This is a genomic window from uncultured Kocuria sp., assembly GCF_947500125.1.
Lineage (GTDB): Bacteria > Actinomycetota > Actinomycetes > Actinomycetales > Micrococcaceae > Kocuria.
The window spans coordinates 1-49761 of record NZ_CANMRA010000029.1; the positions used below are offsets into that span (position 1 = coordinate 1).

Sequence of the window (49761 nt, forward strand, 5' to 3'; positions counted from 1 at the left end):
AGATCTCACGGTGGCCGCACCCTCGTCCGGAACGACGAGCAGGGCCACCGCGCTACACCACTATCGGGGGCTCAACTGGGACTGTGCAGAGATTCGTTGGTTCTCCAATCAACCTTCGACGACGATCACAGGCATCTAATGGTTGTTCTATCAATAAAAAACGACAGGCAATTTACCGGTAGGGTAACCAGTACGCGGAATCGCTCACCACAATCGGCGCCACTTCGACTTCCCCCAGAGAGCACGCGGGAAAGGAGGTCGGTGCCAGGGCCGGGTTACTGCTTGTGGGCGTATTCCAGCGAAAGACATGACGAGACAAAGGGAAAGGTGTTGTGATGGCCCAGAGCGTGCAGATCATTCTGGAGGACGACCTCGAGGGCGGTCCTGCTGATGAGACCGTCCAGTTCGGTGTGGACGGCCGGCAGTACGAGATCGACCTCTCCACCGCTAACGCGGAGAAGCTGCGGGAGGCCCTGCGCCCCTACGCCGCCGCCGGCCGGCGGGCCCAAGGCAAGATCACCCGGGCCACCGTGCCCCGTTCCTCCTCCGGCGGTAACCCGGAGACGGCGAAGATCCGGGCCTGGGCGAAGGACAACGGTCACCAGGTCTCCGACCGCGGCCGCATCCACCAGTCCGTCAAGGACGCCTACTACGCCGCCCAGTAGACCCCCACTCCCCCCACCCGGACACCCCCTCGGGGCAGGGCTCGAGCACGAGTACCCTCACCGTGGCCCCTTCCGCATGGTGAGCAGCCGGTGACGGGCTGATGACCCGTTCCCGGTACGGCGCCGCCGGGACGCCCCGCGTCCAGCCTGGTCAGCGCTGGTCGTCCCTTTGGCCCCCGACAACTGCCCTTGCTGGGGGTTGGCCCCGGCAACCTTCGGACCGGGCGTGGGCATCCGCGTCGTTCGAAGACCCACGGAACCACCCACCCCATCCCGCCGCCTGTCCAAAGAGTGAGGAACCCGGCCCACCGGCAAAGGTGAGCCGGGTTCCTTCGTCGCCGACCATGGGCAAGCCGCCCGCAGCCGGTCCCCTCTCCCCTATCGGGGGCCGGTGTTATCGGTTGAGCTGTTGGGCGTAGGCGCGCACCGCGTTCTCAATCACCGCTCTCGCGGTGCCGTCGTGCTCGGTGAGCTCTTCAATCAGATCGGAGACGTCCTGGGCCACCCGCACCCCGAGTTGGATCGTGGGTTCCCGGCGCGGCCGGCCCCTCCCGCGCTTCGGTGCCGCCGGGGGTTCCGCCATCGGTGCCGCTTGCACCGGTGGGGACGACACCTGCGGTGTCGCGGGCTGGGGTGAGGTAGCGCGTGGGGGTGTGTAGTCGACCGGGTCGATGTGCTCATCCGGTGCTGGGCGGGGCCGGCGACGGGCCAGCGAGGCGGGACGCTCGGGCTGCTCGGTCATCGCAGCACCTTCTTCGCGATCGCGGTGTAGGCCTCCAGCACGCGGGCGCCCTTGCGGTATTGGCCGTACCACTCCTCCGAAATCCGCACCTCCTGGACGATGGCCCGGTCCGGGATTAACGGCTCCAGGAACGACCCGGTGGCGCGCAGCTCCTCGAGGCCGGCCACCGCCGCCCGGCTCATGATCGTTTCCTTCACCCCACCGACCACGATGCCGGCCTCCGTGAGGGTGTCCGGGGCACCGAGCTGCTGGCGGGGCCGGGGAGAACTGGGCGACCGTGCGCCGACCCCCGTCCACCTGCATCGATGCCGTCACTGGTGGCGGTGGCGGCGTAGACCACGGTGTCCGCCGCATTCAACGCCGACAGCGTCAGCGGGCCGCCGTGGCCGGTTGGGGCAGTGGATGACCACCACATCCGCTTGCAGACCGGTCAGGGAGATCAACAGCGGCAGCTCGTCCATGATCGGCCCGGTCGGTTTCCCGGTGGGAGACGGTGCGGGGTCGAGGGCATCACCCGGAGAGGGGGCAGGGGATGCCGGTACCGGCGGAAGCGATGTGGAAGGGAGCTCGTCCGCTCGGTGTTCTCAGGTGATCCAGGCGTGCTGGTCCGAGGACCAGAACACGGCCCCGGCCCCGTGGTGGACCAACTGCTCGCGGATCTGCTCATCGGTCATCGAGGAGGACCCGGACAGGGGATGGAAGTCCTGGCGCGCCACCGCGGTCCGGGAGGCGGCGTAGAAGCGGTCGGTCTCCTGGGCGAGAATCGCGGTGAGCTCCGCTTCGGCCAGCAAAGCGATGGCCACCAGCTCCCGGTCGTAGCCGACCTCATAGAGGCGGCCGCCGATGACCTCTTGGTAGCTCAGCCCGGCCCGGGTGAAGTCCCCGATCCACGCCTCCATCTGCTCCTCACGCAGCTGGCGTTCCTGCTCGGTGGCACCCCGGACGCTCAGTTGCTCCGGTTCCCCGTCGCCCTCGGTGACCACCGCGACCACGGTGCCCTCCAGGAGCAATTCCAGGCTCTGGGCCGGGTCCGCCCCCGGGTAGGCCTCCTGGGTGGCGGTGTAGGCGCCCAGGACGTAGTCCGGGGTGGCCGGGACGCACCGCAATGTGGCCGGCAGCAGGCGGGTCGGGATCGTGCTGTGCGTGGGTGCCATCGGTTCTTCCGGGATGCGGGGCGGGAGGGACAGCCCCTAGTCTCGGCCACCGCCGCGGTGATCCGGTGACGGCGCGGCCCAGCCCCCGGTGCCCGGCGTGTCACCGCGCAGGGGTGGCTGAGCACCAGAGCACCGCACCCCTCCAGGAGCACCGAGCGGGGACCGGGCCAGTGGCCCGGTCGTGGCCGAGGCGAGGACCCACCAGCGGCCCCCGAAGCGGTGCCGCAGGCTCGGCGGGGCGTCATCTTCCCGACCTCGTCGCACCGGCACTCCGGCCTGGGGCGTGCACGTGAGAGGCAGTCCCCGTCCCCGCCGCTGCCCCACGGAAGTACCCATGAGCGCTGCCACCCCACCCGCCACGCACGCCCCTGCGGTGGACGACGTCCCGGTCGTGGACTCTTTCGCCGTCGCCGCCCGACTGCGCATGACCGCCACGGGCACCCGCGCGCGGCTGAGCGTGGTCCTGCCCGCCGAGACGACGCTCACCCCCGCTACTCTGGTGCCGGCGTTGCTGAGCCTGGGACAGCAAGTCCTGGTCGACTATCGGCTCACAGGACACGAGTTGCCCGAGGTTCAGGTCACCGCCGTGGAAAGGGTGGAGACCGTCCCGGCCACCGCCCGGGCGACCGGATTCACCGTAGGCGTCACCAACGACCTGAAGGCCAGGCGCTCCTGGCTCGTTGTGGACTCGGACCTGCTGCTGGGCAACGACGGCGGGGTGCTGCTGATCGCGGCCACCCTCTTCGCCGGGGCCGAACACCTGCTCGAGTCCCAGGGCTCCCCCGTGGACCGGCACACCCCGGCCAAGCGCCGGTCACCCCGGAGCCGCGGTCCGCGCGCCCGGCGCTGACCTGCGCCCGACACCGGCACCTCAACGCTTTTCACACCGCCACACCCTGCCCGGGCTACCCCGTCACGACCCCGCCCAGGGCCCCGACCCCTCCCCGGCCGCCCGGTGCGGCCCCTGTGGTCGGGCCGGTGAGCCGGCCGGAGACCACACGTCCGGTCGCCACAGCGCTCAGCGCGGCATCACCGCCACCCCCCCCGGGAGGCAGGGTGGCCCATGCGTCGCAATACGATCAGCCCCTGTCCGGGAACGGGCCTTTCTGCCAAGGTAGGGAACGCACGTCCCGGACGTGCACGAGCCCTCCGAACCTCGGGGAAGCTCGATAGATCGCAGAACAGAAGTAGGTAGAAGATATGACTACTGGTGTGGTCAAGTGGTTCAACGCCGACAAGGGCTTCGGCTTCATCACCCCCGACGACGGCTCCAAGGACGTGTTCGCCCACTACTCCGCCATCGCCTCCAGCGGATTCCGCTCCCTCAACGAAGGCGACCACGTGGAGTTCGAGACCCAGGCCGGCCCCAAGGGCCCCCAGGCCGCGAACGTCACCGTCCTCCCCTAACCCATTTCGCGGTCTTCAAGCTGAGGTCCGAGGCGACCGGCACATGCCGGTCCACTACCAAAGCCATCGCCCCCTCACCCTCAGGCGGGGTGGCGATGGCTTTGTCGTCCATGATCTCGAAGTCTCCCTACCAGGCGCCCCATATTGCCTAGCAAGCAATCCGATTCGGACTTCACACGGAACAACTTATTGAATATACACACTGGATGCAGGACACTCACTTGACGCAATACATGCGCTAATGGAACTCGTTTGCCTGCTTAGCGGGTGGGCTTGTTGGGCAACCGCTTGGGGGCCACCGGCAGGGTGCCGCCGTTGCGCTCTCTAGCTTCGTGAATAGCGATGCGCAGGGCCTCGGCGGCCAGCTGGCTCACCGACTGCATACGCCCGGCCCGTCGGTCGATGCCGGTGGTCTCTTCCATACGAGCGATAGTGTCCACGGGCAGAATGAAGGCGCGATTAACTCCGCGATTGCCTTCCTCCGGGTCCGGATGCACTTCAGCTAGTTGGGCTCGGTCGGCGGGGGTCCGTCCGATATGGGCATCCAACGCGCCTGCGATCCAGCGGGCGAAACTGCTGGGCGGGTCGGTGAGGGTGTCCAGATCGGCCACGTATGCGGACTTAGCGCCCTCCAGGGTGCCTTGGCGAAGATACAGACCCAGGCGAGCCGTCCCAGCCGGCAGCACCTGGGCCCGACGCGCAGTGCCACCATTCCTCACAGCTCCGGTCGGCCCCTCTGTCAGCTCGGCGACGGCGGGTTGCGAGATGGACTGCTCCCCCACCGACCGTGCCTGCGTTTTCACCACAGGGGCAGCAGCCGGCTCGGAAGACACCATGGTTGCGGATTCCATGGTGGGCTCTTCGAGAGGCCCGGTGATAGCGGCCTTGTTGCGGTCTTTGAGGGACTTGCGGGCGGGCATCAGACTCGAACTCCTGTGCTGACGGCGATGATTGGGGACACGGCGGCTTTGTAGTCGGCGGTGACCTTAGAAGATGGGTCATAGACGGACACCGGCATCCCGGCGGTGTAGGCGTCACGCACGGATACTGCCTCACGCACCGGTGCGGTGACCTTGCCCGGATGCATCTCCTCGAGCATTTCCACCACCTCCTTATCCAGGGTCCGGCGCCCGTCATAGCGGGTGGGCACCACCCAAGACACGGCCAACCCAGGGCGGATCCGGCGGGCCAGGCGGGCTTCGATGACGTCAGTGAGTCGGGTGAGCTGATCCAGTGCCTCGACCTCACAGGCCACCGCCGCTACCACCACATCAGCAGCAGCTAAACCCGCCAGGGTCAGCCCGGACAGTGCCGGCGGGGTGTCGATGACGATGTCATCGAAACGGTCCGCCACGGTGGGCAGATGATCGCGCAGGGCAGTCACCAGGTCCGGAACCTGGTGGGTGTCCATGTCAGCTAGATCATGGGTGCCGGCCAGCACATGCACCCCCGGAACAGTCGGGCTCGGTGCCGCGGCATCGGCGGCAGTGGCTGCCCCGGTCAGCACCTCGGCAGCAACCGCGGTGACTTCGCTGTCATCGGTGAGCCCGAGTCGCGTGGTGAGGTTTCCCTGTTGGTCCAGGTCGATGGCCAACACCCGGCGTCCAGCCGAAGCCAGAGCAGCTGCGATTTCTGCAGCTGTGGTGGTCTTGGTGGAGCCGCCCTTGGACAAGGCGACGGTATAGACGGTCATGCGTGGGTGCCCCTTTCGGTAGTACCGGCAGTTTGGAAGTGTCCAACCTGTTGCGTGTATTCAATCTATCGCAACTGACCACTATGAGTTGTCAATCCCAACCCTCGAGTCGGGCGCGTATGAGTCGTGGATGCATTCTCGCCAATCCCTACCCCTCTCCCCCGACAGGCATGCCGGTACGCAGTGAGGACAAGACGATGCACGTGACCCAGCTGAGTCCAATCTCGTTGGCTCGGAGTGTCCAACACCTCTCGCCCCCGGCCCGCCCGCTGTGGGGGAGAGGGCTGCACACAAGGTAGGCAGACGTCGCTCCTCGGGAACAGCGACCAATGCGGCTACCGCTGCTATGGAATGCATAACGTATATTCAATACAGTGTTTTTAGCGATTCCAGTGATTCTATCGACATAGGCCTGCCAGCCTCCCCATAGACCGCCGATGCAGGCAAGGTAGCGAAAGTCCCGCTGGAAGCGTGGCCCAGACCCTAGCTCGCACAGAACAAAGGCCCCCAGATCAATCTGGGGGCCTTGCCTGGTTGCGGGGGCAAGATTTGAACTTGCGACCTCTGGGTTATGAGCCCAGCGAGCTACCGAACTGCTCCACCCCGCGGCGACCGTCTGACTATATGTGCCGCAAGGCGTTCGCGCACATCGAAGACGACGGACCAACCTCAGCGGCCATCCGTCGCGGCTTCACGCTCCGACCGGCCACTTTACATAGCTTTTGCCGCGTATATTCAATCTAACCATGTATAAAAATAGATTGAATATACTTTCTAAAGTAACTATACGCTTCGGAGCAGTACTCGTCCCGGAAGGACTGACTCAAGCAATCTAAGTGCAGCACCCTGCCCTAAGCCCTCGCAGACCGAAGAGCGATGTCCCGTCGGTGTAGGCAAAAGATGTCGCCCATGCCACGCCTATATTCAATGCATGCATTGCCGTGTTTTTAACGCATCCCATATGATCTCTCATTCGAGGGAAGTGGCTGCCCCTAGGCGACAGACCCTCCCTCCATCACTCGCCCCACCGGCACGGCGTTTTCAGAGGGACCTCCTGCGAGGCGAGCATCAGAACCATGGAAGGCAAAGCCATCCCCAAGCACCAATAATGCACCATCGAATATATTGCATATAGGCAACACAATGTAGTACTTGAATGATCCCCTCCCGACTCCGAGGAAGCGTGGGGAAAACGGTGCAGCGCTCCATTTGCCGTGCTGATCAACCCATGTGCGGAGGTGCCCTTGCTCCTCGTGGGCAATCATTTCGGAGGCCCGCCAGGGCCGAGGAAATGTGCGGCAGCCTTCGTCTCTCGCCTGACCCCTTGCGTATCCCTCTCCATACACCCGAGGCCGCCGAGATAGGCCATGACACCCGTGGGCGCCTCGCGCTGGGGTCCGCCTTGCATAGCACGGCTGGGAGGCGGGTCGAGGTCGTGGTCGGCGAGCTGGCCGCCATGATCGCCGCGGCTGGGTCGGCCCCGGATCAGACATTGCATGATGTCCAGTGGTTGCGGGGCTGGGGCGAGGAAGCCGTACACGGAATCCGAGAACTGCGGACCGGGCGGACTACCGCCCGGGACAGGGTGCGCACCTTGGAAGCGGGGGCACAGATCGAGTCGTCCCAACGGTTTTAGTAACGCCATCACTAGAGACAATGGAATGAATAGATTTGATTGACTGCACAGAACTATGGAATGTACCGCGCTCAACTGACGGTGCGTAGTTCGTTCCAGTCGGTGGTGTACCTGGGGGAGAGGTCGGTTTGGCGGTTGGCCCAGGGGGCGGGGGAGTGGGTGCCGAGCCGGCCCAGGGCGAGGGTGCCGGTGCCAAAGCGGCGGTTGACCGCGTCGATGAGCTCCCCGATCGGGGCGGGTTGTTCGAGCACTCCGGGAAGGACGGGCACGGCGCCCTCGGGGGCGAGGTCCACGCAGAGGATGCCGGCGCGCATGTAGGACATCCCGTGCATGAGCTTGGGCACCAGGGCCGCCCGGCCTGCGGCCACCAGGGGTCCGGGCTCGTTGGTGGGCACGGCCAGACGCACCTGGGCGGAGACGTTGTGGGTGGGCCCGGGCCGGTGCGGTGAGGTGGTGGCGAAGACGGTGAGGCGCCCGATGACCTCGCCTTCCTTCCGGAGCCGGCGGGAGGCGCGTTGGGCGAACTCTGCCACCGCGGCCCCGACGATCTCCGGGTCCCAGATTGGGACCGGGAAGGACCGGGAAGGACCGGGAGACCAGGATCTGCTGCTTGGTCGCTACCTCGTCCTCCACTGGGATGGCGGGGAAGCCGTTGAGCTCCAGCACGGTGCGCATCTGCACCACGGAGAACTTGTCCCGGATGGCCACCGGGTCGGCATCACGCAGCTGGGCGAAGGTCTCGATCCCAGACCTCGGTTAGCAGCGGCCGAACTATGAGTCGGTTCCCGTACCCGCCCGGGACCTGGCCCTAAATCATGCCTCCATGCGCGGGCAGGATCTTCTGGGCGGCCTCGGTGGCGATCTTAACCAGCCCCTAAACTGCACAGAAAACTGTATACTTTGGGTATGTCTCTTCTGGATCTTTCCCATCCCATCTCGGTCACCGAGGCCTCCCAGCGCGGTGTGGCCGGGTTGATCAAAGACGCCGAGGCCGGGGAGGAGGTCGTGGTCTCCCGCCACGGCAAAACCGTGGCCGCCGTTGTGAGCGCCCGCCAATTGGAGCAGCTGCGCACCCTGGAGGGAGACCTGCGCGACGCGGCCCTAGTCATCGTGCGAGCTGCCACCGACAGCGGAGTGCGCGGCTCCCTGGATGAGGCACTGACCGCCTTCGGCCTGAACCGGGCCCAGCTAGAGGCGGAATTGGACGCCGATCTGGCCGCTGGCAGACCGTGAGCACACCCGGGCCTTCCACCCCGGATGCTCCACGGGCGGTAGTCCGACTCACCGAAGACGCCATCGCCGATCTGCACCGGTTGCACCGCAAGGACCCCCAAATCGTGCGCTGGGCCTTCAAGAAGATGCTCCTGCTGGAGCGCTCCGTCGAGGCCGGCGAACCGCTGCTGGGAGACCTGATCGGCTTCCGCAAACTGGTGGTCGGTGACCGCGACTGGCGCATCGTGTGGCGAACGACCACCGACACCGTCGGGGCCACCGTGATCGATGTCGCCGAGGTCTGGGCCGCCGGCGCCCGATCCGATGATGAGGTCTACCAGGAGATGACCGCCCGTGTCGCCGCCCTGGGCACCTCGCCCCAGGCAACCGCTCTCACCACGGTGCTGGAGTCCATGGGCCGTCTCTTCGCTGACCTAGAGGCCACCCCCGAACCGGTCCCGGTGGAGGCCGTCCCGGACTGGCTCGCCCGCCGCCTCATCACCCAGGTCGGACTGAGCGCTCAAGAGGTCGCCGCGATGACTCCCGAAGACGCCATGGCGCGGCTCGAGGCGTACTGGTCCACCCCGCGGTGAGCTCTCCCGTGTGCCCTAGCGCGATAGAGAGTTGGAACATCGTCCAGGGCCGGGCCAGGCGGTGGGGGCACCTCGGGCACCGGCCGACCGGGAGGTGGCCATGCCCAGCCTCCACATGAGGAGGGCCTATGAAGATTCGGCCTCTCTCAGCGGTCCGTGACCACTGGACCAAATGCCGTCGACACCACCGGACCATCGATGACCGGGGCAACGATCACGACGGCGGTCGGCCGATCAACACCCCTACATCTTCTTGGACCGGCGAGGCACACAAAAGTAATGGGGGAGTGGGAGACAGTTGTGCATGGCGCGGCTCGACACACTGATCGGGGAGGTTCCATGGCTCAGCAGCACATTCTGCCGCCGGCTCTTGAGGTGGACCGGGCACGACAGGTGGCCTCCGTGGTACACAGTGCGGCCATGGAAGGACTTCACGTCACCACAGCGACCCGGGCGGAGCTGGATCGTTTCGCCGCCGGTGGGCTCGAGGTCGAGGAGCTGGTTCGGCGCACTCGCGCCCGCTACGGCCTTGGGTGAGGCCCCCGGCCCGCACCGTGACCCGTATCTGGACCCACACACCGGGATCCTGACCAAGCTGATCGGCGCCTACACCACGACAGAGCTCGCCACTGGGGAAGCTGACCTGGTGACGGCCCACATCCGGCAGATGTTCCGCCACCCACCCTCACCTGTTCCAGGACATCTTTCCCTGGGCGGGGCAGCTTCGCACCGTGGATCTGCGCAAAACGGTCCCGGGGGCGCAGCCGTTCCTACCGGCGTCGTTGACCACCCGCTCGGCGGGTTTCGTCTTCGATCGTCTGGCCACAGCCGCCGACTGGTGGCTGGACCGGACCCAGATCACCGGGGCGGTCAACGATGCCGCCTCCCGGGCCGCAGCCGAAGACCACGACCTCGCTGCGTTGCAAGAGATGTTCGCGATGATCCTCCCTCCCGCACCACACCACCGTCTTCCGCACTCATAACCGGCCCAGCTAACGGTCGGACAGACACTGGGAGCACTGCCAGACTGGTCCCAGACACGCCCTGTCAGTGAACGATGTAGCCGGGGAACCGTGCTGACCACCGGGAGTCGCCAGCGACTCGAGTGACTTCGTAAGACACTGCGGTCAGGTGTGGGAAGCGCAGTCCGTGGAGTTCGCCAACCCGGGCACCCACTTCAGTGACGTGCAGTTCTCCGCCACCCAGCGCAGCGCCGTGAAACGGTCCGTCCTTGACTGTCTCCCAATAGTCGGAGGCGGTCGTAAAAGACCAGTACCCGGAGCCAATGGGATGATCCTCCAGGTAGTCCAGGGGCACCCAGAGAGTGAGGCCGCGGTGCTCAGGGAGGAGCCGGTCCTGGAAGCCGGGGTCTGGTTCTCCGGGCAGGACGCCTTCGGGCCACTGGTAGGCGGGTTCACTCGTCACGGGGGCATCCTCTTCATCGGCAGGTCCGGGGGGCACTTCCAGGCTAGGGGAGGGGGCGGGGCCCACCTCAGGGACGGAGCCAATACCTGTTGCTTGGAGAACTTCACCCTCTCCCACGGTGTTGTAGATGGGCGCGTTCTTCAGCCAGGCCATCACGGTGCGGGCGGTACGCCCCACGGCCTCAGCGATGGCCCGGTAGGTCGCCCCTGCCGCCCGCAACCGCACTGCTTGGGCCCGCAGCTGCCCCGCACGGTCGGTGCGGGCCTGGCGGGCGTGGGCGGCGTTGTCCGCCGCCGCACGCACCTTGGCCTCGGTGCGGGCCTTCCCGCCGCGCCGTCCCATCCGGGACAGGTACTCGTGTGCCGCATCAGAGCCGCTGGTGGAGGTAGGGCGTCCTTTGCCGGCGTTGACCTGGCGTACGGCCGAGCGCGCCAGACACGTCACCTCCCCATCAGCCAGGGGGTGGGGCAGCTGGGCGTTGAGCGCCCTAGCGTGGGCGATCGAGGCGGCCTCCGTCGGGGTCTGCTGGCGGGCCTGCCGCTGGTCCCACAGCCACCGGCGCGTAGCGCGGAAGACCGCGGTGTTGCGCCCCACCTCCGTCGCGGTGTCCACCACCGGGACCCGCGGGATGCCGGCTCGCCCCAACAGGGCCGTGCCCGGGTCCCAGGCCGGTGCTGCTGGCCCGTCGATGGCCTCGTCGTGGAACGGGTCGGTGTACTCGGCCATGTGCGCCTTGAGACCCCCCAGAGACCATGGGCTGGTTCTGCGGCCCCACCACACGCGCCCGGCCGGGAACGCAGCAGCCGGGTTGCGCACCAGGTACCGGGTGAAGCACGGGTCACCGTCCACCAGCCGGTCTAGGGCCCGCTGCACCGCCTCCGCGTAGCGGATCGGACCCGGCCGAGCACCCTCGCCCCGGTAGACCGGCTCGATGGCCCACCCGGCCTGGACATGACCGGTGTCCGGGTTCTCGATGATCCAGGTCGGCTCCGGCACGGCCGGGTGCATCAAGTTCAACAACGCGTCCTCGTCATCGACGTCCACGACGAGGAAGTTCAACCAATCGGCCGGATTGAGCTGGATGAACGCGAAGTCACCAGCAGGCCGCCCACGGTTCGGGAACGCCTGCGACTTGGTCTGACCGCACCGGAAGTACTCAATCCGGTGGTGCGCCAGAAACCGGCGGGCCGGGGTCTCGGGGCAAAAAAGGGCAACATCCAGCAAGGCGGGGTCCACTTGCGGACGCGCCTCAGGTACACTAGGGGACACAACAGTCCCCTGGTAATGGGTTCATATGCAGTTCTCATCCGGTTTCTGTTGACTGGCTGTCGAGAGTTTGGCGACACGAGACAGCCGATGACTTCGACGGCCCGCCCTTCACGGCGGGCCGTCAGTCGTTTAAGCGGTGTTCTTGAGCGGGAGTTCCGCCTCCTGAAGATTGTCGAGCTTGTTGGGACGGCCAGCAGCACGCTCAATGAGGGCGCCGATGTACTCAGCCATAGACAGGCCCGCCTTCGAAGCATCCTCTGCTGCGAGGCGATGCTGCTCAGGAGTCAGGCGCGTGCTAAACGGCACCTTTCGTCCCTGCATCTTGGGGGCCCTGTAGTCATTCATGGACCCAGTCTTGCACGGCGCATGCGCATGCGCCAGACGTGCAGGCCGCGTGTCGTCATTGAGGTGGATAGCTGGATTGGTGGCCAACGACGTCCCACTGGCCGTTGTGCTTCTCGAGGTAGATGACGACTTGGCGTTGGCCGGTGGCCTCGATCTGGTGGTCGTCGCGGCTGATCCATCGCCAGGTGAGGTCGTAGGCGCGGATGGCTTTGTCGTCGGCGACGTCGCGGGAGACGTCGCCGACGGCCGGGATGAGGCTGGGGGCGCTGTAGGCCTGGTGTTCGGCTGGTTCGAGCCAGGCGGCCTGGTTGCCGTTGCGTTCAGGCTCGACCTGATTAGCGGCCCAATCCTGGGACATCAGCGGTTTGGTGCGGATGGCGGCGGCGGTTTGGGTGCGGTCGGTGGCGGTGTCCCAGGAGTGCAGCATCAGCGCGGCGGTTTCGGCGGTGGCCTCCACATCGGCCCGGTCCACCATGGTCGGATCGGGGAAAGAACCTTGCCCGGGGGTGAGCTCGGTGGGGGAGGGCGTGGCCGTGGCGGTGGTCTGCTCGCTGGTCTGCTGTGCCCGCTCGGGCCCGCAGGCGGTCAGGGGCAGCAGGCACAGGGCCAGGGCGGTGATCAGGCGGTGTCGGGTCATTTCGGCCATGCTCCTTTCTGTTTGAGGATGGGCTCGGGGTCGAGGTTGTGCCCTTGGTAGGGGAAGACCAACTCCGGGGCGTTGGGTTTGTAGATCTCGAAGTGCAGGTGTGTGGCCATGCCGAAGCGTCCGCGGTTGCCCTCGGTGCCGATGACGTCGCCGCGTTTGAGCTTCTGGCCTTTGGTCACGTCCCAGGAGTGCAGGTGGCAGAAGGCGAAGCCGAAGTCGGGGTCGTCCCCGTTCTCCTTGGCGATCACGCACCCGTCGGTGGCGTTGAACCCGGTGATCCGTAAGGACGTGGGGGCGACGACGACCCCACCGCTTCCCTGGCCGGCCCCGGGGGTGGCGATGTCCACGCCCTCGTGCTGGTTGGCCCACCCGGGAACCCCTGCCAGGGCGCGGCCGCCGTAGCCGGAGGTGAACACGCCCCCGGGCAGTGGGGTGGTCCACTCTCCGTCGCCGAGGTCTCCGTCCCAGGCCAGGGCCCCGGTGGGGGCTTGGCAGTGGGCGGAGAACTGGGACTGGCCGGTGTCCAGGATCGTGTCGATGTAGTCGCGGGTCTCCTGATACGGCGGCACACCTTGGTGCTGTTCAACGGCCCCGGGGCCGGCGTTGTAGGCGGCCAGGGTCAGGCGCACGAGCTCACCGGCGTCCTCGCCGGCGATCGGTTGCACGTCGGTCTTCAGTGCGGCCATGTAGCGGCCGTAGGCGGGGATCGCGTCGTCGGGGTCGTAGGGGTCCCCACCGTTGCCGTAGGTGGCCCAGGTGGCGGGCATGAATTGGGCAATGCCCTGGGCGCCGGCCGGGCTGGTGGCGTCCGGGTTCCACCCGGATTCCTGGGCCAATTGTGCCGCCACCACGCTCACGGGCAACCCTGCCGTCCGGGCGGCTTCTTCCACCAGCGGCGCCCAACCGTTGGGGATGTTCGGTGCCCGCTCCTTACTGCTGTCGTTGCCCGTGGTGACGGCGGTGACGGTGCAGGAGCTGGCTGAGGCCTGTTCTTCGTCTTCGGCCAGGGTGGCGACGAGCACGGCGAGGGCCACGATCGAGCCGATGGCGAAGACGAGCAGCAGCGCCACGACGGCGCCGAGGGCACGGGGGGATCCAGCCGACATCACAGCCTCCTGGGGGGATGGGAGGGGGCGTGGGTCAGAGCTGGTCGATCAGGGTGGCGGTGGCTTCCTCGTAGGCCCGCACGGTGGCTGGGTGCAGGGCGTCGTAGTAGAAGGCGCGTCCTTCTTGGAGGGACTTGTCGAAGGGGATGACGACGGTCCCGGCCAGCCCGACGGCTTGGGCGTACTCGCGTAGGCGGGTGAGGCGTTCGGTGTTGTTGGTGGCGGTGTTGGAGACCACCAGCACGGACCGGGTCAGCTTCTGCCCGTGGCCTTCGGCGGCGACGGCGGCCACGGTGGCTTCCAGCAGGCGGGCGTCGTCTTCGCGGTTGTGGGCCACCAGCACCAGGGAGTCGGCGACGTCCACGGCGGCGCGCCAGGTGGAGGACTGGGCGGAGTTGCCGGTGTCGAGCAGGATCAGGCTGTAGAGAGACCGCAAGGTCTCATGCGCGGCCCTTACGGAGCGTCCGTCCACACGGGTGCGGTCGGTGCCCTCGGGTGGGGAGGCGAGCACGTGGATCCGGTCGTCGCCCTGGGGGCGCACGTAGCGCACGAGGTCGGCGGTGCGGCGGGTGACGGTGTCCAGGTTGCGGATCAGGTCCAGGGTGGTGCGGTCGTGGCCGCCGGCCAGGGAGCGTTCGGCCAGGGTGCCCTGGTTCTCGTTGAACTCCCCGGCCAGGATGTTGCCCCCGCGCACCCGCCCGGCGGTGGCGGCCAGGTGGTAGGCGGTGGTGGTCTTCCCACCGCCGCCTTTGAGCTGGAGCACGGCCACGGTGCGGTGGGTTTCCAGCGGCCGCTGGATCCGCACCCGGCGGGCCCGGGATGCCCGCTCGGCGGCCGAGGCCGCCAGGGACAGTCCAAGGGTCTGGTTGCACCAGCCGCGCCAGCCGTACCGGGCGGGGGATTCGGGCTGATCCGTGGTCGTCTCCCGGCGCAGCTGCAGGCGGGGATCTCCGGCCTCGGCGACGACCGGGGTCGGTGTGGAGCTGCTGGGCGCCGGGTCGTCGGCGGGCGTGTCGCCCGCGGTGGTCTCGGGCCGTGGGTCCGTAGCTGAGAGCTCGGATGCGTCCCCCGAATGGGGGACATCGGCCTCGGGAAGCCTCTGCGGGGTCTCAGCATCGATGGAAGACTCCGCGGGCTGGTGTTCGCCCAGGTCAGCGGTTGGTTCGGTGACCGCTACCGGGCGTGTCGTCTGCTCAGGCTCCGCTACGAGGTCGTCGACTGTGACAACACGTGAAGAGCCTCCACGGGAGGGTCGTTTCTTGGCCGAGGCACTGGCATCTGCTGTCACGGATCCGTCCGCGGCGACGATCAGTCGCGTCTCCGGCTCGGTCACCGAGGCCGGGTCGATGGCCGTCAGCTTCACCGGTCGCCCCAGGTCATCGGCGATAGAGACGACGTGGGCGATGGCTGCCGGCATCGAGGCGAACTCGTAGGGGACCCGGTCGATCGTCACCTCCACGCTGTCGTCGGCGGCGATCCTCGCCGTGCAGACCGGCCGCTCCAGTGCCTGAGCCATGGTGCTCTCCCTACTCCTCGTTCGTGTGCGCCCCGTCATTGTCGGTGGAATGGGGGACGTTGTACTGAGAGCGAAGGTGTTCCTTGATGTCGTCACGCAGGATCAGCCAGGTCTTGCCGAGCTTGATCGCCGGCACGATGCCGTCGCGCAACCAGCGGTAGGTGATGGTGCGATCACCGAGTCCGAGCACCTGCGCGAGCTGGTCGACGGTCAGCCGCTCGGGCAGGCCCTCGAAGAGCCGATCCAGCGCGTCAGACACGACGATCACCTGCGCCCTCATACTGGGCACTGTACACAGTCATACTCACTTGTTGTCTAGTGTTGTTTAACATTGCTAATCCTCTCTCAGTGTTGTCTAATGCACATAGGGTCCAGTCTATTGGAGGCCCTGCAAGCGAGGAGGTGTGATGGACAACCGTTGGGCTGAGTTGGTATCGCCCTCCACCCAGGAGCAGACCCGCCCGATCTTCGAAGACGTCCCCGAGGAGACCGTCACGGTCTTGCGCGGCGCCTCAGGTCCCCAGCGAGGCGTGACCGGTCTTTCCGAGGACGAGGGGCGACTGGGGCGGTTTCTCACCACCACCCATGACGCGTTCTGGCTCGGTGTCCACGGTGGGGCCGGGGAGTCCGTGCTGGCCGAACTGCTCGGCGGCGTGGCCTGCCATCACCGGTGGCCCGCCCGCCCTGATGAGGAGACCCAGCACGCCCCCGCGCCGGTCTTCCTCGTGGCCCGGCAGAACAAGCGGGGCCTCGACGCCGCCCGCCTCGCCGCCCGCGACTGGGCCGCCGGCGCCCACCCCGATGTCGATCTCCAAGGCCTGGTCCTGGTGGCCGATGCCCCAGGCCGCCCCCCGAAGTCCTTGGCCGCAGCGACCCGGGTGATCTCCGGCGGTGTGCCCTCCACCTGGGTGGTGCCCTGGATCGAAGAGCTCCGGCTCACCGGGACCGTGGACTGGGAATCCATGGCCCGGGAGCCGAGAAAAGTCCTCACCGCCCTCGGTGAGGCAGCCGATGAAGCAATATCTGAGAGGACCCCCCAATGATCGACCTCGTACTGGCTGCACAGGACACCGTGCTCGCGCTGCCGGCCGCCCTGCCCGACTCCGACCCGCTGGCCCCTCCCGGGATCGGCGACACCTGGAACCGCATGGTCGGTGTCGGCAAGTGGATCGCCCTGGGCATCGCCGTACTGGGGCTGCTGGTGGTCGGCGGAAAGATGGCCTTCGACGCCCGCCGCGGGGAGACCACCGAGGAGGTCTCCGGGATCATCAAGATCGTGCTGGCCGTGGCTCTGATCTCCGGGGGCGCCTCGATCCTCTCCTTCATCTCCGGGGCATGACCTCTGGCCTCCGCAAGACCAACCCCCCGCATCAGAGGAGCAGCAGGTGACAGATCAGATCGAGACCGACGACAACAGCACCTGGTGGAAGGCCCCCCGCTTCCTCATCTCAGCGGTCCTGGTCGCGCTGCTGATCGTGCTGGGGGTGGTTCTGTGGCTGTGGCCCGACGGTGAAGAGCCCACCCAGGCCGCCCCGGCGCCAGCCGCCACCGCCGAACCGGTGGCGGGCGGAGAGTCGGAGTGTGGTTTGGACGCCTCCGGCGGCACCACGCTCACGAAAGCGCCCGAGGACGTCGAATGGACCGCCCTGGGCGCGATCTACGCACCGTCCTCGGAGGAGCACGGACCGGGCACCGTAGACGAGTCAACGGGTGTGCGCTCCTGCTACTCCCACACTCCCGAAGGGGCGTTACTGAGCGTCGCGAACATGTTGGCCTCCAGCAATGACCCACAGCTCCTCCTGGACACGACTCAAGCCTTGGCTTTGGACGGCCCGGGCAAGGACATCAACATCGGGCAGATCCGACAGCGCATCGCGGAGAACGACGCATCTACCACTCCTGTGCAGATTGCCGGCTTCCGTCTTCTCTCCTACACCGGCGACAAGGCCAGCGTTGAAGTAGTGGCCGCTGCAGACGACGGATCAGAGAAGACGTACATCACCAGCAGCGCTGACATGGTTTGGCAGGACGGTGATTGGCGCTTCGTATTCCGCGACAACGGAGACACAGGCCCTGTTGCCGGCCAGGTGTCAGACCTGAACGGGTACATCACGTGGGGACCTCACGATGGCTGAGGAGGAAAGCTGCGGCAGGCTCGACCTCGTCTGCAACACGAAGGAAGGAATCAGCGATGCGCTCACCGGGGCAGCCGGGGATGCGCTGGATCAGATCGCCGACGGTGTGACTTCGGCCGTGGTGGAGACGATCGCCTCTCTGGGATCCATGTGGACCACGGTTGGCAGCGCCAGCCTCACCAGCGAGAACGGCGGCGCTGCTGAGGCTCCGGTCCGGGGAGCGTTCAACGATCAGGTCGATCTGCTGCTGAGCTACGCGAGCTGGATCGGGCTGGGGGTGTGCGTGTTCGGGGTGCTGTTCCTGGGCATCGTGCTGGCCACCAACGCCCGCCGCGGCGACGGGGCCGGGCTGGTCAACACGGCCACCGTGCTGGCCTCCGGGGCGGCGCTGATCGGTGGGGCCACCAGCCTGATCGGCTTCCTCATCCCGGCCCGGGCGCCGAACCTGTCCGGGTCGGTGGGTTTCATCCAGGACCAGACCTTCTACCTCACCCTGGCCGTGGCCGCACTGAGCGTGATGATCGCCGGGGCCCAGATGGCCTGGACCCAGCGTGCCGAACCGGCCCGCGAGCTGCTGAAGAATCTGCTCACCCTGGCCGTGGTGACGGCCTCCGGGGTGACGATTCTCAACGTCCTGGTGGCCGGCACCGACGCCCTGGCCGTGCAGATCATCGACTCCGCCATCGGCGAGGACTTCCAGACCGATGTACTCAAACTCCTGGCCCTGGACAACGCCACCAGTACTGGGGCGGCGGATCCGGTGTGGTTGGGCGGCAACGTCATCCTGATCATCGTCGGCGGGGTCGTGGCGATCATCGTGAACATCATCCAGTTGATGCTGATGGTGCTGCGCACCGGGATGCTGTTCCTGATGGCCGGGATCCTGCCACTCTCCGCCGCGTTCCTGAACACCGAGACGGGCAAGAACTTCTTCCAGAAGGTCATCGCCTGGACCCTGGCCTTCGCCTTCTACAAGCCCGCCGCGGCGCTGATCTATGGGTTGGCGATCAAGATGTCCACCACCGGGGTGTGGGAGGACGCCGGCAGCGGGCTGATCCAGTTCGCCGCCGGGCTGATGATGATCGTCGCCTCCGTGTTCGCCCTGCCCGTGCTCATCGGCTTCCTCAGCCCCGTGCTGGGCTCGATGTCCTCCTCCGGCGGTAGTAGCGGCGGGGCGCTGGGCATCGCGGCGATGGGCGCGGCGATCCCGCAGGGCGCATCTCACCTGGCTCGGTCGGGCCGCGGCTTCGGCTCCGACAGCTCGACTGCCCAGCCGCCCAGCAAGGCCAGCGCCCCCACCAACTCGAGCCCCGCTCCCACCGGCGGTGGGGGCACGGGAACGACTGGGGCCGGTGCCGCAGGGACCACAGGAACGAGTGCCGCGGGCACCGCAGGCACTGCCGCCGCTGGTGCGGCCGCGGCCCCGGTCGCGGCCGGAATGATGGCCGCGGACGCGGTGAAGAAGACCGGGGAAACCGTCTCCGAGGCCACTCAGTCCAGTGCCGGAGGCGGCACCTCCGCTGGGAGCTCCACCTCACCCAACAGCTCGGCAGGTGCAGCCTCTGCCGTGGTACCTGGCCACGACGGAGCCGGAAAACCCTCCACGGGCACCGGGGCGCAACCCGCCCCAGGTCATGGTGCGGGTACGGCAGCACCGGGCAGCGGGGCCCGCCCGACAACGAGCACCGGAGCCCGCCCGTCCCCAGGCAGTGGCTCCGGTGCGACACCGCTGCGTACCGGGGCGCGGCCGACTGGCCCCGCCGGTGCGGGACAGCTCGGGAAGGCCGCACAGCAGCAGGCACGTGCCGTCAAGGCGCAGATCGCCAACGAGACCGGAAATGAGGGCCGCCCTGATGGCGCAGACCGAAGCTAGAACGGACGAGAACCGTCCGCGGGTGTACGGCAACTTCCGCACTCCCACCTCCAAGGGCCTGGCCGGGCTCTCCACCGCCGGCACGGTCCTGCTGATCGGTGGCGTGGTCGGCGGGATCCTGCTGATGATGCTCAACCTGTGGCTGGTCGCCCTGGCCTTCGAGGCGGTGATCTTGGTCCTGATCGCGCTGTCGATGAGCAAGAACAAGCACGGACGCACCCTCATCGAGCGCATCGTGCGCCGGGCCGGGTGGGCCAACGCCGTCTACAGCGGGGCCAACGTCTACCGGGCCGGGCCGGTGTCCCGGGTGCCGTCAGGGACCACGAAGCTGCCCGGAATCTCGGCCCGCTCCACGATCACCGAGCACGTCGACGGCTACGGCCGCCCCTTCGCCTTGGTCGAGGTCCCGCAGGAACACCACTACACCGTGGTGTTCTCCTCCGAACCCGACGGCGGAGGCATGGTCGACCAAGAGCACATCAACCGGTGGGTGGACCGCTGGGCGCACTGGCTGGGCATGCTCACCGACGAGCCCGGCCTGACCGCCGCCTCGGTGACCATCGAGACCGCCCCGGACTCCGGGTACCGCCTGGCCCGAAAGATCGAGGCCCGGATGGCCGAGAACGCCCCGGCCTTCGCCCGCGACGTCATCAACGAGACCGTGCAGATGCTGCCCACCGGGGCCACCGTCACTCGGGCCTACATCGCGGTGACCTTCAAAGCCTCCGTGCGGGCCGGCGGGCGGATCCGCAACGCTCAAGAGGTCGCCAATGATCTGGCCGCCCGGCTGCCCAACCTCACCCTGTCGCTCAACGACACCGGCGCCGGGGTGGCCGCCCCACTCACGGCTCAGCAGCTGTGCGAGGTCATCCGGGTGGCCTACGACCCGGCCGAGGCAGTGCTCTTCGACCGGGCCCACGCCCAGGGGGTGGCCCCGGAGCTGGATTGGAGTGAGGTCGGCCCGCAGGCCGCCGACACCTTCTGGGACTGCTACCACCACAACAACTCCTGGTCGAAGTCCTGGGCGATGTCCGTGCCCCCACGCTCCGCCGTCCAAGCCAACGTGCTCCAAGCCCTGATCGCCCCGAACCCGGAACTGGTGCGCAAGCGCGTCACCCTGCTCTACCGCCCCATCGACCCCGCGAGGGCCGCGCAGATGGTGGAGAACGACATCAACACCGCCACCTTCAACGCCTCCTCCCGCAACCGCGCCACCGCACGGGACACCCGCGAAACCCGCGCCGCCCAGGCCACCGCAGCCGAAGAAGCCGACGGGGCGGGGTTGCTGAACTTCGGGCTCGTCGTCACCGCCACCGTCCGGACACGGGGCGAGCTGGATGAGGCCGAAGCCATCATCGAGAACCTCGGGACCTCGGCGAGGATCCGCCTGGAGGAGGCCTACGGTGCCCAGGACTCGACCTTTGCCGCCAGCCTGCCTCTGGGTGTGGTGATCCCGGACCACCTGGCCCTGCCCTCGACCGTGAGGAACGCCCTGTGATGAAGCAGAAGCAGCGAGACCAGATCATCCTCCCCGAGAGCCGGGGGAACGCCTCGACCACCGTCCTGGAGAGGGCCTTCGCCCGGGTGAAGGGCGGCAAGGTGTTCGCCAAGCCCAAGCGCACCGGCAGCACCTCGGTCACTGCCCAGACCGCCCGTCGCCCGGGTCCGCGGGGGCACAAGGGTCGGGGGTTGGGTGAAGCGCGACTGTTGCACCCGATCCGGGAGATGCGCGGGACCAACTACCAGGTGTGCGGGCTGTTCCCCTTCCCCATGGGCGGTGGGTCCCCGCTGGAGGGGGTGCCGTTGGGGCGGAACCTGCTCTCGGGGGAACCGGTGTGCTGCGACCCGATCTCCTGGTTCCTGAAGCTCCGAGTGATCTCCAATCCCTCGGCCTTCGTGATGGCCAACCCAGGGCTGGGCAAGTCCTCCCTGCTGCGCCGGATGGCCATCGGTTTGGCCGCCTTCGGGGTGTGGCCGCTGATCCTCGGCGACATCAAGGGCGAGCACGTGGCCATGATTGAAGCCCTCGGCGGAGCCGTCCTTCCCCTGGGCCGCGGTGTCGGACACATCAACCCCCTCGATGACTGCGGAGCCATGGCGGCCGCCAAGCTGCTCTTGCCCGCGCGGGCGGAGGAGCTGCTGGACGAGCTGCATTCGCGGCGTCGGTCGCTGATCGCCTCGTTGATCGCGATCCTGCGGAAGAAGCCGTTGGATGAGCGGGAGGAGTCGATCCTGGACCGGTGCCTCACCGTCCTCGAGGCCCGCCACGCCGAGTCGGGCACGGTGCCGGTGATGGCCGATCTGCGCCAGGTCCTGAAGGACAAGCCGGTCGAGGTGCGCGAGGTCGCCCTGGACCGCGGCAACGACGCCCGCTACGAGGACATCACCGAGGGTCTGGAGTCCTCGCTGAACTCCTTGTGCGGCTCCGGGGCCTTCGGGCAGATGTTCGCCCACCCCTCCACCAACAAGATCGACGCCTCGAGGCCGATGGTCTTCGACCTCTCCCGCATCTCCCAAACCGAGTCCGACCTGCGGTCGGCGACCCTGATGGCCTGTTGGTCGGCCGGCTTCGGCACCGTCACCACCTCGAACATGCTCGCCGATGACGGGGTGATCGAACGTCAGCGGTTCCTGGTGATCCTCGATGAGCTGTGGAACACCCTGGCGGCCGGGCCCGGCATCGTGGACCAGGTCAACGCCCTGACCCGGCTGAACCGGGAATGGGGGGTGGGCCAGATCATGGCCTCCCACACCCCCTCCGATCTCATGGCCGTCCGGGGAGAAGAGGACCGGGCGAAGGCCAAAGGCATCATGGACCGCTGCGGCATCAAGATCCTCGGCGGCCTCGCCAAGTCCGAGATGCCGCTGCTCACCGAGTCCGTGCCCCTGTCCATGCGTGAGCAGGAGCAGCTGGCGAACTGGCAGGACCCGCCCGCCTGGAACCGCCGCGGCGACGAAGCCCTGGAGTACACCAACGACGACGTCTACCAACCCACCGACCAGGCATTCACCGACGATGAGCTCACTCAGTGGCTGGCCGATGACGAGAACGCCGCCTGGTACTTCGACGACCGCACCACCACCCCACCCCCGGGCCAGGGGAAGTTCTTCATCAAAGTCGGCTCGAGGGCCGGGATCCCGTTCTCGATGGAGTTCACCCCCACCGAACGCCGGTCCCAGGTCCACGACACCGAGAAGAAGTGGCACGAGGCCAAGTCCCGCGCCGCTCAGGAGAGAGGCGACCGGTGAGCTCCCTGGACCGCAAGTACAAGACCGGCGGCGGGGAGGTCGCCCTGCTGCTGACCCTGCTCTTCACCCTGGTCGGCATCCCGGCCATCCTCTACACGGTGGTCAGCGCCGGCCATGCCCTAACCCCGCGCACCGACCCGCTGCCCACCGGGTACTGGGAGCGGTCCCTGAGCACCTTCACCGGCGATCTCCCCTGGCGGACCACCGAGATCGTCCTGGCCGCCACGGTCTGGTTGCTCCTGACCGGGCTATTCGTGCTGTGGGGCTTCAAGCGTCACCAGAAGGCGAAGAAGTTGGTCAAGCACGACCGGGCGGCCGTGCGCATGGCCACCGTCCGCGACGTCGCTCCCTTCACCGAGAAGGAAGCGAAGGCCAAGGCTGCCCGCTTCGGTGTGGAGGCCCCGGGGGTGATGATCGGGAAGATGGTCCGCGGCGGGCATACGTTGTATGCCTCTTGGGAGGACACCCTGGTGCACATTTGGGGCACCCGCACCGGCAAGACCACCTCCCAGGCGGCCCCGTCGATCATCGAGGCCCCGGGCCCGGTGATCGCCACTTCCAACAAACGCGACCTCTCCGATCTGACCCGCGACATCCGCGCCGCCGACGGTGACGTGTGGGTCTTCGATCCGCAGGGTGTGGCCGGGGAGGCCCCGACCTGGTGGTGGAATCCGCTGAGCTACGTCACCGACAGTGAGCGGGCGGCGGAGATGGCCACGAACTTCTCGATCGGATCGCGTCCGGCCGGGGCGAAGATGGGTGATGCCCACTTCGACTCCGCCGGCAAGGACCTGTTGGCCGGGCTCCTGCTTGCCGCCGCGGTGGGTGGGGAGCCGATTGAGCGCGTGCACTACTGGCTGACCCGCTCCACCGATGACACCCCCGCCAAGCTGCTCGACGCCCACGGCTGGTCCAAGGAGGCCGACTCGATGGCCAGCACCATCCGTCAGCCCGAGAAGTACCGGGGCAGCGTCTACTCCACCGCCCTGCAGATGGCCGCGTGTCTGAAGAACGAAAAGATCTCCGCCTGGGTCAACCCTTTGGATCCCGATGACGACCGCCCGCAGTTCGACCCCCGAGCGTTCGTGACCGGCAAGCACACCCTCTACGCCCTGTCCAAGGAAGGGGCCGGCACCGCCGGGCCTCTGGTGACCGCCCTGACCGTGGCCACCGTGACAGCGGCCGAGGAGCACGCCGTGACCCAGACCGGAGGCCGACTCAGTACGCCCATGCTGTGCGTGCTCGATGAGGCCGCCAACGTCTGCCGGTGGGCGAACCTGCCCGACCTCTACAGCCACTACGGGTCGCGGGGCATCGTGGTCTCCACGTTCTTGCAGTCCTGGTCCCAAGGCGTGGACGTCTGGGGCGAATCCGGGATGCGCAAGCTGTTCTCCACCGCCAACGTCGTCACCTACGGCGGCAACGTCAAGGAAGAGGGCTTCCTCAAAATGCTCTCCGAGCTGATCGGCAAGTACACCTACACCTCCGTCTCCTCCTCGAGGCAGAAGGACTCCGGGTCCACCTCCCGCCAGGACGCCACCGACGACATCCTCTCCGTCGCCGACCTCGCCGCCCTGCCCAAGGGCCGGGCCGTGATGCTCGGCTCCGGGGCCCGGGCCGTACTGGTCCGCACCGTCCCGGTCAGTGCCCGCCCCTACGCCCAAGCGGCCGCGGCCTCCGAAGCCGCACACAACGCACCCACCGCCGCCCCCGCCGCAGCAGGTCCCGCACCCGAGTCCCAGGAGGATGAGCCGAGCCCGGCCGCACCCACGGGGAACCGGTGGGCGGCCCTGGTGAAAGAGTAAGCCATGGACATCGGTGCCCGCCGCACCAGCAGCCACGACGACATCGACGACGAACCCCTCGAGGAAGCCGAACCGGGGGAGGGGGAGCGGGATCTCGTCTACGCCAACGTCGCCGAGTTCGTCACCGAACACCTCGCCTACCAGTACCGCCGCGACATCGACCTCGCCGGCCGCTCCACCACCTTCACCTGGTGCGCCCAATGGTGGCGACACGAAGAAGCCGTCAGCCGCCTCACCGGCCTCTGGCGGGCCTGGGAGAACCTGCGCACCGACCCCACCACCGGCCTGGCCGTGTGGTGGCGCGACTACGCCGACCCCACCATGCGGGCGCTCTTCGACGAAAAGGGGCCCTTCCACGGCTGCACACCCAGAGCACACAGCCCCAAAGGGATACCGCTTCCGCTGGACCTTCCACCAGCCGGGCTTTTCGAGTAAGACATGGTTTCAATAGTCCTTTGGGGTCAGTCGGCGGGCGCAGATGACAGTGATGGCCAGGGTCGCCACGGCGGTGATCGTGGTGGCGCTGCGGTCGTAGCGGATGGCCAGGCGGCGGAAGGCCAGTAGCCAGGAGATGGTTCGTTCCACGACCCAGCGGTGTCGACCGAGCCGTTCACTGGAGTCCTCTCCGATCCGGGCGATGCGGGCTGTGATCCCGCGCCGGCGCAGGTAGCGGCGCACCCTCTTGTTGTCGTAGGCCTTGTCCGCGTGCAGCTTCCCCGGGCGGCGCCGTGGCCGTCCGCGGCCTCGCCCCTTGACCGGGGCCAGTCCGTCCAGGATCGGCTCCACCAGCATGGAGTCGTGCCGGTTGGCTCCGGTGATCGCCACCGCCAGCGGCAACCCGTCGGCTGTGACCAGCAGGTGGTACTTCGTGCCAAGTTTGCCGCGATCCGTGGGGTTTGGCCCCGTCAGCTCGCCCCCCTTTTGGCCCGGACGCTCACCGAGTCCAGGGACGCTCTCGACCAGTCCAGCACCCCGTCCTGCCCGAGCTGGTCGAGGACGGCGTGGTGGAGCTTCTCCCACACCCCGGCCTCCTGCCATGCCCGCAGTCGGCGCCAGCAGGTGATCCCGGAGCCGAAGCCCAGCTCTGTGGGGAGCTTCTTCCACGCGATGCCGTTCTCGGCCACGAACAGGATGCCCTCCAGTGCGGCCCGGTCATCGACCCGCGGCCTGCCGGTGCGCCCGTTCTTCGCCGGTGGGGGTTGCGGGATCAAGGGTTCCAGCAGCTCCCACAACTGGTCGCTGACCAGCCGCTGAGACACTTTCAGCCTCGTCATGGCGACCATGATCGTCACCGCGCCGCGGGCCTGGCTACCCCCGACCGCAAACTATTGAAACCATTTCTAAGTGGTCTGATTCCACGCACAATCGCAGTAGGAGCTTCATAACTTCCATCTCTCCCGGGTCATCACGCCATCTATTGGGAAAATTTCCCAATTCGAAAGATGCATCGACATCTGACAATTCCCGTAGATGCGCACCTCAATACAGGGATGCGAGACGTCTCGTCCGTCAAATTTGTTCCTGCGAGTTTCCGCGATTCGGACTGTCTCGCATCCTTGTGCCTTATCCGCACCCTTAGAATCGGATACTCAACGTAGGTTGCGAGACAGGTGAGGTGGGTACGGGGAAGCTGATCAGGTACGCCAGAGTGTCGACGCGTCAGCAAGACGCAGACCGTCAAGTGTCTGACATCTTGGCCGCTGGCGTGCGACCTGATGACATGTACGTCGACAACAGATTGTCTAGAAGCCGTGCATTCCGCCCCACCTTCGACAACAAGGCGGTCGCCGCTCTTGAGGAGGGCGACACGCTGGTGATCACGACGCTGGACCGGTTGGGGCGGTCGGCGCAGAACATGCTGGCCTTCGCCGAAGCCCTACGAAGCCAGGGAGCCGGTTTGCGGGTGCTGAACCTCGGCGGGAGAGACGTGGACACCGCCACACCGATGGGCTCGACGGTCTTCACCGCCATGGCCGCCCTGGCTCAGATGGAACTGGGGATCAAACGGGAACGGATCACCGACTCGGTGTCCGAACGCAGGGCCGCCGGCAAGGACCTCGGCGGGCGGCGCCAGGCTTTCAGCGGCTCTCAGATCCGCAACGCGCTGAGGCTGATCGAGTCCGAGGAGCCGGTCGCCCAGGTCGCATGGGACCTCGGCATGTCCCGGGCGACGCTCTATCGGCGGATCCGAGAGCTGTTGCCCCCCCACGGTGGCTAGAAGCTTCAGCTGGTGCGCTTGGCTAGCTCTCGATGGATCGTGCGGTAGACGGTCGGCTCAGCAGATCATGTCCGGGTCTCTCAGCATCGGCCCGCGCTGACTCCGCACGAGCGCGGCAGGAGGTCCCGGCCCGGTGACTCCGATCCACCTGGATTCCCCGGTAGTCCCTGCGGCCGCCGTCCGCGTCCTACTGGATCACTGTGCATACGGAGGGTTCCTGCACGCCGCCTGGTTCAAGGGTGTAGGTTCTATCGGGCTGAGTCAGGCAACCCGAACACCCGGTCGAAGCACCAGGCGTAGCCAGCGTTGTAGACCAGGAAGAAGAGGATCAATCCGGCTTCGTAGAGCAACGCCTCCCACAAGGACACCTGCAGGATCAGAGCCACCAGCGGGACCAGAACGACCACCAACCCGCTTTCGAACAGGAATGTGTGCACGACCCGGACCTTCAGGGGCCGGCCGGTGCTTCCGCTGCGCTTCTCCCAGCGCTCGAACAACGTGTTGAAGACCATGTTCCAGATCAACGCGACCACCGAGGAAACCACGCCGATCAGGGCGCTGGCTCCGGTCGAGTTGCCCAGTGCAGCCAGAATTAGGGTGGTGAACACGATCGCCAAGGCCTCGAAGACCAGCGCGTAGACGACCCGGCGGTGTATCGGTGTGGGGAAGACCCGGCGCTGCATCAGCGGTGGTCGCCCACCTGGGCCCATCGGGATGGGCGGTGTGCTGGGAACCGTCTTCGTTGGTGTTGTCTGCGTGTTGCTCGAACCGGTCAATGGCATCAAAAAGGACCCCCCTGGTCAGTCCATGGGAAGTCCTCCACCGGTTTCGCGTCCATGGAACGGAAGCTGGACGCCGCCAGCCCTGTGCCGGCACGGTCGTCTTGTCATCAGTCTACCAAGCACCCCAGGCGCACCACCCAGGCCCATCGCGTAGGCGGACAGGACAGATCTGCGGATAGGTGACAGCTCGTCCGGCTTACCTGACGAGCCGCCGAAAAGGATGAAATTGAATCCCCCTTAGCTCTCTGCCGCTCTCATACTGGGTACCCCTCGTGAATGAGGGAGGTGTAGTGAACGTGTACGCGCTCTACCGGCGTGAGGTTTCCCACGCTCGAGTGCGGCCGCTGGGAGTTGTACCACCGGCCCAGCCAGCCGTGGCGTACTCGACGTCGGATAGGGTCTTGTAGGCCCCGTCGTGGAAGACCTTCGTGCGGATGCACTTGGTATTGCAGAGGCCGTTGATCGTCTCCATCAGGGCGTTACCGTAGGCGTCCCCGAGGGTTCCGGTCGAGGGCGCGATGCCCTACACCGCCAAGTGCTCGGTGACCCTCAGCGAGGTGTTTCGACCACCGGTTGAATCCGCCATGCTTTCGTCCCTCCCGTTTTGCCTCGAATTTGCGAAGCATCAATGCAATAAGTCAGGCGTGGCGGTCGGCCACGTCTAGGGCCGCGTCCAGGATTTCCAGACCGCGGCGGGCGTCGGCCTCGCTGATGTTCAGCGGGGGCACCACGTGGATGCGGTTGAAGTTGGCGAACGGCAGCAGGCCGGCGGCCTTAAGCGCGGCCACGAGCTCGGTCATCGCGGGCGAGGAACCACCGTAGGGCGCCAGCGGTTCCTTGGTGGTGCGGTCCTTGACGAGTTCTACCGCCCAGAAGCACCCGATGCCGCGTACGTCGCCCACCGACGGGTGGCGCTGGGCGATCTCGCGCAGCCCGGGACCGAAGACGTTCTCGCCCAACCATGCGGCGTGATCGATCATGCCCTCGTCCCGCATGGCGTTGATGGCCGCGACCGCGGCGGCGCACGCCAGCGGGTGGCCCGAGTAGGTCAGCCCGCCGGGGTAGGGCCGGTCGCGGAAGGTGTTGTAGATGGCTTCCGAAATGGCGACACCCCCGAGAGGGACGTAGCCGGAGTTCACGCCTTTGGCGAAGGTGATCAGATCCGGGACCACCTTCCAGTGCTCGACGGCGAACCATTTTCCAGAGCGCCCGAAGCCGGCCATGACCTCGTCGGCGATGTAGACGATGCCGTACTTGCGGGTCAGCTCCCGGACGCCCTCCAGATAGCCGGCCGGGGGGAGGTAGATCCCAGCCGTGCCGGGGATCGACTCAAGGATCAGCGCGGCGATGTTCTGCGCACCCTCGAGCACGATCATGTCCTCGAGGTGGCGCAGCGCCCGCTCGGTCTCTTCCGCCTCGGTGGTGGCGTCGAAGTATGAGCGGTAGCGATAGGCGGGCATGAAGTGGACCACGCCGGAGTCGGAGTAGTCGTTGGAGAACCGACGAGGGTCCCCGGTGGCGTTCACGGCCAGGTGAGTGCCGCCGTGGTAGCTGCGGTAGGCGGAGAGCACCTTGTGTCGGCCGGTGTGCAGGCGGGCCATGCGGATGGCGTGCTCCACGGCGTCGGCCCCGCCGTTGGTGAAGAACACGTGGTTCAGGTCCCCGGGGGTGAGCTCAGCGATCAACCGGGCCGCCTCGGAGCGGGCCACGTTGGCGTGCGGCGGGGCGATGGTGCACAGGGTCTGCGCCTGCTCGACGATGGCGGCCACCACCTTCGGGTGCTGGTGGCCGATGTTGGTGTTGACCAGCTGGGAGGAGAAGTCCAGCAGCCGGTTGCCCTCGCCGTCCCAGACGTAGGAGCCCTCGGCCTTGAGCACCGTCATGGGGTCGAGGGACCCCTGGGCGGACCAGGAGTGGAACACGTGGGCGCGGTCCAGGTCGTAGGCCCGGCGGCCGGCCTCGATCTCCTCAGCGGTGAGCGCTGCGGTCTCGGTGGTGGTGTCGGTCACGGTGAGCTCCTTAGGCGTCGTTGGTCGGGAAGCCGAGGTTGAGGCCGCCGTGGCTGGGGTCCAGCCAGCGGCTGGTGACGACCTTGCCGCGGGTGAAGAAGTGCACACCTTCGGCGCCGTGGGCGTGGGTGTCGCCGAACAGCGAGTTCTTCCAGCCGCCGAAGGAGTAGTAGGCCATCGGGACGGGGATCGGGACGTTGATCCCGACCATCCCGACCTGGATTTCGTTCTCGAAGCGGCGCGCGGCCCCGCCGTCGTTGGTGAAGATCGCGGTGCCGTTGCCGTAGGGATTGCTGTTGATCAGCGCCACACCCTCGTCGTAGCTGGGCACCCGCACGGTGGAGAGCACGGGGCCGAAGATCTCGTCGGTGTAGATCGACATGTCGGCGGTGACGTGGTCGAACAGCGTCGGGTTGAGGAAGAAGCCCTCACCATCGGTATCCGGGTCGACTTGGCGGCCGTCCAGGACCAGGGTGGCGCCGGCCTGCTCGCCGGCGTCGATGTAGCTGGCCACCTTGTCCCGGTGGGCGGCGGTGACAAGCGGGCCCATGTCGGCCCCGCGGGTGCCATCGCCGATGCGCAGCGTGCGGGTGCGCTCGGCGATCTTCGCCACCAGCTCGTCGGCGATGGACTCCACGGCCACGATCGCCGAGATCGCCATGCACCGCTCCCCTGCCGCGCCGTAGCCGGCGTTGACGGCCGCGTCGGCAGCGAGATCGAGATCGGCGTCGGGCAGCACCAACATGTGGTTCTTCGCCCCGCCCAGGGCCTGGACCCGCTTGCCATTGGCAGTGCCGCGCTCGTAGACGTACTGGGCGATCGGGGTGGAGCCGACGAAGGACACCGAGGCCACGTCGGGGCTGTCCAGCAGCGCGTCGACGGCTTCCTTGTCGCCGTGCACGACGTTGAAGACGCCGTCGGGCAGCCCGGCCTCCTTCCACAGTTCGGCCATCCAGATCGCGGCGGTGGGGTCTTTCTCGCTGGGCTTGAGCACCACGGTGTTGCCAGCGGCGATGGCCACCGGGAAGAACCACATCGGCACCATGGCGGGGAAGTTGAACGGGGAGATGATGGCGGCGACCCCCAGCGGCTGGCGGACCGAGTGGACGTCCACCTTGGTGGAAGCGTTCTCGGTGAAGCCGCCCTTCAGCAGGGTCGGGATGCCGCAGGCGAACTCGACCACGTCCTGGCCGCGGGAGACCTCCCCGAGGGCGTCGTCGAGGACCTTGCCGTGCTCGGCGGTGATGATCTCCGCCAGCTCGCCCTTGCGGGCATTGAGCAGCTCGCGGAAGGCGAAGATGATCTGGGTGCGGCGGGCGAGGGAGGTGTCGCGCCACGCCGGGAACGCCGTGGCGGCCGCGGCGACGGCCTGGTCGACCGTGCTGGTGGGGGCCAGTGGCACCTGGGAGGTGACTCGGCCGGTGGCCGGGTTGGTGACCTTTCCGATGCGGGAGTCCTGATCGGCCTCGATGGGCGCACCGTTGATCCAGTGGGTGATCGTACGGATGGTGGTTTGCGTGGCGGTCTGCATGCGCTGCTCTCTCGGACGGGAGTCGGGGCGCGGGGGAGCCCCCGCGGAGGTGGTGTCGAGTCCATCCTGAGCAGCGGTACACCGTGACGAAACATACAGACTGTAGCGAATATTCGACCGAGCGATACATTGTGTCAATGACGAATCGGGTAGAAGGCAGGACGGAACTCGTCCAGGAGGCCAGCGGGCTTCCGCGGACCTCTCCGGTGACCGTGCGGGTCGTCCTTGAGCAGGCCGAGATACGAGCCGGACATCCGGAGGTCCTCTCCGGTGCGGAACTGTTGGACACTGCGGTGCGGTGGGTGCACATCGCGGACACCGAGCATGTAGGAGCCCTGCTCGAAGGGGGCGAGCTGGTGCTGAGCACCGGCCAGACGTTCCGCGGATCCTTCGCGGCCACGGCGCGGTTCCTGGGCGATCTGCAGGCCGCCGGAGCCGCCGGAGCCGTGATCGAGCTCGTGGACGCGGCCGGGGAGCCGGCACCCCATGCGATTGACGTCCTCCGGGCGGCCGCACGGGGTCGGTCCCTGCCGGTGGTGCTGCTGACCGGATCCATCCGCTTCGTCCGGGTCACCCAGGTGGCACACCAGATGCTGGTCGGTGAACAGCTGGCCCGGGTGGAACGGGCCCGGCGCGTCCACGAAGTCTTCACCCAGCTCAGCCTCGAAAGCGCCAGCGAACAGCAGATCGTGGACCGTACGGCCGAGCTGCTCACCACCCCCGTCGTGCTGGAGGACGTGGCCCACCGGGTGCTCGCTTTTCAGGCCGGCGCGGAGGACCCCGCGGTCCTGCTGGAGAACTGGGTGGAGCGCGCGCGCCGGGTCGGGTACCGGGAGGAGACCGGGCGGCGAGCCGACGCGGAGGAGTGGCTGCAAACCCCGGTGGGCGTCCGCGGCCGGCGGTGGGGACGTCTCGTCGTCCCCGTCGCGCTACCTGGCGACGCCGAGGATACCGACGCCTTCCAGGTGCTGGAACGCGCCGGGCAGGCCCTGACCATCGCCCGCATGGCCGGCCGCGACGAACAGGACCTGCTGCACCAGGCGCAGACCGGTCTCCTGCACGAGCTGCGCCAACCGCACGCCCTGACCGAGCAGGAGGCGCGCACCCGCGCCGCCGCCCTGGGGATGGAGGCGGCGGCGTACTATCTGCCGGTCGTCGTGCAGTTGGACCGTCTTCCCGGCGAGGACCCCACCAGCCTGCAACTGCGGGAGAGAGCGCTCCTGGCGGACCTGGCATACGTCGTCCGCCGGGCCCGCCGGTCCATGCTGGCCGCGGGCATGCACTCCGGCGCATTGGGCGTGCTGCTGGCAGTTCCCGCCCGCCAGCTCGAGGACCCTGTCCTCGAGCGCATTTTCGAGGACCTGGCCGGGTCCCGGAGCGGGGACACGACGTGGTCCGTCGGAGTAGGGCGCAGCCGGGAGTCGTTGCTGGAGGCCGCCGGCGTTCTGGACGAGGCGTCGCAGGTCGCCGGCATCGCTGGCACCCTGGAGATCCGTCGGCGCCTCTACTACCGCTTCTCCGACGTCCGATTGCGCGGTCTGCTCGCCCTACTGGGGGCGGACCCCCGCGTCACGGCGTTCGCCGAGGCGGAACTGGCGCCACTGCTCGACGGGCAGGACGCCGCGGCCCTGGACCTACTGGAGCTCTACCTGCAGCACGGCGGCAACAAATCCGCGTTGGCCCGCACCGGCTACCTCAGCCGCCCGGCCCTCTACGCGCGACTGGCCCGGTTGCAGGAGCGGCTGGGCGTGTCCCTGGAAGACGCCGAATCCCGCGCCGCCCTGCACGTTGCTGTGCTCTGGTATCGGCTCCGAGAAGTCGGCCGCAGTGCCTCACCGTGACCGACGCGCCCCGCAGGGCGTGCTGCGGTCCTGCCTCTGTCACGACCTCGGCCGGGCGCCGGGCGTCGGGCGTCGGGCGTCGGGCGTCGGGCGTCGGGCGTCGGGCGTCGGGCGTCGGGCAATGGTCAGCAGCCGACCTCGAAGATCTCCGCCGGGGTCTGCTGCAGAATCTCCGCGCCGGTGCTGGTGACCAGGATGTTGTACCCGAAGATGACGGTGGTCCCGTGGTACTGGGCCACCGAGGGCTCCAGGGAGAAGATCATCCCGGGCTCGAGCACTTCGTCGTTACCGACGAGGACATCCGGCCGGCCGGCCCACACCGGGGGATAGGCCAGGCCCATGCCAAAGCCGGCGCGGGCCGGGATGTAATCCGCGTACGCGCGCCGAGCCTCCCGGCTGAGGCGGTCCAGCTCGGACACCGGAGTGCCCGGTCGGACCTGCTCGAACGGGATCCAGAACGCATCATTGGCAATCTTCCAGAGCTCCTTGAGCATCGGTGAGGCTTCTCCGGCCACCACCGTGCGCACAATGTTGCTGTTGTACCGCCCGTGGGAGCCGGTGATCTCCAGCATCACCGGATCGCCTTTCTCGACCACCCGCTCGGTCGGGACGCCGTGGAACAGGCCGCTGCGCGGCCCGGCACCGATGATGAACGGAAGCGTGGGGTATTCCGAACCTGCCGTCGTCATGGCGGACTGTACCGCTGCCAGCAGGTCCACTTCCCGCACCCCCGGCCGCAGGGTGTCGATCGCCGCGCGGAACCCAATGTCGGAGAACTCCGCCGCCTTGCGCATTCTGTTGATCTCGGCCGGCGACTTGATGGTGCGCAGCCTGAGCACCGGGACGGTGACATCGACGAACTCCACATCCGGGAGAGCCTCCACCAATGCTCGGTAGGTGGAGGCCTTCAGGTACCAGTTGTCCATCTCCAGGCCGACCCGGCTGCCGGCACGCACTCCGAGATCGCGCAATTGGGCGACAGTCATGCCAATCGGATCGTCGCCGTGCTGCCAATGCCGAATGTCCTGGATCCAGCATTGGATGCGCGCCAGTTCCTTCTCGCACTTATGGGTGAGCAGCGTCGGCTCGTCGGCACCGGGCGTGAAAGTGAGGTGCTGGTAGAAGTAGAGACCCAGCGGATCGAAACCGGTGAAGTAGTTCAGATTCTCCGGTGTCGTACCGATATAGACGTCGATGTCCTGCTCCCGCAGGGTCGTGCTCAGTCGGTCCAGCCGGTTTCGATACTCAACAGGCGCAAAGTTCATGATGGACTGGTCTGGCAGTTCGCTGATGCCCGTGGTAGGCGGCGGCGTATTCATCGATATTCTCCTTCAATAATGCCAAGCATTGGGTGCCCGATGGCGTTCGGGGCTGGTGAGGCGGAACGTCAGGACTTCTGCCAAACGCATGCGGCGCCGACCCATGTCGAACGCACCTCAGCGGTTCCGATCTCGGACGGTTCCATGGTGGTCAGGTCCTGGTCCAGCACTACGAAGTCCGCCAGGTGCCCAGGTGTCAGGCGTCCCTTGATACGGCTCTCTCCGGTCGCATGTGCGGAGCCGGATGTGTAGACGGTCAGCGCTTCCGTCACGCTGAGTTGCTGCTCCGGCCCGAGCACGAGTCCCTCGGCGCTGCACCGAGTGACCATGCTCTGCACGGCCATGAGCGGATCGGCTGGGACCAGCGGATAGTCGGAGGAACCGGCCACCGCAATCCCGGCGTCCAGCATGGACTTGTGGGCGCAGATCATGCGGGACCATTCCGGGCCGTAGAAGGAGTTGATCTCCTTGCCATGGAAATGGATGAACGAACCGAAGGGGACGGGCGTCACACCGGCTGCTCTCATCCGGGCGATGATCGATCCGTCGACCATGCTGCAGTGCTCGATGCGGTGATTCATCCGCCGCCCCGCCCGGTGCGGCAGGGACTCGTAGATGCGGAGGACCTTGTCGACGGCCTGGTCGCCGTTGGCGTGGACGGCCACCCGCTGCCCGGCAGCATGGACTCGGTGGACAGTCTCGGTGAACTCGTCATCGTTGAGAATCTGCAGACCGTTGTCGGATCCTGTCGCGCTCGGGTAGGGGCGATGGCACAAGCAGGTCCCGCCGGAGAGGGCCCCGTCCAGCATCATCTTCACACCCGCCAGCCGCAGTCGGTCCGGGGCGCCGAAGGAGGGCGCTTCAGCCGTTTCGTCGAAATAGCTGTGCCACTGGAGCATGTTCACACGGGCGGTCAGGACATCATCGGCCAGCGCGGCGGCATACATCTCCTGCTCCACGGGGGTGACGATCGCATCGCAGTAGGACGTGATGCCGGCTGCGTGCAGTTCGTCGTTTACGGTGCGCAGGGCCGCGACCTGCGCCTCCATGTCGCCGCCCACCGCGATGGACGTTCTCTGCCGCCCTGGCAACCAGGGGTCGAGCCAGGCCCGTTCGTACATCCACCCATTCAGCCGACCGTCGGCATCAGTCATCAGCTCTCCGCCGGCAGGGGCGTCCTGCGGGCTGCCGTATCCCATCAGTTCCAGTGCACGGCTGTTGCCGATCGCCTTGTGGTAGCTGTAGTGAATTAGCACAACCGGCTGGGTGGCTGACACGCCGTCCAGGAAATGGCGGTCCACGGTGGCAGGAGCGATGCTCCGTTCGTCGAATGCGTGGCCGAGCACCCACGTGTCCTCGCCAAGCAGCGCAGAGCGCTCTCGCATCGCCTGCCGGAGCTCTTCGGCACCGGTGATGCCAGTCAGATCCACTCGGACGCGGGCCAGTGCCGCCTGGGAGACGTGGCAATGCGCGTCGTTGAAGCCGGGGATCACCAGGGCGCCCTCGAGATCAATCCGTTCCGCCCCTCCGAACCGTTCGGACAGCTCGCGCCGGGATCCGGTGGCGACAACCCTGCCGTCCTGAGTGGCGAAGGCCTCCGGTTCGGTGCCGTCCATGGCCATGATCCGCTTGGCGGCGAATATCCGTACGGGCCGCTCTGCTTCTGTCTTCACGCAACTCCCTCTGATCAAACACGGCGGGCGCGGCCTCGGCGCCGGGAACCGAGGCCGGGTGTGCCGGGCGACACACAGAATCTTTATGATGAGAGTACGAGCGATTCATTGCCGTTACAATGCAACTATTGTTACGTTACATACATGGAGAGCCCACTGTCGGCCATGCGCCGGCATCTCAATGAACCCACTGCCCGGGGCGTCGCCAATGCGGTGAGCAGAGCCATTCGAGACGGCTCCCTGGACATCGGAGCCAAGCTTCCGCCCATCCGGACCGTGGCCAGGGAACTGCAGCTTTCTCCCACGACGGTCAGCGCAGGATGGTCCTTGCTGGCCCGGTCCGGTGCCATCCGAACCGATGGCCGTCGTGGCACCACCGTGGCCGAAACGCGCCCGGACTCGGTGCGCTATCAACGAGCCATGGAACGTCAGCTGTCGTTCCGGCTCGATCTGTCCACAGGGACGCCGGATCCAGAACTCCTGCCGGACCTCAGCCAGTCACTGAAGGACCTCACCACCGCTGGTACCCCCAGCAGCTATCTCGACGAGCCCGTGCTGCCCGCCCTCGTCGAAGTGCTGCGGTCGGACTGGCCCTACGTGGCGGAGGAGTTCGCAATCGTAGACGGCGCCATGGACGCGCTCGACTTGATCATCCGTTCGCACCTGCGGTTCGGCGACCGGATTGTCGTCGAGCACCCCACCTTCCCGTTACTGCTGGACCTATTGGAGGTGTCCGGTGCCGAAGTGATCGGGGTGCCGGTGGACGAGGAGGGAATGCGCCCAAGTGCGCTCCGGGCGGCGCTCAAACAGACCTGCTCAGCCATCATCCTGCAGCCGCGTGCGCAGAATCCCACGGGCGCCTCGCTCACCCAAGACCGGGCGCGGGAGTTGGCGGGGATCATCGCCCCGACGGAGGCCGTGGTGATCGAGGACGATTCGGCCGGATCGATCTCGACGGCGGCCCCGATCAGCCTTGGCCGCTGGTTGCCGGATCAGGTGCTGCACATCCGCAGCTTCTCCAAATCCCACGGTCCGGACCTGCGGCTCGCTGCGGTGAGCGGCAGCGCCGAGCTGCTGGGTCCGATCAACGCCCGGCGGCAGCTGGGGCAGGGGTGGAGCAGCAGGCTGCTGCAGCGCATCCTCCTCGGTCTGCTCACCGTCCCGGACGCGGTTGCCCAGGTGGACCATGCCCGCCAGGAATACCAACGACGCCGGGAGGCCGTCGTGCAGGCCCTCGCCGAGCGCGGAGTACATGTGGATTCCTCCGACGGCATCAACATCTGGGTGCCGGTGCTGGATGAGGCTGCGGCCATCGTGCGTCTGGCCAGCCAGGGCATCGGGGTGACCCCGGGAACGCCGTTCGCGGTTCTGCCCGACCAAGAGGGGCGTATCAGGGTCACGGTGGGTCTTCTCGCCGACCGGCATGCCGAGATCGCTGAGCAGATCGCACTGGCGGCCCGCACCGGGGGCTGGGGTGCGGGCCGCTAGCCGGACCTGTCGTGCCGCTCAGAACCCGCCGATGACCTGTCCACCGTTGATGGACAGGGTCTGACCCGTCATGAACGAAGATTCGGGGGAGGCGAGGTACCGGATGAGGTAGGAGATCTCTTCCGGCTCCGCGTAGCGGCGGAGCGGCACGGTCTCGTACTCCTCCGCCAGTGCGGCTTCGTCCAGTTCCGCCGTCATCGCGGTGTGCACTCCGCCCGGGGCGACGGCGTTGACGGAGATGCCCTTCGGCCCCAGCTCCTTGGCCGCGTTCTTCGCGAAGGCCATCAGCGCGCCCTTCGCCGCGCAGTAGGCGTACGAGTGCCCGATGCCAGCCTGGCCCCAGATCGAACTGATGAAGATCATCCGGCCGGTCCCCGAGCGCTCCAGCCAGGGCAGGCAGGCCCGTGAACTGTGCAGAGCCCCGTCGACGTGCACCGCGAAGGTCTTTCTCCAGAAGTCGTCGTCGGTGTCGGCGAGCAGTTCGTTGCTGTGGATCAGGCCGGCGTTGCTGACCAGCACGTCGATGCCACCGGCCCAGTCCGCCACGGCGCTGACCGCGGCTTCCACATCGCTTCGGACCGAGACGTCGGCCTTCAGCCCGAGGGCAGTGCCGCCGCCCTGGGTGATCTCCTCGGCTGCCGCAACGGCGGCGGCCTCGTCCACATCGGTTAGTCCGACGGCGTAGCCGGCCTCGGCCAATACGGTCGCGTGCGCTTTGCCCATGCCACGGCCGGCTCCGGTGATGAACGCTGTTCTGCGCGGTCCGCTCATCGAGTGGACACCTCCGTAGTTGTCCGGGCAGCTGCCTGCAGCTGTGTCATGTTCATGTCTTTCCTTTCGTCATGTCTGAGTGGGAGGTGTCATTCCGCTTCATAGCGGACGGTCATGCCGCCGTCGACCACGAGATTGGCGCCGGTGATGTACCGCGCCCGGTCGGAACAGAGAAAGACGACTGCGTCGGCGATGTCTTCCGGTGTGGCCACCCGGCCCAGCACGCTCAGCGCGGCATTCTCTCGCACCACGGCGCGCGAGTCGCGGCCACCGGCCGAATACAGCTTGTGCAGACCGGGGGTCTCCGTGACCCCTGGGGAGACGATGTTGGAGCGGATGCCGGCGGGTCCGAAGTCGACGGCGACGGAGCGGGCGATGCCGATGACCGCATGCTTGGAGGACAGGTAGGCCGGATACTCCGTGGGCGTGCGCAGCGCGGTGTCCGAACCGGTGAAGCACAGGGCTCCACCCTTTCCGGCCGCGACCATGTGACGGAGGCAGGCGCGGGCGGTGAGGAAGGCGCCGCGGCTGTTAATCGCGAACGTGCGATCCCACTGCTCGACCGAGATCTCGAGCAGGTTGCCGCCGGGAATCATGGTCGAGGCGTTGATATGGGCGACGTCGATCCCACCCAGCCGCTGTGCGACCTCGTCGGCCATGGTCTCCACGGCTTCCTCGGTGGCGACATCGGCGGCGAACGGCTCTGCGGTGCCGCCTGAAGAACGGATGCCCTCCGCCACCCGTGCGGCGGCATCGCCGTCGATGTCCACCACCGCCACGTGCGCTCCGTGAGCGGCGAACAACCGTGCGGAGGCTTCGCCGATGCCGGATCCGGCCCCGGTGACCAGGGCGCGTTGACCTGTCATTGTGGTTATTGAAGTCATCAAGATCTTTCTGTTGGGTTCCGGCCTGGATTTCATCCACCGGCCGGCCGATCATCGTGCACAGGCACGGAGGGCCCGGTGCTGGGTGGTTGCACCGGGCCGCTCGGCGTGCGGCAGGTGCCGCGCTACTACTGGTAGTCCGCAGGCACTTCGGGTCGCGAAACCGCCCGCGGTTCGAGCTGCAGACCGCGGACGTGCCGGGCGATCTCCTCCAGGGAAGCCACCCACACGCTTGGATCGTCAGTTGCCTCGGCGATCAACTGCTCCAGCGCCGCCACCCGCGAGGGCCGCCCACTGAGGAAGGGGTGGTTCGTCAGCACGAAGCATCCGCCTTCGTCCCGGATACCTGCGTACTCCTCGCGCCACGTCTGTACTGTGGCGGTCGGGTTGGCGATGGCGCCGGTGCCGGACACTCCCGGGATGTAGCAGTACTGTCCCCAGTCGTCCAGCGCCCACTGGATCGGGATCTCCACGAGCGAGGCGCCCGGTCGATCTGCAATGGCCAGTTCGTACGGGTGATCGCTGTCCATCAGCGTCGAGTCGTAGAGGAAGCCGCGGTCCGCGAGCAAGCCGGGGGTGGCATACGTCGGCTCCCACATGGGTGCCCGGTAGCCCACGGGGCGTACCCCTGCCACGTCTTCCAGCGCGTTGAGGCCCCGGTCCAAGAACTGTGCCTCGACTTCGGGTGGGACACCTTCGAGGGACTCGTGGAGGTACCCGTGGTGGCCGACCTCGTGCCCGGCCGCCACGATGTCCCGTAAGGCCCCGGGGTAGCGATGGGCGGTATATCCGGGCACGAAGAACGTCGCCCGGACCTGCCTCCGGTCAAGCATGCTCAGCAGTCGAGGCAGTCCGGTCAGCGGGCCATAGGCCTGCTGGCTGATCACGCCAGCCCGTCCCGCCATGTCGGCAGCTCCGTAGAGGACCGCTGACTCTCCGTCGAGGTCGAAGGTGAAACTGGCAGCGGCGCTCCTGCCGTCCGGCCAGGTGACTGGAGCAGCTGGGACCAGTCCGGCGTGTGCTCCCGCGGATTCTGTCATCGGAATCCCTTTCTTGTCGATGTCGTCTCGCCCCGGGCGTGGGTGGTGCAGACGGGACGGTCGAGTGCCTTACTTCTGGACGACCGAAGGGCTGGCGTCAGCGAATGCGGTTGCCGGCGGCGTTTCCGCCTCGGGAGCAGGCTCCTCCTCCGGGGCGGTGATGCCGGCCATGGCACTTCCAGTCAGCGCTTCCAGGTGAGCGTTCTTGTTCTCCTTGCCAAAGGCCGGGCCCTCCGGTCCGAAGACATGGGTCGGCATCGGACTGAGGTGAAGGAAGGCGACGTAGAGGACCGCGCCGACAATGATTGCCACGCCGAAGCTGATGTCCGCGCCACCCGCAACGTTGACGAACGGTCCAGTGAAAATGGGCGGAGCGGCGCCGAAGAGAAGGCCGACGACGGAGCCGACCAGCCAGGCGACAACAGCGCGCCAGTTCCAGCCGTGCGTGAACCAGTATCGTCCGCCCTTCTTGCCGTGCGTGAACACCTGCAGATCCCCCGGGTAGTAGTGGCCTCGGCTGTGCAGGTAGCCCACGGCGAGGATGGCCGCCCACGGGCCGGTCACGATGAGCAGCACCACCAGGAACGCGCTGACCACGGCCAGAGCGTCCCAGACGAAAGCGCCGAGGTAAACAAGAACTGTCGAGACCGCCGAGATCAGGAGGGTGGCCTGGGCCCGGCTCAGCCTCGGAATCAGTGACGAGGTGTCCAGGCCTGTGCCGTACAGGCCGATCGCTCCCTGGGCCACACCTGCGACCAGGGCGAGCATGATGAGCCCGATGACGAACCAGCCGGGGGAATTAGCAACCAGGGAGCCCACGAAGTCACCGGAGTCGGCAGGGAAGGTGGAGGCGATGAAGGCACCCCACAGGATGGGGACACAGGTGACCATGCCGGAGAAGAACGTCGCCCCGAGCAGGTTCTTCGCCGGTGTGTCGGGGTGGATGTAGCGAGCCCAGTCCCCAACGAAACCGGCGTACGAGACGAGCAGGCCCGCGATGAGCAGTGTGCTCGCCAGCCACGTGATTCCGAACGAACCGAACGCCAGGTCGCCACCGGCATAGCCGGCGTCGAAGCGCGGTGCAAAGGCGAAGACGCCGGCCAGCAGCACCAGGCTCATCAGCGGCGCCATGATCCGCTCCTGGACCTTGATGACCAAATGAATGCCGCGGATGCACACGAAAAGCACGAGCGCAGCGATTACGGCGTAGCCCAGCACTCGTTGAGCGGTGTCCGACCCCGTGTCGGCGAACCGGTTGATGCTGGTCGAAAGCGCGTCCCCGCTGGTCCACACCGTCAGGGAGATGAAACCGAGGGCGGAGAAGAGGGCCAGGGCTGTGCCGATGAACCGTCCTGCCACCCCGAAATGCGCGCCGCTGGACACGGGATTGTTGGTGCCGGTCTTGGGACCGAAGAGGCCCATCGGTGCCAGGACTAGGCCGCCGATGAAGCAACCCGCCAGGACGGATGTCACCGATGCCCACCAGCTGAGACCGAAGAGAATCGGGAAAGCTCCGAAGAGGATCGCACTGTACGACAGATTGCTGCCGTACATCGTCATCACAATGTGGTACGGCCTGTATGACCGTTCGCGCAGCGGAATGGTGTCCACACCGTGCGTCTCTTTGGTCAGGGCATTGGGCGTTTTCGGTGACGGCGTCATCGACGACATGGGTCCCCCTTGATGTGTGCGGGCGTAGATGTTGGGAGAGCTAATGGGTGGAGCGGTGCCCCTGCTGGGCGGACATGATGCTGATGAATTCGTAAGCCAGGTTCGCTGCTGCGACGGCGGTGATGGCCGCGTGGTCGTACGCCGGGGAAACCTCGACTATGTCGGCGGCGACGATGCAGTTGTCGCGCAGGCTACGGATGACCCCGAGCAGTTCGCGGCTTGTCATCCCGCCGGACTCCGGGGTGCCGGTAGCCGGCGCGAAGGCCGGATCCAGCACGTCGATGTCGATCGATACGTACAGCGGGGCATCGCCGACGCGGGCCTGCACCCGCTCGACAATTCCCTGAGTGCCGATCCGGTCGAAGTCCCGGGCATTGATGACGGTGAATCCCAGGCTCTCGTCGTCCAACAGGTCCTTTTGGTCGTAGAGCGAGCCACGGATCCCTGCGTGCACGGAGCGGTCCTTGCGGATAAGACCTTCTTCCGACGCCCTCCGGAACGGTGTGCCGTGGGTGTACGGAGCGCCGAAGTAGGTGTCCCACGTGTCGAGGTGGGCGTCGAAGTGCACCAGTGCCAGCGGACCATGATGGGCGGAAGCTGCCCGTAGGGCGGGCAGGGCGATCGTGTGGTCGCCGCCCAGGCTCACCACCGGCCGTCCGCCGGCCATGAGTCCATCCAGTCCCTGCTGGATTTCATCCATTGCTTGCGGAATGTCGAAGGGATTGCAGGGGATGTCACCAGCGTCCACGACCTGGGCGTCCGCGAATGGGCGGCTGTCCAGTGCAGGGTTGTACGGCCGCAACAGGCGTGATGCCTCGCGGATGGCGGAGGGGCCGAACCGGGCGCCGGGGCGGAAGGTTACACCAGCGTCGAATGGAATTCCCACCACTGACACGTCATAATTCGGGACATCTTCAATGCGAGGGAGCCGGGCAAAAGTTGACAACCCCGCATAACGGGGAGACTTCTGACCATCCGCCTGACCGACAATGTCATTCATTTATTGTTCTGTTCCTTTGTATTGTTTGAATCAAAAACGATTGAACCGCCCACCCAAGTCTGTCGTACCTTGATGTTGAGCAGATCCGAAGGCAGCACGGTCACAGGGTCGGCGGACAGTACCACCAGGTCAGCGAACTTTCCTGCCTCGAGCGAACCAATCTCTTCCTCCCGGTGCACCGACGCAGCAGCGCCCAAAGTATGTGCGGTCAAGGCTTCTCCCACCGTTAGGCACTGATCCTCGGAGCCAAGAACTTTGCCACTCAAAGTCCGGCGGGTCACTGCTGAGTAGACCGCTTCCAGCGGGTCTGGTGGGCAGACCGGCGCGTCCGAGGAAAGCACAAGCGGCAGCCCAGCAGCTCGAAGTTCCCCCAGAGGAGCAATGCGATCCGCGCGCTTCCCCAAGGAATGGGCTAGTTCATCCCCATAGCGGCGAACGTACTGCGGCTGAGTAACCGGCCACAGCTGAAGTTCAGCTGCCCGCTCAACCTGAGCCGGCGTCGGGCCACCAAAATGTTCAATCCGGTGGCGCACGGTATTGTTGCCTGCCTTGCGGACCTTAGCGTGTGCATCGAGAACGATCTCGATGGCTGCGTCGCCTTGGGCATGTGTGGCTGTCTGCAGTCCAAGGCCAGCGGCTCGCAGCACCAGGTCCGCCAGCTCGTGAGGTTCGTGGTAGAGATAACCGACGTTTTCACCCCCGCAGCAGTACGCGTCCTCAAAACGGGCGGTCCCAGCGGTCAGCGCACCATCTGCGTAAAGCTTTATGCCAGCAAAGGCAAGCTGATCATCTCCTAATCGACCTCCTAAGCCGAGAGCTTCGATTTCAGAAAGTAAGCTGGAAATAATCAGCATTTCCACCCGCATGGTCAACCCAGACTGACGGCGTAAGCGCAGGTATGTCTGTAGCTCGCGGGAAGTGACCTGTGCGTCAGCAACCGTGGTGACGCCCATCGAGTGCAGTTCCCGCTGGGCAACTGCTAGGTGCTCCACGAGGGTGTCGGGCTCATCAGGTATATGAAAATTCGGTCCGTTGTTGGCGATTTTGACGCCCAAAGTACCCGTTAGCCAGTCAGCTGCGGCGTCCCAAACTTCGCCGGTGAGCTGTCCCGCGGAATTCCGGCCGAAGTGCCCACCTACGGGGTCTGGGGTGTGCTCATTTACCCCCGCAGCGATTAAGGTCCAGGAATTGACGATGGCGCCATGTCCGCTGGAATGGAATACCAAAACTTCCCGGGTGGTTGATACTCGATTCAGATCGTCCTTGGTAAGCATCCGCTGTTCGGCAACGTTTCCATGGTGAAAGCCGTGACCCCGTATCGGTGCAGACGGGTGCTGCGCTGCTCGCGCTTGGAGCGCCGACACGACGCTGTCGATGCTCGGCGCCGCCTCCCAACTACAGTCCACCCATGATGCGAATTGACCGTACATTAATGGATGGCAGTGGGCGTCCACAAAACCCGGCAGTACGGTCGCACCCTCGAGGTCAATAATTTGGAGTGCGCCAGTTCCCTCAGCGCGGCAATCCTTTTCGGAACCGACACACGCGATCCGGTCGCCTCGAATCAATAGGGCTTCAGCCGTTTCAAGCCCTGCCATGGTGCGCACTGTGGCATTGCATAGCAGTAGTTCTTTTTCAGCAACCATCACTACTCTGCTCCTGATTTCAGGCTTAGCCCGCACCGGGCTTGAGTCTAAGCACGGTCGGACCTGCCAATAATAGACCTCGAAAATCACCGCGTTACGAGATCGGTGTCATGTTTTTCCGCGCTTCCGGGTCTTCCGACTTCGCCTGTGAATGAAGTTTGCGGATTTGTAGCACACATCCTGCGGAGACTGCGCAGAACAAGGCCAAGTAGCAGAAGATCAGCCAGGGATTGCCTCCGGCAATGCCCAGCAGGCTAGGAATGACGATGGGCGTGAGCACACCGGCAGTCAATGCCGCTCCCTGGTAAGCGAGGGAGGTGCCGGTGTATCGGATCGCGACCGGAAAAAGTTGCGAAAGAATATTTGCCATTGGCCCGTAATTGAAGGCGGTAAAAATCGCTGTGATACACAGCATTGCGGTGATAATGAAGGGCGAACCGGTATGCGAGAGCAGATAGAGGGGCACGGCCACAATGGCGATGCCACTTAGCCCTACGACCACCACATACTGCGGCTTCCACTTATCGCCCAACAGCCCCGCCAAGGGCATAAATGCCATTTCGAAGAGCCCGGCAATGATAAGCGCGTTGAGCACGATGGTGACGTCCACTCCAGCTTGCTCGGTGGAGTACGCCAGGAAGAACGACGAGGTGACGTAGTACCCTCCGGTAGCGACCAGCATGGCGCCAATGCCGATCATTAGCCGGCGCGGCATTCTCATAATAACGTCACGTATTGGCGCGGTAGAAATAGTTCCCTCAGATGCGGCTTTTGTAAACTCCGGCGATTCAGAGACTTTCAATCGAATCACCAGACCGACAATCAACAATACAATGGAAATCAGGAATGGATATCGCCATGAACCCTCCACCAGCCCTCCACCAATGTTTTCCGAAATGGCGAACGCAATGGATGAAAGGGTGGCACCTACCGAGGAGCCCAGTTGAGCAAAGGAGCCGTAGAATGTGCGGCGGTTCTCCGGCGCATGCTCGACCGACAGTAGGGCCGCTCCGCCCCATTCGCCGCCCATGGCCACACCTTGCAGTAGCCGCAGGGTGATGAGCAGCAACGGAGCCAATGCCCCTACCGACTCATAGGAGGGTAGTAGCCCAATGCCTACGGTACCGACGCCCATCATCATCAATGTGGTGACTAGGACCGGCTTGCGGCCGATTCGGTCGCCTAGGTGCCCAAAAATTAGTGCACCAAGCGGACGACCGAGGTACCCAAAGGAGGTGGTTCCAAACGCCACGATAGTGCCCAGCACTGGGTCCATGTCTGGCGGGAAAAAGACCTCTCGAAAGACTAGGGATGCGGCAGTCGCATAGATAAAAAAGTCATACCACTCAATGCTTGTTCCAGTCAGCGCCGCAAGGGCCGCCTGCCGTGGTTGTGAGCGTGGAGATTTTGTGGCCATGGTTGTCCTCACCTTGTGATGGCAGGCATGGGTGTCGGTGCACCAACCAAGAGTTGAAAGTTGCCCCGCTTCTGTGTGCTTGTGTCACCTGACCATAAGGGAAGGTGACAGGCGACACAATCCTTCTTTTGTTCTGTCACAAATCGTGATCCTGATGACGGTTCCCCTTCCTAGTCAACGCTCGGATGCACGGTGGCCGGCGGAGTAATCTGAACGCGCATGGAGTAGGGGACTGCCGCACGAATAGGCGACATCTGATCTGGCTTGCCGGCAGGGCGGCCTGGAAGGATGCTGATGTGCCCGCTCCCTATCCCCAAGAGTTCCGCGACGACGTCGTGCGCATGGCCCGCAGTCGCGAAGACGGGGTGACACTCGCGCAGATCGCCAAGGACTTCGCCATCCACGAGATGACCCTGTCGAAGTGGATGCGCCAGGCCTGCATTGAGGACGGCGAGAAGCCCGGGACCACCAGGGCCGAATCGGCCGAGAACCGCGAGCTGAAGAAGCGGATCCGACTGCTCGAGCAGGAGAACGAGGTCCTGCGCCGGGCGGCGGCCTACCTCTCGCAGGCGAACCTGCCGGGAAAAGGCTCCACCCGCACGTGAGTGAGCTGGCCGCTGACGGGATCCCCCTCGCGGTGACGTGCCGGGTCCTGAAGCTCTCCCGCCCGCCCTACTACCGGTGACATGGCCCGCCAGGCGATCACCGTGGTGCGGGCCGCGCCGACCTTCTCGGCGATCTCAGTATTGGAAACCCCGTCGGCGGCCAGCAGCATGATCCGCGCCCGCTGCGCCAATCCCGCCCGCACCGAGGTGGAACGGATCAGACGGGTCAGCCTCTGCCGATCGCCTTCCCGCAACAGCAGCGGGGCCGCAGGGTGATTCGCTATAACCCAAGGTCCTACCCGCCAAAGGTTCAGGTAGTTATACGACGGGCCACTACGAGGAAAACGCCCTGCATAACGGGACGCGCGCGGTCTCCGCACACAGAGGTGTGGACAGGCTCGAAGGTAGGGGAGTTCAGAGGAGGGAAAGGCCGTGGCGCGTCGGGACGCGGACTGCTCGGAGAAGCACAATGGGCGTGAACGAACGCGAGTGGAAGGACGCCGATGGCCAGGACGCAGAGCGTTCTCGTGGAGTTCGCCAACCCCGATGGCCGAATGCAGCTCCGTAGCGCATTGGAGGCGATGGGCGCCGGGGTGCGCGAAGACGCGTCCCGGATCCAGGCGAAAATCAGCTCGGGGTGGCGGATGACCCGCCCCTCCGCCCGGATCTCGGCAACCTGGCGCCCGGACGCCAACGGCGCGGTAGCAGAGGTGTCGGTGGCGATGAACGACGACCGGCACCACGAGGTCTTCAGCGAACTGGCCTCTGTTCTCGGAGCTGCTGCCCGCTTGCTGGACAGTGGCTTGTCTGCGGCGATCACGCGGATGGGCAGCGATGCCCGCTTCCTCCACCACGACCAGGTTCCTCAGCTGAGACACCTCCTGGACCCGTCTGAGACTGTCACTGAACTCGGATGGGGGACTTTGCTCAAGCGCCCGGCGCTGGTGGTGCTGACCGACCGCCGGCTCGTGTTCCTGGCCGACGAACGCCGTGACCCGCCGCTGTTTAAGCAGGTCCCGCTAGAGCACATCCGGTCGCTGCTCACCGGCCGCGGGCAGGGAGGGATGACGTTCCGGCTCGATCATGCTGCACTGGGCGGATTCAACCGGTCGTCGCAACACCCTGACGAGGAGGATGTCGATGGGCAGACCGGCTGGATGGTTGAAGGAGTTGACGGGAAGATCGCCGATGATCTCCCCGGGTGCGCCGTCGACGCGGCGGAGCATCGAACGCGAGTTCTGGAGACAGGTCGCCGTAGGACTCTCCTCGGAGGACGCGGCCGGGGTCGTCGGAGTGTCACCTGCGGTCGGTGCCCGCTGGTTCCGCCAGGGTGGCGGCATGTCGACGATCGAACTCACCGAACCCGCTGGGCGATACCTCTCGTTCCCCGAACGGGAGGAGATCGCGATCTTGCGGGAGCAGGGCACGGGCGTGCGCGAGATCGCCCGACGGCTCGATCGTGACCCGGCCACGATCTCACGTGAACTCCGGCGCAATGCCGCCACCCGTGGCAGCAAGCTGCACTACCGGGCATCGGTGGCCCAGTGGAAGGCTGAGCTGGTGGCCCGGCGCCCCAAGGCCGCGAAGCTGGTGGAGAACCGGCAGCTGCACGACTACGTGCAACAGCGCCTCGACGGTGATCTCCGCCGACCGGACGGTGGGACCGTCACCGGACCCGCGGTGCCGGGGTGGAGGGGCCGATCCAAGCCGCACCGACAGGACCGACGGTGGTCGACCGCCTGGAGCCCGGAACAGATCTCCCAGCGCCTCAAGGTCGACTTCCCCGATGATGAGTCCATGCGCATCAGCCATGAAGCGATCTACCAGTCCCTGTTCATCGAGGGCAGGGGCGCGCTGAAACGTGAACTCGTGGCGTGCTTGCGCACAGGACGGGCACTGCGGGTTCCCCGAGCCAGATCGCGGAACAAGCCGCAGGGTCACGTCAGCGCCGACGTCGTCCTCAGCGCCCGTCCCGCCGAGGCCGACGACCGGGCCGTTGCGGGGCATTGGGAAGGTGACCTCATCATCGGCACGCACCGCTCGGCGCTGGGCACGCTTGTAGAGCGCAGCAGCCGGGCCACTCTGCTGGTCCATCTGCCCCGCCTCGAGGGCTATGGCCAGTCCCCGCCAGTGAAGAACGGTCCCGCACTGGCCGGCTACGGGGCAGTGGCGATGAATGCTGCCCTGGCCGCGTCAATGACTCAGCTACCCGATCAGCTGCGCAAGACGTTGACCTGGGATCGCGGCAAGGAGCTTTCCGGCCACGCCCTCTTCACGCTCGACACCGGCACGAAGGTGTTCTTCGCCGACCCCCACTCGCCCTGGCAGCGACCGACGAACGAGAACACCAACGGCCTGCTGCGGCAGTACTTCCCGAAGGGCACGGACCTGGCTCGCTGGTCTGCCGAGGATCTCGAAGCCGTCGCTCTGGCCCTGAACAACCGACCGCGGAAGGTCCTCGGCTGGAAGACACCCGCCGAAGTATTCGCCGAACAACTACAGTCGCTCGAACAAGGCGGTGTTGCGACGACCGGTTGAATCCGCCCTGGGATCGACCCTCACCGTGGTGAACTGCTCCCGCGCTGAGGAGCTGGCGGCCGCGTTCATGCGGCTGCGCGAGAGCGCCCCGTGGGTGGAGCCGGAGGCGGCGGTGGCTGGCGTCTCCGAGAGCTCCGCGGTGACCTTAGGCGGAGAACAGATCGCCCAGCTGGAGTACCTGGGGAGGTTGCACGCCACCGGGGTGCTCAGCGACCACGAGTTCGCGGCTGCCAAGCAGAACGTTCTCGCTAGTCTCGCGCCCCGGCAGGAGCTCATCCAGTACGAGCAGCGCTCGAGCTTCTTCTTCGCTGCCTGGGAAGGCTGACCCGACGTACCGTTGCTGAGACACCCTGTTGGCCGGAGGCCCCGATGCACTCGATGCATCCGATGTCCAAAGCCATGAAAGCGGCACTCAACGGCGCGGTGTGCGGTGCGGCCGCCGCGGTACTGCTCGGTCTGGTGCTGGTCCTGGTATCGCTGGTAACCGGCGCCACGCTGGACGTGCCGGGACTGGTGTCCGCCGTCGGTGTGACGACCAACGGGGCAAGCTCCGTAGATTTCACCCTCGGATGGACGGTACTGGTGGCCGCGGCCGTTCTCGGTGGCTTGGTGAACCACAAAATCATTCGGAAGAGCCGGGACGCTGCCGTGAGAGAGCTTCCCCGGAGCTGAGACCGTGGACGGAGCAGGCCCTACCCGTTCGACCCCTGGCGCGGGGCGTCAGTGACGGGGGAGTCGTCCATGTTGGCGGATTCGCGCATTCCGCCAACATGACATCCATTGATGGGAAAGTGCGTTATCCGTTTCTTCGGTGATCGAGGTCATCGGGGCTGTTGGCGTTTCAGGTCGATGTAGTC

The 49761-nt window shown here is 66.3% G+C and carries 46 protein-coding genes, 1 tRNA gene and 2 pseudogenes; 22 read left to right on the forward strand and 27 right to left on the reverse strand.

What is annotated here, in order from left to right; genetic code table 11:
* The first annotated feature begins 335 nt into the window (after positions 1 to 335).
* Positions 336 to 665, forward strand: a complete 330-nt coding sequence (locus Q0817_RS16085) for an Lsr2 family protein (protein ID WP_298590511.1) — start codon at positions 336 to 338, stop codon at positions 663 to 665.
* A 394-nt stretch (positions 666 to 1059) separates the two neighbouring features.
* Here the strand turns inward: Q0817_RS16085 and Q0817_RS16090 are convergent, their stop codons facing one another.
* The 3 genes from Q0817_RS16090 to Q0817_RS16100 form a co-directional block, all read right to left on the reverse strand.
* Positions 1060 to 1407, reverse strand: coding sequence for a hypothetical protein (locus Q0817_RS16090; RefSeq protein ID WP_298590514.1), 348 nt, complete (start codon positions 1405 to 1407; stop codon positions 1060 to 1062).
* Positions 1404 to 1589, reverse strand: coding sequence for a hypothetical protein (locus Q0817_RS16095; protein ID WP_298590517.1), 186 nt, complete (start codon positions 1587 to 1589; stop codon positions 1404 to 1406). The genes Q0817_RS16090 and Q0817_RS16095 overlap by 4 nt, the downstream gene beginning before the upstream one ends.
* A 402-nt stretch (positions 1590 to 1991) precedes the next feature.
* Positions 1992 to 2561 (reverse strand): hypothetical protein, encoded by a 570-nt coding sequence (locus tag Q0817_RS16100; protein WP_298590520.1) that lies wholly within the window; start codon positions 2559 to 2561, stop codon positions 1992 to 1994.
* A 334-nt stretch (positions 2562 to 2895) separates the two neighbouring features.
* On the opposite strand from Q0817_RS16100, the gene Q0817_RS16105 reads away from it, so the two are divergent.
* The gene (locus Q0817_RS16105) at positions 2896 to 3411 is read left to right on the forward strand and encodes a hypothetical protein (RefSeq protein WP_298590523.1); all 516 of its coding nucleotides are present in this window, start codon (positions 2896 to 2898) and stop codon (positions 3409 to 3411) included.
* A gap of 350 nt (positions 3412 to 3761) precedes the next feature.
* Positions 3762 to 3968, forward strand: a complete 207-nt coding sequence (locus tag Q0817_RS16110; protein WP_277552625.1) for a cold-shock protein — start codon at positions 3762 to 3764, stop codon at positions 3966 to 3968.
* A gap of 260 nt (positions 3969 to 4228) precedes the next feature.
* On the opposite strand, the gene Q0817_RS16115 is transcribed toward Q0817_RS16110, so the two are convergent.
* From Q0817_RS16115 to Q0817_RS16135, 5 genes and pseudogenes are all read right to left on the reverse strand, one after another.
* Positions 4229 to 4888, reverse strand: a complete 660-nt coding sequence (locus Q0817_RS16115) for a hypothetical protein (RefSeq protein WP_298590531.1) — start codon at positions 4886 to 4888, stop codon at positions 4229 to 4231.
* On the reverse strand, positions 4888 to 5661 hold the full coding sequence (locus Q0817_RS16120) for a ParA family protein (protein WP_290467963.1): 774 nt from the start codon (positions 5659 to 5661) through the stop codon (positions 4888 to 4890). Before Q0817_RS16120 ends, Q0817_RS16115 begins: the two co-directional genes overlap by 1 nt.
* 531 nt (positions 5662 to 6192) lie before the next feature.
* A tRNA-Met gene (locus Q0817_RS16125) sits at positions 6193 to 6269 on the reverse strand.
* Positions 6270 to 7368: 1099 nt separating this feature from the next.
* Positions 7369 to 7590, reverse strand: a complete 222-nt coding sequence (locus tag Q0817_RS16130) for a DUF4113 domain-containing protein (protein ID WP_366139888.1) — start codon at positions 7588 to 7590, stop codon at positions 7369 to 7371.
* Positions 7579 to 7872, reverse strand: a pseudogene (locus Q0817_RS16135) (hypothetical protein); the annotation flags it as partial. The pseudogene Q0817_RS16135 and the gene Q0817_RS16130, both read right to left, overlap by 12 nt.
* A gap of 331 nt (positions 7873 to 8203) precedes the next feature.
* Between Q0817_RS16135 and Q0817_RS16140 the strand changes: the two are divergent.
* The 4 genes from Q0817_RS16140 (at position 8204) to Q0817_RS16155 (ending at position 10085) form a co-directional block, all read left to right on the forward strand.
* Positions 8204 to 8530, forward strand: coding sequence for a type II toxin-antitoxin system Phd/YefM family antitoxin (locus Q0817_RS16140; RefSeq protein ID WP_298590539.1), 327 nt, complete (start codon positions 8204 to 8206; stop codon positions 8528 to 8530).
* A gap of 104 nt (positions 8531 to 8634) precedes the next feature.
* Positions 8635 to 9102, forward strand: coding sequence for a hypothetical protein (locus Q0817_RS16145; RefSeq protein ID WP_298590542.1), 468 nt, complete (start codon positions 8635 to 8637; stop codon positions 9100 to 9102).
* Positions 9103 to 9441: 339 nt separating this feature from the next.
* On the forward strand, positions 9442 to 9639 hold the full coding sequence (locus tag Q0817_RS16150) for a hypothetical protein (protein ID WP_298590545.1): 198 nt from the start codon (positions 9442 to 9444) through the stop codon (positions 9637 to 9639).
* A gap of 194 nt (positions 9640 to 9833) precedes the next feature.
* Positions 9834 to 10085 (forward strand): hypothetical protein, encoded by a 252-nt coding sequence (locus Q0817_RS16155; protein WP_298590548.1) that lies wholly within the window; start codon positions 9834 to 9836, stop codon positions 10083 to 10085.
* Between the two features lie 64 nt (positions 10086 to 10149).
* On the opposite strand, the gene Q0817_RS16160 is transcribed toward Q0817_RS16155, so the two are convergent.
* The 6 genes from Q0817_RS16160 to Q0817_RS16185 form a co-directional block, all read right to left on the reverse strand.
* On the reverse strand, positions 10150 to 11751 hold the full coding sequence (locus Q0817_RS16160; protein ID WP_298590550.1) for a replication initiation protein: 1602 nt from the start codon (positions 11749 to 11751) through the stop codon (positions 10150 to 10152).
* A gap of 174 nt (positions 11752 to 11925) precedes the next feature.
* Positions 11926 to 12141 (reverse strand): hypothetical protein, encoded by a 216-nt coding sequence (locus Q0817_RS16165; protein ID WP_047804764.1) that lies wholly within the window; start codon positions 12139 to 12141, stop codon positions 11926 to 11928.
* Positions 12142 to 12196: 55 nt separating this feature from the next.
* On the reverse strand, positions 12197 to 12778 hold the full coding sequence (locus tag Q0817_RS16170) for a hypothetical protein (RefSeq protein WP_298590557.1): 582 nt from the start codon (positions 12776 to 12778) through the stop codon (positions 12197 to 12199).
* Positions 12775 to 13893, reverse strand: a complete 1119-nt coding sequence (locus Q0817_RS16175) for a transglycosylase SLT domain-containing protein (RefSeq protein WP_298590560.1) — start codon at positions 13891 to 13893, stop codon at positions 12775 to 12777. Before Q0817_RS16175 ends, Q0817_RS16170 begins: the two co-directional genes overlap by 4 nt.
* Before the next feature lie 34 nt (positions 13894 to 13927).
* Entirely contained in the window at positions 13928 to 15409 is a 1482-nt protein-coding gene (locus tag Q0817_RS16180) for a hypothetical protein (protein ID WP_298590563.1), read from the reverse strand.
* Between the two features lie 10 nt (positions 15410 to 15419).
* Positions 15420 to 15689: a helix-turn-helix domain-containing protein gene (locus tag Q0817_RS16185; protein ID WP_095651506.1), complete on the reverse strand. Its 270-nt coding sequence runs from the start codon at positions 15687 to 15689 to the stop codon at positions 15420 to 15422.
* A 127-nt stretch (positions 15690 to 15816) separates the two neighbouring features.
* Here Q0817_RS16185 and Q0817_RS16190 point away from each other — a divergent pair, with 127 nt between their 5' ends.
* The 8 genes from Q0817_RS16190 to Q0817_RS16225 are packed head-to-tail and all read left to right on the forward strand — an operon-like array spanning position 15817 to position 24906.
* The gene (locus Q0817_RS16190; protein ID WP_298590570.1) at positions 15817 to 16452 is read left to right on the forward strand and encodes a DUF6668 family protein; all 636 of its coding nucleotides are present in this window, start codon (positions 15817 to 15819) and stop codon (positions 16450 to 16452) included.
* Positions 16449 to 16748, forward strand: a complete 300-nt coding sequence (locus Q0817_RS16195) for a hypothetical protein (RefSeq protein WP_017832684.1) — start codon at positions 16449 to 16451, stop codon at positions 16746 to 16748. Before Q0817_RS16190 ends, Q0817_RS16195 begins: the two co-directional genes overlap by 4 nt.
* A 46-nt stretch (positions 16749 to 16794) precedes the next feature.
* Positions 16795 to 17544, forward strand: a complete 750-nt coding sequence (locus tag Q0817_RS16200) for a hypothetical protein (protein WP_298590573.1) — start codon at positions 16795 to 16797, stop codon at positions 17542 to 17544.
* On the forward strand, positions 17537 to 19417 hold the full coding sequence (locus Q0817_RS16205) for a type IV secretion system protein (RefSeq protein ID WP_298590576.1): 1881 nt from the start codon (positions 17537 to 17539) through the stop codon (positions 19415 to 19417). The genes Q0817_RS16200 and Q0817_RS16205 overlap by 8 nt, the downstream gene beginning before the upstream one ends.
* Positions 19398 to 20915 (forward strand): SCO6880 family protein, encoded by a 1518-nt coding sequence (locus Q0817_RS16210; protein ID WP_298590578.1) that lies wholly within the window; start codon positions 19398 to 19400, stop codon positions 20913 to 20915. Before Q0817_RS16205 ends, Q0817_RS16210 begins: the two co-directional genes overlap by 20 nt.
* Positions 20915 to 22666: an ATP/GTP-binding protein gene (locus Q0817_RS16215; RefSeq protein ID WP_298590581.1), complete on the forward strand. Its 1752-nt coding sequence runs from the start codon at positions 20915 to 20917 to the stop codon at positions 22664 to 22666. The genes Q0817_RS16210 and Q0817_RS16215 overlap by 1 nt, the downstream gene beginning before the upstream one ends.
* Positions 22663 to 24471: a type IV secretory system conjugative DNA transfer family protein gene (locus Q0817_RS16220; RefSeq protein WP_298590584.1), complete on the forward strand. Its 1809-nt coding sequence runs from the start codon at positions 22663 to 22665 to the stop codon at positions 24469 to 24471. The genes Q0817_RS16215 and Q0817_RS16220 overlap by 4 nt, the downstream gene beginning before the upstream one ends.
* Before the next feature lie 3 nt (positions 24472 to 24474).
* On the forward strand, positions 24475 to 24906 hold the full coding sequence (locus tag Q0817_RS16225; protein ID WP_298590587.1) for a DUF4913 domain-containing protein: 432 nt from the start codon (positions 24475 to 24477) through the stop codon (positions 24904 to 24906).
* Positions 24907 to 24915: 9 nt separating this feature from the next.
* Here Q0817_RS16225 and Q0817_RS16230 read toward each other — a convergent pair.
* Positions 24916 to 25745 (reverse strand): IS5 family transposase gene (locus tag Q0817_RS16230; protein ID WP_298590590.1). Its coding sequence is split into 2 segments (ribosomal slippage): positions 24916 to 25386 and positions 25389 to 25745, totalling 828 coding nucleotides; the frame shifts between segments, so codons are not numbered across the junction.
* A 341-nt stretch (positions 25746 to 26086) separates the two neighbouring features.
* On the opposite strand from Q0817_RS16230, the gene Q0817_RS16235 reads away from it, so the two are divergent.
* Positions 26087 to 26689 carry a recombinase family protein gene (locus tag Q0817_RS16235; protein ID WP_298590593.1) on the forward strand — a complete coding sequence of 201 codons (603 nt, stop codon included), beginning with the start codon at positions 26087 to 26089 and terminating at the stop codon, positions 26687 to 26689.
* Positions 26690 to 26937: 248 nt separating this feature from the next.
* On the opposite strand, the gene Q0817_RS16240 is transcribed toward Q0817_RS16235, so the two are convergent.
* The 3 genes from Q0817_RS16240 to Q0817_RS16250 all read right to left on the reverse strand — a co-directional run bounded on the left by Q0817_RS16240 (position 26938) and on the right by Q0817_RS16250 (position 31011).
* Positions 26938 to 27372, reverse strand: coding sequence for a PACE efflux transporter (locus Q0817_RS16240; protein WP_298590596.1), 435 nt, complete (start codon positions 27370 to 27372; stop codon positions 26938 to 26940).
* Positions 27373 to 28109: 737 nt separating this feature from the next.
* Complete coding sequence (locus Q0817_RS16245) at positions 28110 to 29480, reverse strand: aspartate aminotransferase family protein (RefSeq protein ID WP_298590599.1); 1371 nt, start codon at positions 29478 to 29480, stop codon at positions 28110 to 28112.
* Between the two features lie 10 nt (positions 29481 to 29490).
* Entirely contained in the window at positions 29491 to 31011 is a 1521-nt protein-coding gene (locus Q0817_RS16250; RefSeq protein WP_298590601.1) for a CoA-acylating methylmalonate-semialdehyde dehydrogenase, read from the reverse strand.
* Positions 31012 to 31223: 212 nt separating this feature from the next.
* On the opposite strand from Q0817_RS16250, the gene Q0817_RS16255 reads away from it, so the two are divergent.
* Positions 31224 to 32852: a PucR family transcriptional regulator gene (locus Q0817_RS16255; protein WP_298590648.1), complete on the forward strand. Its 1629-nt coding sequence runs from the start codon at positions 31224 to 31226 to the stop codon at positions 32850 to 32852.
* A gap of 125 nt (positions 32853 to 32977) precedes the next feature.
* Here Q0817_RS16255 and Q0817_RS16260 read toward each other — a convergent pair whose 3' ends face one another.
* Entirely contained in the window at positions 32978 to 34171 is a 1194-nt protein-coding gene (locus tag Q0817_RS16260) for a Xaa-Pro peptidase family protein (protein ID WP_298590604.1), read from the reverse strand.
* 68 nt (positions 34172 to 34239) lie between these two features.
* A complete protein-coding gene (locus Q0817_RS16265) occupies positions 34240 to 35844 on the reverse strand; it encodes an amidohydrolase (protein WP_298590607.1) in 1605 nt (534 codons plus the stop codon).
* Positions 35845 to 35988: 144 nt separating this feature from the next.
* Between Q0817_RS16265 and Q0817_RS16270 the strand changes: the two genes are divergently transcribed.
* A complete protein-coding gene (locus tag Q0817_RS16270; RefSeq protein ID WP_298590611.1) occupies positions 35989 to 37332 on the forward strand; it encodes a PLP-dependent aminotransferase family protein in 1344 nt (447 codons plus the stop codon).
* A gap of 18 nt (positions 37333 to 37350) precedes the next feature.
* Here Q0817_RS16270 and Q0817_RS16275 read toward each other — a convergent pair whose 3' ends face one another.
* The 7 genes from Q0817_RS16275 to Q0817_RS16305 all read right to left on the reverse strand — a co-directional run bounded on the left by Q0817_RS16275 (position 37351) and on the right by Q0817_RS16305 (position 45761).
* Positions 37351 to 38103 carry an SDR family NAD(P)-dependent oxidoreductase gene (locus tag Q0817_RS16275; protein ID WP_298590613.1) on the reverse strand — a complete coding sequence of 251 codons (753 nt, stop codon included), beginning with the start codon at positions 38101 to 38103 and terminating at the stop codon, positions 37351 to 37353.
* An 89-nt stretch (positions 38104 to 38192) separates the two neighbouring features.
* The gene (locus Q0817_RS16280; RefSeq protein WP_298590616.1) at positions 38193 to 38987 is read right to left on the reverse strand and encodes an SDR family NAD(P)-dependent oxidoreductase; all 795 of its coding nucleotides are present in this window, start codon (positions 38985 to 38987) and stop codon (positions 38193 to 38195) included.
* 128 nt (positions 38988 to 39115) lie between these two features.
* Complete coding sequence (locus Q0817_RS16285) at positions 39116 to 39874, reverse strand: polysaccharide deacetylase (RefSeq protein WP_298590619.1); 759 nt, start codon at positions 39872 to 39874, stop codon at positions 39116 to 39118.
* 222 nt (positions 39875 to 40096) lie between these two features.
* The gene (locus Q0817_RS16290; protein WP_298590622.1) at positions 40097 to 41698 is read right to left on the reverse strand and encodes a cytosine permease; all 1602 of its coding nucleotides are present in this window, start codon (positions 41696 to 41698) and stop codon (positions 40097 to 40099) included.
* Between the two features lie 40 nt (positions 41699 to 41738).
* Positions 41739 to 42698, reverse strand: coding sequence for an agmatinase (speB, locus tag Q0817_RS16295; protein ID WP_298590624.1), 960 nt, complete (start codon positions 42696 to 42698; stop codon positions 41739 to 41741).
* Positions 42695 to 44344 (reverse strand): amidohydrolase, encoded by a 1650-nt coding sequence (locus Q0817_RS16300; RefSeq protein ID WP_298590627.1) that lies wholly within the window; start codon positions 44342 to 44344, stop codon positions 42695 to 42697. Before Q0817_RS16300 ends, speB begins: the two co-directional genes overlap by 4 nt.
* 94 nt (positions 44345 to 44438) lie before the next feature.
* Complete coding sequence (locus Q0817_RS16305; RefSeq protein ID WP_298590630.1) at positions 44439 to 45761, reverse strand: MFS transporter; 1323 nt, start codon at positions 45759 to 45761, stop codon at positions 44439 to 44441.
* A gap of 341 nt (positions 45762 to 46102) precedes the next feature.
* Here Q0817_RS16305 and Q0817_RS16310 point away from each other — a divergent pair.
* The 4 genes and pseudogenes from Q0817_RS16310 to Q0817_RS16330 all read left to right on the forward strand — a co-directional run.
* Positions 46103 to 46416, forward strand: a pseudogene (locus Q0817_RS16310) (transposase); the annotation flags it as partial.
* Positions 46417 to 47554: 1138 nt separating this feature from the next.
* Positions 47555 to 48904 carry an IS30 family transposase gene (locus tag Q0817_RS16320; RefSeq protein WP_298590635.1) on the forward strand — a complete coding sequence of 450 codons (1350 nt, stop codon included), beginning with the start codon at positions 47555 to 47557 and terminating at the stop codon, positions 48902 to 48904.
* A 28-nt stretch (positions 48905 to 48932) separates the two neighbouring features.
* The gene (locus Q0817_RS16325; protein WP_298590638.1) at positions 48933 to 49229 is read left to right on the forward strand and encodes a hypothetical protein; all 297 of its coding nucleotides are present in this window, start codon (positions 48933 to 48935) and stop codon (positions 49227 to 49229) included.
* Between the two features lie 44 nt (positions 49230 to 49273).
* Positions 49274 to 49576, forward strand: a complete 303-nt coding sequence (locus Q0817_RS16330) for a hypothetical protein (protein WP_298590641.1) — start codon at positions 49274 to 49276, stop codon at positions 49574 to 49576.
* Positions 49577 to 49761: the final 185 nt, after the last annotated feature.

What these genes read in the sequence shown, in the direction of transcription:
- Q0817_RS16085 (WP_298590511.1), top strand. Translation starts at nt 336, where the DNA reads ATGGCCCAGAGCGTGCAGATCATTCTGGAGGACGACCTCGAGGGCGGT.
- Q0817_RS16090 (WP_298590514.1), bottom strand. Translation starts at nt 1,407, where the DNA reads ATGACCGAGCAGCCCGAGCGTCCCGCCTCGCTGGCCCGTCGCCGGCCC.
- Q0817_RS16095 (WP_298590517.1), bottom strand. Translation starts at nt 1,589, where the DNA reads ATGAGCCGGGCGGCGGTGGCCGGCCTCGAGGAGCTGCGCGCCACCGGG.
- Q0817_RS16100 (WP_298590520.1), bottom strand. Translation starts at nt 2,561, where the DNA reads ATGGCACCCACGCACAGCACGATCCCGACCCGCCTGCTGCCGGCCACA.
- Q0817_RS16105 (WP_298590523.1), top strand. Translation starts at nt 2,896, where the DNA reads ATGAGCGCTGCCACCCCACCCGCCACGCACGCCCCTGCGGTGGACGAC.
- Q0817_RS16110 (WP_277552625.1), top strand. Translation starts at nt 3,762, where the DNA reads ATGACTACTGGTGTGGTCAAGTGGTTCAACGCCGACAAGGGCTTCGGC.
- Q0817_RS16115 (WP_298590531.1), bottom strand. Translation starts at nt 4,888, where the DNA reads ATGCCCGCCCGCAAGTCCCTCAAAGACCGCAACAAGGCCGCTATCACC.
- Q0817_RS16120 (WP_290467963.1), bottom strand. Translation starts at nt 5,661, where the DNA reads ATGACCGTCTATACCGTCGCCTTGTCCAAGGGCGGCTCCACCAAGACC.
- Q0817_RS16140 (WP_298590539.1), top strand. Translation starts at nt 8,204, where the DNA reads ATGTCTCTTCTGGATCTTTCCCATCCCATCTCGGTCACCGAGGCCTCC.
- Q0817_RS16150 (WP_298590545.1), top strand. Translation starts at nt 9,442, where the DNA reads ATGGCTCAGCAGCACATTCTGCCGCCGGCTCTTGAGGTGGACCGGGCA.
- Q0817_RS16165 (WP_047804764.1), bottom strand. Translation starts at nt 12,141, where the DNA reads ATGAATGACTACAGGGCCCCCAAGATGCAGGGACGAAAGGTGCCGTTT.
- Q0817_RS16170 (WP_298590557.1), bottom strand. Translation starts at nt 12,778, where the DNA reads ATGACCCGACACCGCCTGATCACCGCCCTGGCCCTGTGCCTGCTGCCC.
- Q0817_RS16175 (WP_298590560.1), bottom strand. Translation starts at nt 13,893, where the DNA reads ATGTCGGCTGGATCCCCCCGTGCCCTCGGCGCCGTCGTGGCGCTGCTG.
- Q0817_RS16180 (WP_298590563.1), bottom strand. Translation starts at nt 15,409, where the DNA reads ATGGCTCAGGCACTGGAGCGGCCGGTCTGCACGGCGAGGATCGCCGCC.
- Q0817_RS16185 (WP_095651506.1), bottom strand. Translation starts at nt 15,689, where the DNA reads ATGAGGGCGCAGGTGATCGTCGTGTCTGACGCGCTGGATCGGCTCTTC.
- Q0817_RS16190 (WP_298590570.1), top strand. Translation starts at nt 15,817, where the DNA reads ATGGACAACCGTTGGGCTGAGTTGGTATCGCCCTCCACCCAGGAGCAG.
- Q0817_RS16195 (WP_017832684.1), top strand. Translation starts at nt 16,449, where the DNA reads ATGATCGACCTCGTACTGGCTGCACAGGACACCGTGCTCGCGCTGCCG.
- Q0817_RS16205 (WP_298590576.1), top strand. Translation starts at nt 17,537, where the DNA reads ATGGCTGAGGAGGAAAGCTGCGGCAGGCTCGACCTCGTCTGCAACACG.
- Q0817_RS16210 (WP_298590578.1), top strand. Translation starts at nt 19,398, where the DNA reads ATGGCGCAGACCGAAGCTAGAACGGACGAGAACCGTCCGCGGGTGTAC.
- Q0817_RS16215 (WP_298590581.1), top strand. Translation starts at nt 20,915, where the DNA reads ATGAAGCAGAAGCAGCGAGACCAGATCATCCTCCCCGAGAGCCGGGGG.
- Q0817_RS16225 (WP_298590587.1), top strand. Translation starts at nt 24,475, where the DNA reads ATGGACATCGGTGCCCGCCGCACCAGCAGCCACGACGACATCGACGAC.
- Q0817_RS16240 (WP_298590596.1), bottom strand. Translation starts at nt 27,372, where the DNA reads ATGCAGCGCCGGGTCTTCCCCACACCGATACACCGCCGGGTCGTCTAC.
- Q0817_RS16250 (WP_298590601.1), bottom strand. Translation starts at nt 31,011, where the DNA reads ATGCAGACCGCCACGCAAACCACCATCCGTACGATCACCCACTGGATC.
- Q0817_RS16260 (WP_298590604.1), bottom strand. Translation starts at nt 34,171, where the DNA reads ATGAATACGCCGCCGCCTACCACGGGCATCAGCGAACTGCCAGACCAG.
- Q0817_RS16270 (WP_298590611.1), top strand. Translation starts at nt 35,989, where the DNA reads ATGGAGAGCCCACTGTCGGCCATGCGCCGGCATCTCAATGAACCCACT.
- Q0817_RS16275 (WP_298590613.1), bottom strand. Translation starts at nt 38,103, where the DNA reads ATGAGCGGACCGCGCAGAACAGCGTTCATCACCGGAGCCGGCCGTGGC.
- Q0817_RS16280 (WP_298590616.1), bottom strand. Translation starts at nt 38,987, where the DNA reads ATGACTTCAATAACCACAATGACAGGTCAACGCGCCCTGGTCACCGGG.
- Q0817_RS16290 (WP_298590622.1), bottom strand. Translation starts at nt 41,698, where the DNA reads ATGTCGTCGATGACGCCGTCACCGAAAACGCCCAATGCCCTGACCAAA.
- speB (WP_298590624.1), bottom strand. Translation starts at nt 42,698, where the DNA reads ATGAATGACATTGTCGGTCAGGCGGATGGTCAGAAGTCTCCCCGTTAT.
- Q0817_RS16300 (WP_298590627.1), bottom strand. Translation starts at nt 44,344, where the DNA reads ATGGTTGCTGAAAAAGAACTACTGCTATGCAATGCCACAGTGCGCACC.
- Q0817_RS16305 (WP_298590630.1), bottom strand. Translation starts at nt 45,761, where the DNA reads ATGGCCACAAAATCTCCACGCTCACAACCACGGCAGGCGGCCCTTGCG.
- Q0817_RS16320 (WP_298590635.1), top strand. Translation starts at nt 47,555, where the DNA reads ATGATCTCCCCGGGTGCGCCGTCGACGCGGCGGAGCATCGAACGCGAG.
- Q0817_RS16330 (WP_298590641.1), top strand. Translation starts at nt 49,274, where the DNA reads ATGCACTCGATGCATCCGATGTCCAAAGCCATGAAAGCGGCACTCAAC.